Here is a 56,524-nt window from a genome sequence, read left to right on the forward strand (position 1 = left end):
CTTGCCGAGGCGGCAGTTCAGTTCGTTGACCGTCACCGCCTGGGCGTTTTCCGAGTCGCTGCCGCGGTTGACCGCCATGTAGCCGTTCTGCTTGTAGATGAAGTGGTCGATCTTGGCCAGCGAGGCGAAGCTGACGTCATGCACGTAGCGGATCTGTGCCAGGGCATTGGCCGACGAGCTGGCGACGTTGGCGAAACGGGCGTCGAAATCGCCGATGGTGGCGCAGGATTCGGAGGCGATGCCGCGCATTTCGTCGGCGTTGGCGACCATTTTCCCGGCATCCACCTGCAGCGTGTCCATGACGCTGGAGATCGATGCCGAGGCATTCTTCGAGTTTTCCGCCAGCTTGCGCACCTCGTCGGCGACGACGGCGAAGCCGCGGCCGTGCTCGCCGGCGCGGGCGGCTTCGATGGCGGCGTTGAGCGCCAGCAGGTTGGTCTGGTCGGCGATGGTGGCGATCAGGCTGACCGAGCGGGCGATTTCCTCGCGGTGGGCGTTGAATTCGGTGATCGCATGGCCGGTGTCCTCGATTTTCCCGACCAGGCGGTTCATTGCCTCGACCACCTCGGCAATCGCCGCGCTGCTTTCCTGGGCAGCGCTGGCGTTGTCGGTCGATAGCCGGGCCAGTTCGTCGGTGGCGGCGACGATGCCGAGCATGTCGCGCTGGCTGGTACGCATGTTCTTCAAGAGGTTCTCGGCATTCAACTGGCCGAGGCGGGAGAGCAGGTTGTTGCGCATCTCCTGGTGGTAGTTGCGCATCAGGATGGCCAGCGATTCGTTGCCCTGATCGACGGCCTGGCGGAAGACGCCATGCAGGCCGGCGCTGTCGATCTGGTCGGCAAAACGGTTCTCGCTGGCGGCCTGCAGGGCTTCGCGCTGTTTGGTGAAGCAGCTTTCCATCTGTTCCAGCATGGCATTGACGTTGTCGCAGACCACGCCGAGTTCATCCTTGCGCCGCAGGTCGGGGATACGCTGGCCGATGACGCCGCGCGAGATTTCGGTGGCGACGCGGGAAATGTGGTTCAGCGGGGTCAGCGCGACGCGCAGCTTGTGCAGGTAGAAGAAGCCGCTGCCCAGGCCGAAGGCCATCAGGCAGCTGAACCACAGCCAGTCCAGCGGCAGCCAGCCGTGCGTGGCCATGCCGATGATGCCGGCGATGAACAGCAGCGCGTTGAGAAAGACGACCTCAACGAAGGCGCTGCGGATGAAGGGAGAACGCTGCATGCTTGGAATTCCTGATAGCTGTGAAATCTTGGCCGAACAAGGGCCGGGCACATTGTCGCCGGCCCTTGTTACGGAAATGGGTCGCTGCTCCGGGTGGGTCAGAACTGCTTGACCTCGATGTTCAGCGTCTGGATGCGGTAGGCGATCTGGCGCGGCGTCATGCCGAGGATGCGGGCGGCCTTGGCCTGGACCCAGCCGGCCTGTTCCAGCGCGGCGATGACGCGTTCGCGTTCGGACAGCGAGGGATCGTTGATATCGACTTCGCTCGCCGGCGGCGGCATCTCGCCGCTTGGCACCGCCGTCTTCAGCGGTCGGGCCGAACTGCGTTCGCGGCTGCTCGGGAAGCGGATCAGGTCGACATCGATCAGCCCGTCTTCGGACAGCACGGCGGCGCGTTCCAGGCAGTTTTCCAGTTCGCGCACGTTGCCCGGCCAGTCGTGGCTGGCCAGCCGGCGCTGGGCCATGTCGCTGAGCGTCAGCTTGCGCTTCTGGTCGTTGCCGATCTTGGTCAGCAGGTGACGGGCGATTTCCGGGATATCCTCGATGCGTTCGCGCAGTGGCGGCAGGAACAGCGGCATGACGTTCAGGCGGTAGAACAAGTCCTCGCGGAAGTCGCCCATTTCGACGGCGGTTTCCAGATCGCGGTGGGTGGCGGCGATGATGCGCACATCGACCTTGATCGTCTTGCTGCCGCCGACGCGCTCGAACTCGCCTTCCTGCAGGATGCGCAGCAGCTTGGCCTGGAAGGCCGCCGACACTTCGCCGATTTCGTCGAGGAAGAGGGTGCCGCCGTTGGCCTGTTCGAAGCGGCCCTTGCGCGCTTCGACGGCACCGGTGAAGGCGCCGCGCTCATGGCCGAAGAGTTCGGATTCGAGCAGGTTTTCCGGTAGCGCGGCGCAGTTGAGCTTGACCAGCATGTTGCGCGCGCGCGGCGAGTTGTAATGGATGGCGTTGGCGATCAGTTCCTTGCCGGTGCCGGTTTCGCCGCGGATCAGCACGGTGGTGTTCCACTTGGCGACCATGCGTGCCTGTTCGAAGACCCGGCGCATCACCGCCGAGCGCCCGACCATGCTGTCGAAACCGTGCTGATGGCGGACGGTGCGGCGCAGCAGGTCGCGTTCCTCGAGCAGCGTCGATTTTTCCTGCTGGACTTCGAGCGACAGCTTCAGGCTCTGGCCGATCAGGTTGGCGACCATCTCGACGAACTGGGCACGTTCCTCGAGCAGGCCGTCTTCCGGGGCTTCCGGCTGGACCGCGAGGACGCCCTGGAGGTTGCCGCCGACCTTGATCGGTACGGCGATGAAGGGCAGTTCCGGTTCGTACAGGCCGACCCGGTTGAGGAAGCGCGGCTCGTCGGCGACGCGTTCCAGTTTGAAAGTGCGGGGTTTTTCCAGGATCAGGCCGATGATGCCTTCGCCGGGGCCGTATTGCGCGTTGTCGGCGGTCGGGCCGTCGGGGTTGTAGATGGTGTGGATGGCGAGCTTGCCGCTTTCGGCATCGACGACGCCGATCAGTCCGCGGCTCAGCCCGGCCTCGTCATGCAGCACGCGCAGCAGGTCGTGCAGGGTCTCGTTGAAGGCCAGCGAGCGGCTGAGTACCCGGCTGACCGCATAGAGCGCCGACAGCAGCAGGATGTTCAGTTCGTGCGTTCGACAGTAGCCGCCCGGGGGCGGGCATTCGTCGGCGGCGTGGTGGGTGTGGTGGTCGTGCATGCTGTGTTTCCTGCTCAGATCGGGTCGCCGTCGACGCGGAACTCGACGATGGCGGCACAGCCGCCGGCCGGGCTTTCGTCGAGATCGATGATGCCGCCGTGGTCGGCGACGACCTGCTGGGCTCGCGACAAGCCGGTGCCGATATGTTTGCCGCTGCCGTTCTTGGCCGTGAAGAAGGGCTCGAACGCCTTGTGCCGCCATTCCATCGGAATGCCCGGGCCGCTGTCGAGGACGGCGATGCGCAGGCAGTCGTCGACGACCTCGCTCCTGATCTGCAGCTCGCGACGCGGCCAGCCCTTGACGTTCATGGCTTCGATGGCGTTTTCGACGAGCGCCTTGAACAGCATGCGCAATTGCAGCGGCCGCCCGTTCAGCGGTGGCAGCACCGCCGAGGGTTGCCAGTCGACGGTGATGCCGGCGCTGAGCAGGCGGGGCGTGCACACTTCGAGCACGTCGCGCAGGATTTCGTTGAGATTGACGCGGATGACGATCTCCTGCGGACTTTGCGGGATCACCTGGCGCAGCGATTCGATGTGCTCGCGGCTGTTGTCGAGCGCGTGCCTGAGCATTTCGGCGCTGGCCGGGTCGCGGCGCTGGAGCACGGCGACTGCCGAGGCCATGACGTTGAGCGGTTCTTCCAGGCGGAACACCGCCGCCGACAGGCCTTCGCGGATCGCCGACGTGCGTTCCTCCTCGGCCAGCGAAGCTTTCAGCGCGGCGCCCTTGGCCCGCTCCTGCTCCTCGCGCAGGTTGGTGATGTCGGAAATGACCAGCAGCAGGCCGGGTTGGCCGGCGGCGCAGAAGTAGCTGTCGGCGCATTCGCTCTGCATGGCGATCACCGAGGCGCTGACCGACAGCCAGCGGGCGCGGCCGCCGGGACTGTCGAGACGCATCTCGCGGTTGCTGAACTCGCATTGCCCGGGATCGCTGGCCAGGGCTTCGTACCACTCCGGCGCCAGTGCGTCGAGCAGGCGGTGCGCCGGCTCCTTGACCCGCATGTCGGTCAGCAGTTTCTTGTAGGCGTGGTTGTCGAGGACCACGCGACCGGTCGGATCGAGCAGGGCAAAGGCCACCGGCGAGGCGTCGATCACCGATTCGATCAACTGTTTCTGGTTGAGTACCGTGCGCTCCAGTCGGTGCAGTTCGGTGATGTCCCGGTGCATCCCGAGGTAGTGGGTGATTTCGCCCTGGCTGTCGACAACGGGGGTGATCGACAGTTCGGCCAGATAGGTGCCGCCGCATTTGCGCTTGTTCAGCAGCTTGCCCGACCAGGGGCGGCGGGCCTTGAGCGAGGTCCACATGTCGGCGTACAGCGCCGGTGGCGTGGTGTGGTTGGAGAGCACGGATTCATTCAGGCCGATCACGTCCTCGGCGCTGTAGCCGGTGATCCGGCTGAAGCTGTCGTTGGCATAGAGGATGCGGGCCGACGGATCGGTGATCGAAATGGCCAGGTCGGCCTGATGGACTGCCTGGCGATAGACCTCGGGCGGCAGGATGTCTTTGAGGTCGTTCTGGGTCAGGGGCTGAGCCGACATGATCTAACTCCGGGAAGGGCCGGTAAGGGTCTGGATCGGCTAAAAGCAGATTCCATGCCGTCTTGTGAGGTTTGCTGCAAAAGCCCTGTTTGTCGTGATCCCGGCATGAATTCGACAATTTCCTGTTGGCTTTGCGACAAATTGTTTTGCCGGAAATGCACCAATTTGGTGTGTCGCCACCAAAAAAGGGGCTGAACGGGCATGGGAAGGAGAAAACCGGCGATGGCACGGCTTATGCAGTGAAGCCGGCGACGTCCAACCCGAGTCTTCCGTCCATGAGCGAAATCCTGTTACTGCTGCTCTCCACCGCGCTGGTCAACAATGTCGTGTTGATCAAATTCCTTGGTCTGTGCCCGGTCATGGGCGTCTCCAAAAGCGTCGATAGTGCCTTCGGCATGGGGTTGGCGACGACCTTCGTGCTGATGCTGGCCAGCGCCGCCTCGTGGATGCTCGACAACTGGCTGCTGCAGCCGCTCGGTCTGGGCTACCTGCGCATCCTGACCTTCATCCTGGTGATTGCGTCGGTCGTGCAATTCACCGAGATGTTCGTCAAGAAGACCAGTCCCGGGCTGTACCAGTCGCTCGGCATCTACCTGCCGCTGATCACCACCAACTGCGCCGTGCTCGGCGTCGCGCTGCTCAACGTCCAGCAGGAGTTCAGCCTGTTCAAGAGCCTGCTCTACGGGTTCGGGTCGGCGGTCGGCTTCACGTTGGTGCTGCTGATCTTCGCCGGCCTGCGCGAGCGCGTGGCGCTGGCTCGCGTGCCGGCGGCCTTCGCCGGGGCGCCCGTTGCCTTCATCACCATCAGCCTGCTCGCCCTGGCCTTCATGGGCTTCTCGGGCCTCAACGTCTAAGGGAGGACTGTCATGATCGCCGCCATCCTCAGCCTGACCGTGCTCGGTGCCATCCTCGGCATCGCGTTGGGCATCGCCAACAAGTTCCTCAAGGTCGAGGGCAATCCCATCATCGATGAACTGGTCGATCTGATGCCCGGTTCCAATTGCGGCCAGTGCGGTTATCCCGGTTGCGTCGGTGCCGCCGAGGCCATCGTCGCCGGAACTGCCCCGGCCACCTGCTGCCCGCCCGGCGGCAAGGCGCTGGTTTCGGCGATTGCCGCCAAGCTCGGCCTGACCGTCGATCTCTCGGCGCTCGGCGACGACGGTCCGAAAATCGCCACGGTTGCCGAGGAGTTGTGCATCGGCTGCTGCCGCTGCGCGCGGGTCTGCCCGACCGACGCCATCCTCGGTGGGCCGAAGCAGATCCACAACGTCTTCCGTGAGGCCTGCACCGGTTGCGAAGCCTGCATCGAAAAATGTCCGACCGAGGCGCTGGTCATGAAACCGGTGCCGGTCACCCTGCAACACTGGGTGATGCCCAAGCCCCGCCTGGCCTGAGAGTTCACATCATGGGATTCATGAATCTGTTCAAGCACTTCCTCGGCGACGACTGGGGCGTGCATCCCGACGACCGCAAACGTCCCGCCGCCGACCGGCCGCTGCGCGTGATGCCGGTGCCGGAAAAGCTCTACCTGCCGCTGCAGCAGCATCTCGGCGGGCCGGCGCGGCCGGTGGTGCTGGTTGGCCAGCAGGTGAAGAAGGGCGAATTGATTGCTGAAGCGCAGGGCATGATCTCGGCGCCGATCCATGCACCAACGTCGGGCACCATCGCGGCGGTGACCGACATCACGGCGCCGCATCCCTCGGGCCTGACCTTGTCGGCGATCATCCTGGCGGCCGACGGACGCGACGAATGGATCGATTGCCAGGGTTGTGCCGACCCGTTCGCCCTCGATCCCGCTGAGATCGGCAAGCGGGTGGCGGCAGCCGGCGTGGTCGGCCTGGGCGGCGCCGCCTTCCCGTCGGCGGTCAAGCTGACCGGTGCTGCCCGCTCCAAGGTCAAGACGCTGGTCATCAACGGCGGCGAATGCGAACCCTATCTCTCTTGCGACGACCGCCAGATGCGCGACCGGGCGGCTGACATCGTCGACGGTATCCGCATCATGCTGCACGCCACCGGTGCCCGCGAGGCGCTGGTCGGCATCGAGGACAACAAGCCGGAAGCCATCGCCGCCATGCAGGCTGCCGCTGCTGCGGTGGCCGAGGTGCACATTCGGCCGATTCCGGCGCGTTATCCGATGGGCTCGGAAAAACAACTGGTACAGGCGCTGACCGGCAAGGAAGTGGCTGCCGAGAGTCGCACCTTCGACATCGGCATTCTGGTTCATAACGTCGGTACGGCACTGGCCGTGCGTGCGGCGATTCGCGACGGCCGGCCGCTGATTTCGCGGGTGGTCACGGTCAATGGCAACTGCGCCAACGACCCGGGCAATATCGAGGTGCTGGTTGGCACCCTGGCCGAAGAAGTGATCGCCTTTGCCGGCGGCCTCAAGGGCGACGGCATCGGGTTGGCACGCCGGGTCATGGGCGGGCCGATGATGGGCATGCAGATTCCGCATTGGCGCGTGCCGGTGGTTAAGGGCACCAGCGGCATCCTGGCGTTCGACGCGCAGGAAGTCGCCGCCCAGGAGCCCGATCCCTGCATCCGCTGCGGCAGTTGCGTGAAAGCCTGTCCGATGGGCCTGCTGCCGCTGGAAATGAGCGCCCGCATCCGCAATTCGGCTTACGACGAGGCGGTCGGCATCGGCCTCAAGGACTGCATCGCCTGCGGCTGTTGCGCCTATGTCTGCCCGTCGAAGATCCCGCTGGTCCAGTATTTCGTTCATGCCAAGGGCGAACTGGCGGCGCAGGATCGCAACAAGCTGCGTAACGACGCGACCAAGAAGCTGGCCCAGCAACGCCAGGAACGCCTGGACCGCGAAGCGCGCGAGAAAGCCGAAGCCGCCGCCAAGCGCAAGGCCGAACGCGAAGCTGCCGCTGCCAAGCAGGCCAGCGAAACCGCCGGCGCCACCGAGGGAGAAAGCGCATGACCCCCGCCACCCTGACTGCCCAGACGGTCGCCTCGCCACATGCCCATGGCGGCAATTCGGTCAGCCGGACCATGTTCCGCGTGCAACTGGCCTTGCTGCCGGCGACCCTTTACGGTTTCTGGCTGTACGGCTGGCCGGCCTTCTTCCTGTGGGCGCTGACCATCCTCTCCTGCGTCGCCTTCGAGGCCCTGTCGCTGAAGCTGATGGGTACGCCACGCGTCAAGGCGACACTGTTCGACGGCTCGGCCGTGCTCACCGGCTGGCTGCTGGCGATGACCCTGCCGCCCTGGGCGCCGTGGTGGGTGGCGGTAGTCGGCGGTTTCATCGCCATCGTCATCGGCAAGCAGGTATTCGGCGGGCTCGGTCAGAACGTGTTCAACCCGGCCATGGTGGCGCGGGTGGCGCTGCTGGTGTCCTTCCCGTTGCCGCTGACTTTGTGGGTTGTGCCCTTGCCGATGAGCACGCTGCCAACGCCCGATTTCGTCAGCAGCCTGCGCATCTTCCTTACCAGCCTGCCGGTGCCGGACGCGATGACCAGCGCCACCCTGCTCGGTCACGCCAAGACCGAACTGGCCCGCGGCATCGAGCTGGCGACAGCGCTGCACGCCGGCCCCGACCTGTCGTGGATCGGCATGCGCGCCGGCAGTTTCGGCGAATCGGCGGCGGTGCTGATCCTGTGCGGTGGCCTCTACCTGCTGATCACCCGCGTCATCACCTGGCATGCACCGCTGGCCGTACTCGCCGGCGTCGCCATCCCGGCGGCGATCGCTCATGCCGTCGAACCGGGCCGTTTCCTGTCGGCCGAGGCGCACCTGCTGTCCGGCGCGCTGATGCTCGGCGCCTTCTTCATCGCCACCGATTACGTGACCTCGCCAAACACAACCACTGGCCAGATCGTCTTCGGCCTGGGCATCGGCCTGCTCACCTGGGTGATCCGCAGTTTCGGCGGCTACCCGGAAGGCGTGGCCTTCGCCGTGTTGCTGATGAATGCCATGACGCCGGTCATCGACCGCTTCTGCAAGCCGCGCATCCTCGGCCGCGACCGTAAAGGCAAGCCGCTCGACATTCCGGAGAACGCCTGATGAACCTCGATACCCTGCGCGACAAACTCGGCTACCAGCCGCTGTTGCTCGGCATTGTCGCCCTGCTCGCCAGCGGTGCGCTGGCGGTGGTGTCCGACGCCACGGCGCCGGCCATTGCGGCGGCCGAAGCCAAGGATCTGCGCGATTCGCTGTCCGACGTGCTGCCGGCCGGTCTGGCCGACAACGATTTTCTCAAGGATACGGTCGAGGTCGACCGCAATGGCAAGACGGTGACCATCTATCGTGCCCGCCAGGGCGAGGCACTCAAGGCGGTGCTGTTCAAGGTGGCCGAGCGCGGCTATTCCGGCGAAATCCAGGTGCTGATGGCGGTTGACATGGATGGCCGCACGCTCGGTGTGCGTGTTCTCAAGCACACGGAAACGCCAGGTTTGGGCGACAAGATCGAGATCAAGAAGGATAACTGGGTGCTGAGTTTCAACGACAAGTCGCTGCTTGATCCAACGCCGGAGCGTTGGGGCGTGAAGAAGGATAACGGCGTCTTCGACCAGTTTGCTGGCGCCACCATCACGCCGCGCGCCGTGGTCAAGGCGGTCAAGGGCGGTTTGGAGTTCTTCACTGCCCACAAGGCGGAAATCACCGGTCAGGCGGCCTAGGAGATAACGATGAGCGACATCCAGTACGGCAGGATCATCAAGGACGGGCTGTGGGAACAGAACGTCGTTTTCGCGCAGATGCTGGCGTTGTGCCCGTTGATGGCGGTGACCACCAGCGGCACCAACGGTCTGGGCATGGGGCTGGCCAGTACGGCGGTGCTGGTCAGTGCCAACGTGCTGGTGTCGCTGATCCGCAAGGTGGTCAGCGCCCAGGTGCGAATTCCGGTTTTCATCGTGCTGATCGCCACCTTGGTCACCGTCGTCGATCTGGCGATGAACGCCTGGTTGCACGAACTGTACAAGGTGCTCGGTCTGTTCATCGCGCTGATTGTTGCCAATTGCGCCATTCTCGGCCGTTCAGAGGCTTTTGCTGCACGCAATGGCGTGCTCGCCAGCGCGGTTGATGGGCTGGCCATGGGCATGGGGTTCACCGGGGCGCTGACCGTGGTCGGGCTGGTACGCGAGTTCCTCGGTGCTGGCACCCTGTTTGCCCAGGCTTCGCAACTGCTTGGGCCAGCTTTTTCCTTTCTCGAAGTGCAGGTGCCTGGCTATGGCGGTGCCCTGCTGATGATCCTGCCGCCCGGTGGATTCGCCGCGCTGGCTTTCCTGCTTGCCGGCAAGCGCATCATCGACCGCAAGCTGGCGGAACGTGAAGCCGCCAGCGCTGAACCGGCTGCCGCCTGAGGAGTACAGACATGCAGATTGGCGTCGCCTATTCCGAACCCGGCCAGCAGGTCTGGCTGAACATCGAAGTCCCGGACAGCGCTACGGTGCAGGAAGCCATCGAGCGCTCCGGCATTCTCAAACAGTTTCCGCATATCGACCTGGCCGCGCAGAAAGTCGGCGTCTTCGGCAAACTGGCCAAGCTCGACGCTGCCTTGCGTCCCGGCGACCGCGTCGAAATCTACCGGGCCATCATCTGCGACCCGGCGACGGTGCCGCGCAAGGACAGCGACGAAGACGAATAGGATTGTCGTTTTTGCGACATTGGAATACCGGTTTATGCACCGTATTTGTGCGTAAATAATTGATTGTATTGAAATATTTCTGTCCTATAATGCGCGGCCTTGTCCCTGGGAGATGCCCGTGCATACGACGAATTATTCCGCCGCCGACGCCATGACCGCGCTTGGTGCCAATCATGGTTACTGTCTGGATGGCGACTTCGTCCATCTCAACGCCGATGTCAGCCTGGCCGAAGCCGATCTGGCCGATGGCACCCACTGGGCCCTGCAATTGTGGGCCAGCCCCGGCGGTTTCGACGGGCTGGCGCTGAACGGCGTCAAGGTTGCCGAGCTGGCCTTGCAGCCGACCCCGGGTAATTTCAACGTGGCTGCCTGCGTGACGGTTTTGCCGCCGGCCGGTTGTGCCGCCCAGGTCATGGCCATGGCCCTGGTCGGGCAGCGAGTGGACGGCAGTCTCCAGGTCCGCGATTTGTCGGTCTATGCGACGCCGCAGACCTTCTTCCAGCCTTTCCTGCTCGGCGACGTGAGCTGTCAGGTGGCCGACGGCGTGGCGGAAATCGCCATCGAACGCATCGCCAGTCCGCGCGCGCCGGATAACCTCAGCGGCACGCTGGCCCTCGAAGTCTGGGCGCTGGATGCGCCCTATCAAGGCGGCGCCTGGCAGGGCCAGCCGGTGGCCAGCGTGGTGCTCGGCCAGCTGTCCGGTGGCAGTGCCTGGGCCGATTGTCAGTACAGCGTGCCGGCGGTGAACGCCAGCGGCGCGCTGACCGTGATGTTGCGCGAATGGACGCCGGCGGGTTACCTGACGCGTGATTACCGCAATCTGGCGGCGGCAGTGATCGCCGAGCCGGTAGTGGCGGCGGTGAGTGAGCCGGTCAGCGGCGACCTCAAGGCAGCGGTCAAGCCGGTTGCCAAGGCGGGCAAGAGCGCGAGCAAGAAAGCCAGCGCCAGCAAGCCTGCAGAAAAGACCGGCCCGGTCAGCGTCAATACCGCCAGCGCGGCCGAACTGGCTGCCGTCAAGGGGATTTCCAAGACGGTTGCCGAAGCCATCGTCGCCGCCCGGCCTTATGCCAAGCTCGATGACTTGCTGCGGGCCAAGGGCGTTGGCGCCAAGCTGCTGGAAAAGGTCGGCAAGTTGTTGAAGATTTGAGTTTTTTCGCAGGCTTGTCGCAAAGGCGACAAGCCTGCTATTGAAAATTCTCAAATAAAACAAGGTGCTGCCCGGTGGCACCCATTTTGCTGAGTGTTAGCCAGTCATCTGGAGAACGCGCATGAAAGCCAGCGAAATCCAGGCCCTGCTCGACGAGCCGGCCTGCAGCCATAACACCAAGGAAAAGTCCGGTTGTTCGAAGCCGAAGCCGGGCGCCACGGCCGGCGGCTGCTCCTTCGACGGCGCGCAGATCGCGCTGCTGCCAATCGCCGACGTCGCCCACATCGTCCATGGGCCGATCGCCTGCGCCGGTTCCTCCTGGGATAACCGCGGTACGCGCTCTTCTGGCGTCACCCTGTACAAGATCGGCATGACCACCGACCTGTCGGAAACCGACGTGGTCATGGGGCGTGGCGAAAAGCGCCTGTTCCATGCGATCAAGCAGGCGGTCGACAGCTACGCGCCGAAGGCCGTCTTCGTCTACAACACCTGCGTCACCGCGCTTATCGGTGACGACGTCGAAGCCGTCTGCAAGGCCGCCAGCGAACGCGTTGGCATCCCGGTGGTGCCGGTCGATGCCGCCGGTTTCTACGGCACCAAGAACCTCGGCAACCGCCTGGCCGGCGAGGCCATGTTCAAATACGTCATCGGCACCGCCGAGCCGGCACCGGCCAAGCCGCGTGCTGACGGCCTGCCGACTTACGACGTCAACCTGATCGGCGAATACAACATCGCCGGCGAGTTCTGGCACGTTGCCCCATTGTTCGACGAACTCGGCCTGCGCATCCTGTGCACGCTGTCCGGCGACGCCCGCTTCCATGAAGTGCAGACCATGCACCGGGCCAAGGTGAACATGGTCGTCTGCGCCAAGGCCCTGCTCAACGTTGCCCGCAAAATGCAGGAAACCTACGGCCAGCCCTTCTTCGAAGGCAGTTTCTACGGCGTTCAGGACGTTTCCAATGCGCTGCGCGATTTCGCCCGGCTGATCGGCGACCCCGACCTGATCGCCCGCACCGAGGCGGTCATCGCCCGCGAGGAAGCCAAGGCCCACGCCGCGCTCGAACCCTGGCGCGCCCGCCTCAAGGACAAGCGCGTCCTGCTCTACACCGGCGGCGTCAAGTCGTGGTCCATCGTTTCGGCGCTGCAGGATCTGGGCATGAAGGTCGTCGCCACCGGCACCAAGAAATCGACCGAGGAAGACAAGGCGCGCATCCGCGAACTGATGGGTGAGGACACCAAGATGATCGACGACGGCAGCCCCAAGGCCCTGTTGTCGACTTATCACGAGTACCGGGCCGACATCCTGATCGCCGGCGGGCGCAATTTGTACACCGCGCTCAAGGCGCGCATTCCCTTCCTCGACATCAACCAGGAACGCGAATTCGGCTACGCCGGCTACGCCGGCATGAGCGAACTCGCCCGGCAACTGGCGCTGTCGATGGAAAGCCCGGTGTGGTCCGCGGTCAGGAAGCCGGCGCCGTGGGCGCAGGGCGTGTCGGGGGCCGTGCTGACGGCTTGAGCATCTGCTCTCGGCGTACATCGGGTGATGTAACGGGGTTTGGGTTCTAGCGCACACACACAGCCGATACAATACGGCCTCGCTCCCGGCCCCCTCTTCACGAAAAGACCGGACCCTTTCCTCCGGCAATGAAGCGTGCATGAACCCCGACACCCTCCTGGTCTTTTCTCTGCTCGCCGCCTGCATCGTCGCCTTCGTCATGAACAAGCCACGCATGGACGCGGTGGCGATCATGGCGCTGCTCGCGCTGGTGCTTTCCGGTACGCTCACCTCCGCCGAGGCGCTGGCCGGCTTCAGTGAGCCGAGCGTCATCCTGATCGCGGCCTTCTTCGTCATTGGCGAGGCGCTGGTCCGCACCGGCATCGCCTACCGCGTCGGCGACTGGCTGCTGACGCGGGCCGGGAGCAGCGAAACGCGGCTGCTCGTGCTGCTCATGCTGGCCGTCGCCGGCCTGGGTTCGGTCATGAGTTCGACCGGTGTCGTCGCCCTGTTCATTCCGGTGGCCCTGAGCATTGCCCGGCGCATCGACGTTTCGCCAGCCAGGCTGATGATGCCGCTCGCCTTTGCCGGACTCATCAGCGGCATGCTGACGCTGGTCGGCACACCGCCGAACATGGTGGTCAACAGCGAACTCGCGCGCGCGGGTCATGCCGGCTTTGCCTTTTTCGACTTTACGCCGGCCGGCCTCGTCGTCCTGATGCTCGGCCTCGGCTACATGACGCTCGCCCGGCGCTGGCTTTCCCGCGGCGAGGCGCAACACGGCACCCCGGGCAAGGGGCGCCGCCGCCTGAGCGATCTGGCTGCCGAATACGCACTGACCGGACGGCCGCGGCGCCTGCGCATCCTGCCCGACTCGCCGCTGATCGGCAGCACGCTCGGCGACATGCAGCTACGCAAGCGTTACGGCGCCAACGTCATTGCCATCGAGCGGGAGCGCCAGTTCGGCAACGACATGCTGAGCACCTCGGCCAGCCGCGAGTTGCTGGAAGGCGACATCCTGCTTGTCGACTTCGTCCGCCCCGAACTCGATCTCGACCGCTTCCGCGGCGAAATGAAGCTGCAAACCCTGTCGTTCAAGGGCAAGCATTTCTTTGAAGGTTCGCGCGAACTCGGCCTGGCCGAAGTCACCCTGCCGCCGGGCTCCGGGATGATCGGCCGGTCGATCCTCGATCTGCGGATGCGTTCGCAGCGCGGCATCAACGTCATGGGACTGCGGCGCGACGGGCGCGCCATCACCAGCGAAGTGCTGCAGGAAAAGCTGCGCATGGGCGACACCCTGCTCATCGCCGGCACCTGGAAGGCGATCCGCCTGCTGCACCGGGAGGCGAAAGACTTCCTCGTTCTCACGCTACCCGCCGAAATCGATGAAGCGGCACCGGCGGCGCGGCGCGCCCCGCTCGCGCTGTTCAGCCTGGTCGTCACCGTCGGGCTGATGATCAGCGGCATTGTCCCGAACGTGATCGCCGCATTGATCGGCTGCCTGCTGATGGGCGCCTTCCGCTGCATCGACATGGACAGCGCCTACCGCGCCATCCACTGGCAGAGCCTGATCCTCATCGTCGGCATGCTGCCCTTCGCGCTGGCGCTGCAAAAAACCGGCGGCATCGACCTGATCGTCTCCAGTCTGCTCTCGGTCACCGGCGACGCCTCGCCGCGCCGGGTCATGGCGGCGCTCTTCGTGCTCACGGCGGTCACCGGGCTGTTCATCTCGAACACCGCCACCGCCGTGCTGATGGCGCCAATTGGCATCGGCCTTGCCCAGCAGATCGGGGTTTCGCCTTACCCCTTCGCCATGACCGTCGCGCTGGCTGCCTCGGCGGCCTTCATGACCCCGGTGTCGTCGCCGGTCAATACCCTGGTGGTTGGCCCCGGTCGCTACCGCTTCACCGATTTCGTGCGCGTTGGCGTGCCCTTCACGCTGATCGTGCTGCTCGTGTGCGTTGTCCTTCTCCCGCTACTGTTTCCGTTCAACTGACGCGGGTGGGATAACAGTGAGCCGGTGTGGTGATTGTCGGGTTTGCGACACACTCAATAAATTATAAATAACTGTTTTGTAAGTTATTTTTTCTTGGCGCGCTCATTGCTTAGGGGTGGGTAATCTCTGAGGAGCGTTGCCCACATGGCCGAAATCATCCAATCCAAGAAAGCGCTGGCGGTGAATCCGTTGAAGGTCAGCCAGCCGATCGGTGCGTCGCTGGTTTTCCTCGGGCTGAATCGCAGTCTGCCGCTGATGCACGGTTCGCAGGGGTGTACCGCCTTTGGCAAGGTCTTCTTCGTGCGCCATTTCCGCGAGCCGATTCCGCTGCAGACGACGGCGATGGATCAGGTGTCGTCGATCATGGGCGCCGACGAGAACGTGGTCGAGGCCCTGCGCACGCTGTCCGAGAAGAGCAAGCCGGACATCATCGGCCTGGTCACGACCGGGCTGTCGGAGACGCAGGGGACCGACATCCTGCGCACGGTCAAGGAGTTCCGCGCCGCGCATCCCGAGTATGACGGGGTGGCGGTGGTGCCGGTCAATACGCCGGATTTCCTCGGTTGCCTGGAGAGCGGTTACGCGCTGGCGGTCGAGGCGCTGATCCAGACGCTGGTACCGGAGAGCGCCTGCGCCGGCAAGCGGCCGAAGCAGGTCAATGTGCTGGCGTCGGCGATGCTGACGCCGGGCGATATCGAGGCGATCAAGGACTGGGTCGAGGCTTTCGGCCTGCGCCCGGTGGTGGTGCCGGACATCGGCGATTCGCTCGACGGTCACCTGGTCGAGGCCGAGTATTCGGCGCTGACCATCGGCGGCACGCCGCGTACCGAAATCGAGGCCATGGGCGAGTCGCTGGCCACGCTGGTGATCGGGCCGTCGCTGAGCAAGGCGGCGGACATCCTCAAGGAACGCACCGGCGTGCCCGATTTCCGCTTCGCCGGCCTGATGGGCCTGGACGATTGCGATGCCTTCACCCAGACGCTTTCCGAAATCTCCGGCCGGCCGGTGCCGGAAAAGATCGAACGCCATCGCGCGCAATTGCAGGACGCGATGGTCGACAGCCACTTCATGCTCGGTTTCGCCCGCATCGCGCTGGCCGCCGATCCCGACCTGCTCGGCATGCAGGTGCGTTTCCTGAGCGGCATGGGCGCCGACATCGTCGCCGCCGTCAGCCCGCATCGGCATGAAAGCCTGGCCGGCCTGAGCGTCGACCAGGTCATCGTCGGTGACCTGGAAGACATGGAAAAGGCGGCGCGAGCCGGCGGCGCGCAGCTGGTCATGGCCAATTCGCATGCCGCCGACACGGCCAGCCGCCTGGGCTTGCCGCTGCTACGCGCCGGTTTTCCGCAGTACGACACGGTGGGCGGTTATGCCCGCACCTGGGTGGGCTACCGCGGTACGCGGCAGGCCCTTTTCGATATCGCCAATCTGATGCTGGGACAACATCATGAACTCGAACCCTATCGCTCAATCTACTGGACCGACGACCGTGATGGCGTCGGACAACGCCATGTCGTCACGTCGACTGCAGCTGGTCTGGTCCATTAAGCAGGCGCCGGAAGCCGTGCTCCGCATCGCCTTCGCCTCGACCGACCGGACTCGGGTCAATCAGCATTTCGGCGCCGCCGAGGGCTTTGCCATCTATGAGGTGACCCCGGACAAGGCGACGCTGGTCGGTGTCGGCGAGTTCCCGGAAGAGGCGATGGACGGCAACGAGGACAAGCTGGCGGCCAAGGTCGATTTCCTGGCCGGCTGCGCGGCGGTCTATGTCATGGCCATCGGCGCGTCGGCGATCAAGAAACTGATGGCCGCCGGCATCCAGCCGATCCGCGTCGGCGAGGTCGACGCCATCGACGAATTGCTGCTGGAACTCTCCGGCGCCATGCGCGACGGCGGCGTGGCCTGGGTTGACCGGGCGATCGCCGCGCAGACCAAGGCGGCGGCGACTGATCGCTTCGCGGCGATGGAAGACGAAGGGTGGCAGGGATGAGCGCCGGCATGATCGAACACCGCGGCATCGTCCAGCGGATCGAGGACGGCCGTGCCATCGTCGTCATGGAGACCAGCGGCTGTTCGGCCTGCGGTCACGGCAGCAGTTGCGGCATCGGCAAGATCGCCGCCGGGCGTCCGGCGACGGTCCTGACCCTGCCGGCCAGTCCCGGCATTGCCGCGGGTGACATGGTCTGCGTGGCCTTGCCGGAAAGCCGGCTGAGCCTGTCGGCGCTGCTCGGCTACCTGTTTCCGGCCTTCGCCATGCTGTTCGGCGCCTGGCTCGGCGCCGCGCTCGACGGCAGCGACGGCGCCACGGCGCTGGGCGCCATCGTCGGCTTCGTTGCCGCGCTGATCATCGCCCGCGTCGCCGTCGGCCTGCTTCCCGGCCTGATGCCGGCGCCGCAACTGCTGCCGCTGCGCGCCACCCCACAAGTTTCCCAACAGGAGTTCCACCATGAGCACTGATCCGATTTTCGAAACCGATTTCGTCAAGGAAATGGCGCGCCAGATGCGTGCCCTCGATACCTACGGCACCTACGCCGGCTGGACCGTCGAGAAGATTCTCGACCCCTACGTCCTGACCAAGGAACGCAAGGCCCAGATCCCGCTGGTCGGCGATCCGGACGAGGAGACCATTGCCCGCGTCAAGGCCTTCTACAACGCCATCGCCGTGCTCATCGAGAAGGAATGCAAGCTGCTGGCTGTGCCGCTGATCCACCTGACCCACGAAGGCTTCGGCCGGGCGCTGATCACTGTCGGCAAGTTGGTCGCCGTCGACAAGACGCTGCGCGACGTGCATCGCTTCGGCTTTGCCAGCCTGTCCAAGATGAAGGACGAGGCCGACAAGATCCTCGGCATCGCCCTCGAACGCATCGGTCAGCATCCGGCTGTCGCCGGCCTGTAAGGAGACGGCGATGAGCGACGAAGAACTCGCTGCCCTCGACAAGGAAGTGAAGAAGCTCAAGCGCATCGCTTCCGAATGGGCTTCGCAGTTGCACGATCTGGTCGAGGACCGTCTGCCGGCCGGCTATCACGAGATTCCCGGCATCTCGCAGTCGACCTACGACGCCTGCCAGGCCTGGGCCGAAGCCAACGCCCGCCTGAGCGCGGCACAGAAAGCGCGGGCCGCGTGAGCGGTGCCGTGCCTGCCGAACTCGTTGCCAGCGTTTGTACGGCGCTGCGCAACGAGGTTGCCAAGCTGGGATTGTCGATCGGCGACGAGCCGGGGCCGGCTGCCTTGGTGTTCACCGAAGTGGTCGATCCCTACTCGCAGGAAGTCAGTCTCAGCGGCTGCTGGCAAGGCCAGCGCGCCGGCACGCTGACGGTGTTTCCCGACGGCCGGGTATTTGCCGAATACCAGGTGCTGCTGCCGCATCCGCAGGACGCGCAGCGCTATGTCGAAGCCGTCCAGGTCTGGGGGCGGCCGCCCGCACTTCGCGGCGAGGCCGTTTTCGGGGAGTTTGCCGCATCATGAACCAGCATCCGCGCCTGATCCTGCTGCACAAGCAATCGACCAGCGGCCGTGTCCGTTTTCTCTGCCTGCCGTCCGGGATCGTCGCCTTTGCGCCATTTCCCGAGCAAGCGGCGCTGCACGACGCCGATTATTCGCCGACCGTGCTCAATCAACCGACGGCGATCATCCGCCAGGCCGAACTCCAGCTCGGCCTGCCCGAAGGCGCGGTCGACGTCGAGGCCGAATTCCAGGCCTGGGTCGATACCCCGGCCGGCGATGTGCCGGTGCTGCTTGCCTACTTCACCACCATCGATCCGCCCTTCGAGGCGGCCGAGCGGATCGGCGGGCGCTTCATCGCGATCACCGAGTCGCGTGCCCTGTCCGAGCTCGAACGCGCACTGTTGCGGCGTGCTTACGAACATGTGTTGGGCTGATTGTCGCAAACCCGACAAAACGCTGCGCAGCAACAATTCAATGAATTCATGAGCTTGCAATGATCCCTCGGGATGGCACAGCGCTTGCAAAGTAGTTGCCATCAACCCCTGGGAGAATCGCCATGATCAATCTGACCCCCGCCGCCGTAAAAGCAGTACAACGTTTCATCCGCGGTTCCGAAACGCCGGTCGCCGGCCTGCGCCTGATGATCTCGGGCGGCGGCTGCTCCGGCCTGCAGTACGGCATGAAGCTCGAAGCCGAGAAGGCCGAGGATGACTGGGAGCTGGAAGTCGACGGCGTCAAGCTGCTGGTCGATCCGATGACCATGCCGATGATCGACAACGTCACCGTCGATTTCGTCGATACGCTGACCCACACCGGTTTCAAGTTCGACAACCCGAACGCCAGCGCGCAGTGTTCCTGCGGCTCGTCGTTCTCGGTCTGAGGGCGGAATCATGTGGGAATACTCTGACAAGGTCCGCGAACACTTCTTCAACCCGCGCAACTCCGGTCCGCTGGAAGACGCCAACGGCATCGGCGATGTCGGCTCGATCCAGTGCGGCGACGCGCTGCGCCTGATGCTCAAGGTCAATCCGGAAACGGAAGTGATCGAAGACGCGCATTTCCAGACCTTTGGCTGCGGTTCGGCCATCGCCTCGTCGTCGGCGCTGACCGAAATGATCAAGGGGCTGACGCTGGACGAGGCGCTCAAGGTCTCGAACCAGGACATCGCCGACTTCCTCGACGGCCTGCCGCCGGAAAAGATGCACTGCTCGGTGATGGGCCGCGAGGCGCTGCAGGCTGCCGTCGCCAACTACCGCGGCGAGGAATGGTCCGACGACCACGAGGAAGGCGCGCTGATCTGCAAGTGCTTCGCCATCGACGCGGTGATGATCGAGGATGTGGTCACCGCCAACAACCTCAACACGGTCGAGGAAGTCACCTTCTACACCAAGGCCGGTGGCGGTTGCGCCGCCTGCCATGAAGGCATCGAGGAAATCCTGGCCAAGGTCAAGGCCTCGCGTGCCGGTCCCGGCGAAACCTCGCCGCCGCCCGCCTGCCTGGCCACCCCGGAAGCCCCGAAGCCGCCGAGCAAGAAGCTGTCGATCGTCGAGAAGATCAAGAAGATCGAGGAAGTGCTCGAATCGGTCCGCCCGATGCTCCAGCGCGACCACGGCGATGTCGAGCTGGCCGACGTCCAGGGCAAGAAGATCTACGTGCACCTCAAGGGCGCCTGCTCCGGTTGCATGATGGAAGCGGCCACCCTCGGCGGCATCCAGCAGAAGATGATCGAAGCCCTGGGTGAGCTGGTCCAGGTGCTGCCTTCGTCGCACATGCCGGTCGAAGCCTGAGAACGCCCAACCCCCACAGAGAAACCGAAAAAAGGACAGCGCCATGGAACCGATCTACCTGGACAATAACGCCACCACGCGCTGCGAGCCGGCCGTGGTCGAAGCGATGCTGCCGTTCTTCACCGAGCACTTCGGCAACGCCTCGTCGATTCACGCCTTCGGCAGCGAAGTCGGCAAGGCGCTGAAGAAGGCCCGTGCCCAGGTGCAGGCGCTGCTCGGCGCCGAGCACGACTCGGAAATCATCTTCACCTCCTGCGGCACCGAATCCGATTCGACCGCCATCCTGTCGGCGCTCAAGGCCCAGCCGGAACGCAACACGGTGATCACCACCACCGTCGAGCATCCGGCCATCCTGACCCTGTGCGAATGGCTGGAGAAGGAAGGCTACATCGTCCACAAGCTCAAGGTGGACAAGAAAGGCCGCATCGACATCGACGAATACAAGTCGCTGCTGCACGACCGCGTGGCGGTGGTTTCGGTGATGTGGGCCAACAACGAGACCGGCACGCTGTTCCCGGTCGAGGAAATGGCTGCGCTGGCTTCGGCCAAGGGCATCATGTTCCACACCGACGCCGTCCAGGCGGTCGGCAAGGTGCCCATCGATCTGAAGAACACCAAGATCGACATGCTGTCGCTGTCCGGCCACAAGCTGCACGCGCCGAAGGGCATCGGCGTCCTTTACCTGCGTCGCGGCTGCCGCTTCCGCCCGCTGCTGCGCGGCGGTCACCAGGAACGCGGCCGGCGCGCCGGCACCGAGAACTCGGCATCCATCGTCGGCCTCGGCATGGCCTGCGAACTGGCCATGCAGAATATGGAAAAGGAAAACACCGAAGTCCGTCGCCTGCGCGACAAGCTGGAAAAGGGCATCCTCAGCCAGGTCACCCACTGCTTCCCGACCGGCGACCCGGGCAACCGCCTGCCCAACACCAGCAACATCGCCTTCGAATACGTCGAAGGCGAAGCCATCCTGCTGCTGCTCAACAAGATGGGCATCGCCTGCAGCTCGGGCTCGGCCTGTACCTCAGGCTCGCTCGAACCCTCGCACGTGATGCGCGCGATGGGCATTCCCTACACCGCCGCCCACGGCACGATCCGTTTCTCGCTGTCGGTGCATAACACCGAAGCCGAAATCGACCGAGTCATCGAAGCGGTTCCCCCGATCATTGCGCAATTGCGCAAATTGTCGCCGTACTGGCGCGACGGCGGCCCGGTCTCGGCCGAGCAAGCCTTCGCCCCGACCTACGCCTGACCCAGTTTTCGCATCAGTCTCTCTCTGTAGTAACTTCACCGCCCCGGAAGTGATTCCGGGGCGTTTTTTTGTGCCCCGGAAAGCAAAAACCCGGTCTGCGAAAACCGCAGACCGGGTCGGCAATTCCCTGGGCGCTCAGCGCCTCAGACGCAGGCGCCGTCGTCGGTGACGCCTTCGGCGGCGGCCTTCTTCGGTTTGACGAACTGCTCGCGCGAGACGCCCAGCCACATGACCAGCGGGCTGGCGACCAGTACCGACGAGTAGATGCCGAACAGGATGCCGATGGTCAGTGCCAGCGAGAAGTAGTACAGGGTTTCACCGCCGAAGATCAGCATCGACAGGACCATGACCTGGGTAGAACCGTGGGTGATGATCGTCCGGCTGATGGTGCTGGTGATGGCGCGGTCGAGCACCTGCGGCGTGGTCATGCCGCGGACCTTCTTGAAGGTTTCGCGGACGCGGTCGAAGACGACCACCGACTCGTTGACCGAGTAGCCGAGCACGGCCAGTACGGCGGCCAGCACCGACAGCGAGAATTCCCACTGGAAGGCGGCGAAGAAGCCGAGGATGATGATCACGTCGTGCATGTTGGCGATGATCGCCGACAGCGCGAAACGCCATTCGAAGCGGAAGGCGAGGTAGATCATGATGCCGATGATCACCACCAGCAGCGCCAGGGCGCCGTTTTCGGCGAGTTCGCGGCCGACCTGCGGGCCGACGTATTCGACGCGCTGCAGGCTGGCACCGGGGGCATCCAGGTTCAGCGCCTGCATTACCCGGTCGCCCTGCAGGGCGCTGTCGGCGGCGTCGCGCAGCGGCAGGCGGATCATGACGTCCTGCGAGGAACCGAAGTTCTGCACCGTGTAGTCGTTGAAGCCGTTCTTGCCCAGGGCGCCGCGAATCTTCTCGAGGTCCGCAGCCTGCTGGTATTTGACTTCGATCAGCGTGCCGCCGGTGAATTCGACCGACAGGTGCAGTCCCTTGGTGGCCAGGAAGAAGACGGCCAGGGCGAAGGTCACCAGCGAGATGACGTTGAACGCCAGCGCGTGGCGCATGAAGGGGATGTCCTTCTTGATACGGAAGAATTCCATGTCCGTGTTCCCTTATTTCTGACCGTCGGCAGTTGCCGTACCGGGTTTCCAGACATTGCCGATGGCGATCTTGGTGAGCTTCTTCTGGCGGCCGTAGATCAGGTTGATCATGGCGCGCGAAACGACGACGGCGGAGAAGATCGAGGTCAGGATGCCCAGGCAATGGACCACGGCAAAGCCGCGCACCGGGCCGGAGCCGAAGATGAGCAGGGCCAGGCCGGCGATCAGCGTGGTGATGTTGGAGTCGAGAATGGTCCCGAAGGCGCGTTCGTAACCTTCCGACAATGCCGCCTGGGGCGGCATGCCGGCGCGCAGTTCCTCGCGGATGCGCTCGTTGATCAGCACGTTGGCGTCGATGGCCATGCCCAGCGTCAGCGCGATGGCGGCGATACCCGGCAGGGTCAGCGTGGCCTGCAGCAAGGAGAGCAGGGCGACCAGCAGCAGCAGGTTGGTGGCCAGGGCGATCACCGAGACCAGACCGACGACCTGGTAGTAGGCGATCATGAACACGGCGATGGCCAGGAAGCCCCATAGCGTGGCGTTGAAGCCGCGCTCGATGTTTTCCTTGCCGAGCGACGGGCCGATGGTGCGTTCCTCGACGATGTCCATCGGCGCCGCCAGCGAGCCGGCGCGCAGCAGCAGGGCGACGTCGTTGGCCTCGGAGGTGGTCATGCGGCCGGAAATCTGCACGCGGCCGCCGCCGATTTCGGTACGGATGACCGGCGCGGTGACGACTTCGCCCTTACCCTTTTCGATCAGCAGGATGGCCATGCGCTTGCCGACGTTGTCGCGGGTGATGTCCTTGAAGATGCGGGAACCGGCCGAATCCAGCGTCAGGTGCACGGCCGGTTCGTTGGTCTGGCCGTCGAAGCCGGGTTGGGCGTCGGTCAGGCGGTCGCCGGTGAGGACGACCTGTTTCTTGACCAGCAGCGGCGAGCCGCCGCGTTCGGTATACAACTCGGTGCCGAAGGGGACGTTGCCGGCCAGGCCGGCTTCGAGCGCGCCGGGGCTGTCGTCGACCATGCGGATTTCCAGGGTCGCGGTACGGCCGAGGATGTCCTTGGCCTTGGCCGTGTCCTGGACGCCCGGCAACTGGACGACGATGCGGTCGGCACCCTGTTGCTGGATCACCGGTTCGGCGACGCCGAGTTCGTTGATCCGGTTGTGCAGGGTGTTGATGTTCTGCTTGATCGCGAATTCGGCGATCTTCTTTTCGGCTTCCGGCTTGAGCGTGGCGAGCAGGCGCAGGTCGTCGCCCTGGCCGGCTTCGGCCAGCGTCAGGTCGTTGCTGTTGTCGGCCAGGGTCTTGCTGGCGCGTTCGCGGGTTTCGGCGTCGCGGAACTTGATGACGATGCGGTCGCCTTCGCGGTTGATGCCGGCGTGGCGGATGTTCTTGTCGCGCAGCAGGCTGCGCAGGTCGGCGGCGGTCGAGTCGAGGCGCTTCTGCAGTGCGCCCGGCATGTCGACCTGGAGCAGGAAGTGCACGCCGCCGCGCAGGTCGAGACCGAGGTACATCGGCAGCGCGTTGAGCGAGGTCAGCCATTGCGGCGAGGCGGTCAGCAGGTTCAAGGCGATGACGTACTGCGGGTCGCTGCTGTCCGGGTTGAAGGCGCGCTCGATGGCGTCCTTGGCCTTCAACTGGGTGTCGGTGTCCTTGAAACGGGCCTTGACGCCGACATTGTCGAGCTGGATCCCGTCATGGCTGATGCCGGCAGCCTGGAGCACCTCTTCGACACGGGCCAGGGTGTTCGCATCGACCTTGAGCGTGACCTTGGCGCTGGAAACCTGGACGGCCGGCGATTCGCCGAAGAAATTGGGCAGGGTGTAGATGAAGCCGAAGACCAGCGCAATGGCGACGGTGACGTACTTCCAGAGAGGGTAACGATTCATGGCGGCTTTGAAGCGAAAAAGGCGGCCGCAGCCGCCCTTCGGGATGGATTACAGCGACTTCAGCGTACCCTTGGGCAGGGCGATGGCCACGGCGGGCTTCTGGATGACGACCTCGGTGCCTTCGGCGATTTCCAGGGTGACGTAGTTGTCGTCGACCTTGGTGATGCGACCGACCAGGCCGCCGCCGGTGACGACTTCGTCGCCCTTCTGCAGCGCAGCGATCAGCTGCTTGTGCTCCTTGGCCTTCTTCATCTGCGGGCGGATCATCAGGAACCACAGCACGACGAACATCAGGATCATCGGCAGCAGTTGCATGAAGCCGCCGGTCGGGTCGGCGGCGCCAGCGGTCTGGGCGTGGGCAAGACTAATCATTGGGAATGTCTCCGGATAACAAAAAATTCAGAACGGGGGATTCTAACACTGGCCAGACGTTCGGTCGCGGGCAAAGGCCGCTGACCATTCGTCCAGTTTTTCCGATTCGATGGCAGCGCGCATTTCGGCCATGATGGTTTGGTAAAAATGCAGGTTGTGGATGGTGTTGAGCATGCCACCGAGGATTTCGCCGTTGCGGAAGAGGTGGTGCAGATAGCTGCGCGTGAAGTTGGTGCAGGTGTAGCAGGTGCACGACGGGTCGAGCGGGCCGGTGTCGGCGCGGTAGCGGGCGTTCTTGATCTTGACGTCGCCGAAGCGGGTGAACAGGTGGCCGTTGCGCGCATTGCGGGTCGGCATCACGCAGTCGAACATGTCGATGCCGTGCTTGACCGAAAAGACCAGGTCTTCCGGCGTACCGACGCCCATCAGGTAGCGCGGTTTGTGCGTCGGCAGGCGCGGCGCCGTGTGCGCCAGGATGCGTGCCATGTCTTCCTTGGGTTCGCCGACCGACAGGCCGCCGATGGCCATGCCGTCGAAGCCGATGTCGCACAGGCCGGCCACCGATTCGTCGCGCAGGTCTTCGTACATGCCGCCCTGGACGATGCCGAACAGCGCGTTGGTGTTTTCCAGCTGGTCGTGCTCGTCGCGCGAGCGTTTGGCCCAGCGCATCGACATGCGCATCGACTTGGCCGCTTCCTCGCGGCTGGCCGGGTAGGGCGTGCATTCGTCGAAGATCATGACGATGTCGGAATTGAGCACCTTCTGGATCTGCATCGAGATTTCCGGCGACAGGAAGAGCTTGGCGCCGTCGTGCGGCGAGCTGAACTTGACGCCTTCCTCGCTGATCTTGCGCAGCGCCCCGAGCGAGAACACCTGGAAGCCGCCAGAGTCGGTCAGGATTGGCTTCTGCCAGTTCATGAAGTCGTGCAGGCCGTTATGCGCCTTGACCACTTCAAGCCCCGGGCGCAGCCACAGGTGGAAGGTGTTGCCCAGACAGATCTGCGCGCCGATGTCGTTGAGGCTCTGCGGCGTCATCGCCTTGACCGTGCCGTAGGTACCGACCGGCATGAAGACGGGCGTCTGGACGACGCCGTGGGCCAGCGTCAGGGTGCCGCGGCGGGCAGCGCCGTCGGTCTTGAGGAGTTCAAACTGCATCGGAGCGTTCCAGGAGCATGGCATCGCCATAGCTGAAGAAGCGGTAACGTTCGCCGACCGCGTGCGCGTAGGCGGCGCGGATCGCTTCGTAACCGGCGAAGGCCGAGACGAGCATCATCAGCGTCGATTTCGGCAGGTGGAAATTGGTGATCAGCCGGTCGACCACCTGAAAGCGGTAGCCGGGGGTGATGAAGATGTCGGTTTCACCGCTGCCGGCGACGACCGTGCCATCGGCCTCGCCGGCCGATTCGAGGGTGCGCAGGCTGGTCGTGCCGACGGCGATGACGCGTCCGCCGGCCGCCCGCGTCGCGGCGATGGCGGCAGCGGTTTCCGGCGTCACTTCGTAGCGTTCGCTGTGCATGCGGTGATCGGCGATTTTCTCGACGCGCACGGGCCGGTAGGTGCCGGCGCCGACGTGCAGGGTGACGAAGGCGGTGCCGATCCCCTGGGCGCGCAGTGTTTCGAGCATGGCCTCGTCGAAGTGCAGGCCGGCGGTCGGCGCGGCGACGGCGCCCGGTTCGCGGGCATAAACCGTCTGGTAGCGCGCTTCGTCGGCCGATTCGGCCGGATGCTCGATATACGGCGGCAGGGGCAGGGCGCCATACTGCTCGGCGACTGCCCAGAAATCGTCGTGATCCAGCAGTTCGAGCGCGAACAGGTCGTCTTCCTTGCCGGCGCGGCCGGTCATGCGGACCGTGAAGGCATCGGCCAGGCGCAGCAGGCAGCCGGGCTTGGGCGCCTTGCTGGCGCGGATCTGGCAGATCGCGTGTTGCGCATCGACGATGCGCTCGAGCATGATCTCGACCTGACCGCCGGTTTCCTTGATGCCGAAGAAGCGCGCCTTGATCACCTTGGTGTCGTTGAACACCAGCAGGTCGCCCTGGCGCAGCAGGCCGGGCAGCTCGGCGAAGCGACGGTCCGCGTGCTGCATGCCGGCAACGTGCAGCAGGCGGCTGCCGGTACGTTCCGGGGCCGGGTGCTGGGCGATCAGTTCGGGCGGGAGATGAAAGTCGAAGTCGTCGACGGTGTACGTCATGCTCATCCCGGAATCATTCGTCGCTGCTGTGGTGTTTGCCGGCCAGCTTGTCCATCACCGCGAACAGTACGCCGGAGACGACGAAGGTCATGTGCAGGCCCACTTTCCAGGCGAGCTGGTCGTTGGTGTAATTCTCGACGTGCATGAAGGCCTTGAGCAGTTCGATCCCGGAAATGGCGACGATCGAGCCGATCAGTTTCATCTTCAGATCGGAGAAACCGACATGGCCCATCCAGCTTGGCCGGTCTTCGGTGTCGCCGGTGTTGATCTTGGAGACGAAATTCTCATAGCCGGCAAAGATGATGATGATCAGCAGGTTGGCGATCATCACCACGTCGATCAGGGTCAGGATGCCGATGATCACGTCGCTGCCTTCGGCGGTCAGCACGGTCGGGGCGAAACTGAAGAATTCCTTGACGAACTTGATCAGCAGAATGACGATCGCGAAGATCAGCCCCAGGTAGAAGGGTGCCAGCAGCCAGCGGCTGTTGAACATCAGAAGTTCGAGTTTGTGTTCGAGGGATTTCATGGAAATGTGGTCCGCGAGTGGGAGGCGGCATATTGTGCAGTGCGACAACCGAGAAATCCAGTCGATTGGCGTGCGGCGATGGCCTGGGCAACGGGGCGGGTGCCGGGAGATGGCCGGCGGCTTGGTGATTTCGCGTCTATTGTCCGGTTTTTCCGAAGTGACAATGGGGCATTGCCTGAGGCAATATCGGCCTCCTTACCAACAACGAGAGCCCGGTTACCGGGCTTGACCATGGAAATATTCCTACTGCTTGCCCTGATTCTCCTCAATGGCGCTTTCGCCATGTCCGAAATTGCCCTGGTCACCGCCCGCCGGGCACGTCTGGCCAAACTGGCCGAAGAGGGCGACGGCGCTGCCGCCGTCGCGATCAAGCTGGGCGACGATCCCAACCGCTTCCTGTCCACGATACAGATCGGCATTACCTCGATCGGCATCCTCAACGGTATCGTCGGTGAAGCCGCGCTGGCCGGGCCATTGGCCCTGTGGTTGCAATCCTTCGGGGTCGAGCAGGGGATCAGCGAGATTGGTGCCACCGTACTCGTGGTCCTGGTCATCACCTATGTCTCCATTGTGGTCGGCGAACTGGTTCCCAAGCGGATCGGCCAGATCAATCCGGAGGGCATCGCCCGCCTGGTCGCCCGTCCGATGAACCTGCTGGCCGTGATTTCCCGGCCCTTCGTCCGTTTGCTGTCGAGTTCGACCATGCTCCTGCTGGGACTGATGGGACAGCGCGAAACCAAGGGGCCGAGCGTGACCGAAGAGGAAATCCACGCCATGCTGGTCGAGGGTTCCGAAGCCGGGGTCATCGAAAAGAACGAACACGCCATGGTGCGCAACGTGTTCCGCCTCGACGAACGGCAGATTTCCTCGCTGATGGTGCCGCGTTCGGAAATCGTCTGGCTCGATGTCGAGCACAGCATGGAACAGAACCTCGCCGTGATCACGGAATCCGAACATGCCCGTTTCCCGGTCTGTCGTGGCGGGCTGGAGAACATACTCGGCGTGCTCAACGCGCGCCAGCTACTCGGCAAAACGCTGCGCGGCAGCGAGGCCAGCCTCAGCGAAAAACTGCAGCCGGCCGTCTATGTGCCGGAATCGCTGACCGGGATGGAGTTGCTCGAACAGTTCCGCTCTTCGGGCACCCAGGTGGTGTTCGTGGTCGATGAATACGGCGAGATCCAGGGCATGGTGACGCTGCAGGATCTGGTCGAGTCGGTGACCGGCGAGTTCGTCCCGAAAAACAAGGAAGATGCCTGGGCGATCCAGCGCGACGATGGCTCCTGGTTGCTCGACGGCCTGATTCCCCTGCTGGAACTGAAGGATACGCTGAGCATGAAAACCGTGCCGGAAGAAGAGAAGGGGCGCTACCACACGCTCTCCGGCATGGTGATGCTGCTGCTCGGACGCCTGCCGGTAACCGGCGACAAGGCTTTCTGGGAGGGCTGGTCGTTCGAGGTCGTCGATCTGGACGGCAAGCGCATCGACAAGGTACTGGCGGCACGTTTGCCCGATGAACTGGGCGATCCGCTCGAGATGTCGGCGGCCGAAGCCCCCACGGCACGCTCGCAGGACTGAACGATGCGGGACACTTCCCCGGCGGTGACGGCCTTCACACCGATCCATTTCTTTCGGGCGCGCTGGCACGGTCAGGTGTCGCACCGCCGTCTGTTCTACTGGGACATGCTGGGCGTGGCAACGTTGCTCAACGCCGCGCTGGCCCTGGTGTCGCTGATCCTGCTGGCCAAGGGCTGGGACGGCTCGGTCTGGCTGCTGCTGCACGCCGTGCTGGTGCCCTACAACATCTTCCTGCTGGCCAGCCTGTGGCGGCATGTGAACGCGCCGGCACTGTTCCGCGTGATCGGTACGGGCTGGTTCGGCATGACCTTGCTGGTATAGGTCCGGCAGATATTTTCCCGCCGGGCGGTAGACGCAAAAAAGCCGAAAATCCGAGCAGGATTTCCGGCTTTTTTGCTTGTATCTGGTGCCCCGAGCCAGACTCGAACTGGCACGCCTTTCGGCGGCGGATTTTGAATCCGCTGCGTCTACCGATTCCGCCATCGGGGCGAATGGAGCGCGGATTATCCCCGAATCACTTCTTCGGTTCAAGCACTTCCGGGCAGGGGAAGGCTTTGGCCAGGGCGCCGGCGACCAGGGTGGCGGTGGTCACCGTGGTGTCGGGCGGTACGCGTTCGACGTGGATGACGACGGCACGGACCAGGCGCAGCGAGAGATCGGCGTCGTTGGGCAGGCAGAAGGCGTTGATGCGGACGCCGATCTTGCCGGCAAGGAAGTCGCCGACTGCGTAACCGTCGGCGAAACCGGCGACATAGGAAATGCAGCGGTTGCTGCGGATGGCGAAGAAGGGGTCGGTATTTTTCTCGCCGGCGTAAAGGCGTTCCGCGCTGCGACAGTCCTCCAGCATTTCCTGGGCGGTGTAGGCGTGGGCGTGGCCGGCAAACAGCGCGGCGCAGAGGATGAGCAGTCTGATCATCGGGATTCGAACCAGGAAAGGGTGTCGTGGAGGCCGACGACGCTGCCGACGACGATCAGCGCGGGCGGCTTGATGCCGGCCTCGACGATGCGTTGCGGCAGCTGGCCGAGCGTGGACAGCAGGGTTTGCTGATCGGGCAGCGTGCCGCGGCGGATGATGGCGGCCGGCGTGCTGGCCGGCAGGCCGTGGGCGATCATCTGCCGGCAGATTTCCGGGGCGCCGCCGACGCCCATGTAGAAGACGACGGTCTGGCCGGGGCGGGCCAGCGCCGGCCAGTCGAGATCGATACTGTGATCCTTCAGGTGGCCGGTGACGAAAGTCACCGACTGGGCGTGGTCGCGGTGCGTCAGCGGAAAGCCGGCGTAGGCGGCGCAGCCGGCGGCGGCGGTGACGCCGGGGACGACCTCGAAACCGATGCCGGCGGCGTGCAGGACTTCAAGCTCCTCACCGCCGCGACCGAAGATGAAGGGGTCGCCGCCCTTGAGCCTGACCACATCCAGTCCTTCGCGGGCCAGATCGACCAGGAGCTGATTGATCTCTTCCTGCTTCAGCGTGTGTTTCGCCGCCTTCTTGCCGACATAGACCAGGCGGGCCGAGGCCGGAAAGAGCGCGCGCACGCCTTCGCCGACCAGGTGGTCGTAGACGATGGCGTCGGCGCTGCCGATCAGGCGGGCGGCTTTCAAGGTCAGCAGGTCGGGATCACCGGGACCGGCGCCGACCAGCCAGACCTTGCCGGCGGCAGAGCGCGTGCCTTCAGTCATCCGCCCGGCTTTCCGCAATACGCCGGGTAATGTGCGCGAGCGCTTCCTCGACCTGGTCGATCAGGATCAGGCACAGATCGCCGGCTTGCAGGCGGGCGAGTGCCGTGTCGATGGCGAGGAATTCGCCGGTAATCTCGTCGATGTGACTGACGCGGGGGGCGTTGGTCAGGCCGCTGCGCAGCAGCGCGATGACCTCGCCGTCGGCACGGCCGCGCTGGCAGGCATCCTGGTAGAGGATGACGTCGTCGAAGGCCTGGCCGAGGATTTCGGTCTGTTGCCGGATATCCTCGTCGCGCCGGTCGCCGGCACCGCTGATGACGACCGCACGGCGCTTGGCCGGCATGGCTTCGACGGCCTTGACCAGTGCCAGCATGGCATCCGGGTTGTGACCATAGTCGGCGATCAGCGTCGCTCCGCGGTAGTCGAAAACGTTGAAGCGTCCGGGGGCAGTCGATGCGTCGCTGACGAAACCGCCGACGGCTTGTTCGATCGTCGCCCAGTCATAGCCCAGCGCCCAGGCGGTGGCGATGGCAGCCATCACGTTCTCGACCTGGAAACCGATGCTGCCGTTGCGGGTCAGCGGGACGCGCGCCAGGGGGATGCGGTGTTTGCGCCGGCCTTCGCCGCAGACGATGTCGCCCTGGTCCACGTAGAGCACGCGTTTGCCCTGGGCGCGGTGTGCGGCCAGGACCGGGGTTGCCGGATCGAGGGCGAAGAAGGTGACCTGGCCCGGGCAGTGCTGGGCCATGGCGGCGACCACCGGGTCGGCCGCATTGAGCACGGCGGTGCCGCTGGGGGCGACATTCTGGACGATGACGCGCTTGATCACCGCGAGGTCATGCACGGTAGTGATGTAGTTGAGGCCGAGGTGATCGCCCAGGCCGATGTTGGTGACCACGGCGACGTCGCACATGTCGAAGCCCAGCCCTTCGCGCAGCAGGCCGCCGCGCGCCGTTTCGAGCACGGCGGCATCGACGTCGGGATGGGCGAGCACGTTGCGGGCGCTGCGCGGACCGGAGCAGTCGCCGGTATCGATGCGCCGGTTCTGCACGTAGATGCCGTCGGTGCTGGTCATGCCGACGCGCAGGCCGTTTTCCTCGAAGATGCGGCCGATCAGGCGGCTGGTCGTGGTCTTGCCGTTGGTGCCGGTGACCGCGACGACGGGAATACGTCCGTTATCGCCATCGGGATACATCATGCCGACGATGGCCTCGCCGACCGCCCGGCCCTTGCCGAACGACGGGTCGAGGTGCATGCGCAGGCCGGGGGCGGCATTGACTTCGACGATACCGCCACCCTGTTCCTCCAGCGGCTTGAGCATGGTGTCGCAGACGACGTCGATGCCGGCGATGTCGAGGCCGACCGTCTGGGCGGCGGCGACGGCAGCGGCGGCGAGTTCCGGATGGACGTCGTCGGTGACGTCGGTGGCGGTGCCGCCAGTCGACAGGTTGGCGTTGTTGCGCAGCACGACGCGCACGCCGCGCTCGGGAATCGAGTCGGCGGAATAGCCCTGCTCGGCCAGGCGGGCCAGCGCGATCTCGTCGAAGCGGATCTTGGTCAGCGAGGTGGCGTGGCCGTCGGAACGACGCGGATCGCTGTTGACGATGTCCACCAGTTCGCGGACGGTGTGCGTGCCGTCGCCGACGACCAGCGGCGGATCGCGGCGGGCGGCGGCGATCAGTTTGTCGCCGATGACCAGCAGGCGCCAGTCGTGGCCGGGCAGGTACTTCTCGACCATGATGTCGTCGAAGAAACCGACGGCGACCCGGTAAGCGTGGCGTACCTGTTCCTCGGTGGTCAGGTTCACCGAGATGCCTTTGCCCTGGTTGCCGTCCTGCGGCTTGACCACGACCGGTAGGCCGATTTCCAGTGCGGCCTTCCAGGCATCGTCCTCGTCGTCGACCGGGCGGCCGGTCGGGACGGCGACGCCGGCAGCGTGCAGCAACTGCTTGGTCAGTTCCTTGTCCTGCGCGATGGCTTCGGCGATGGCGCTGGTGTGGCTGGTTTCGGCCGCCTGGATGCGCTTCTGCTTGCTGCCCCAGCCGAACTGGACCAGGCTGCCCTGGGTCAGGCGGCGGTAGGGAATGCCGCGGGCGACGGCAGCGGCGACGATGGCCCCGGTCGAGGGGCCGAGGCGGATGTCCTCGTCGAGGTCGCGCAATTCCTTGAGGGTGCCGTCGAGATCGAAGGGCGTGTCGTCGAGTGCCGCCCGGCACAACTGCTCGGCGCGTTCGAAAGCGAGCCGGCCGACGTCTTCCTCGGTGTATTCGACGACGACCTGGTAGACGCCCGGGTCAACGGTCTTGGCGGTGCGGCTGAAGGTGACCGGGCAACCCGCTTGCGCCTGCAGGCCGAGGGCGGCGAATTCGAGGGCGTGGGCCATCGAGACGGTATCGAGATGGTCGGTCGGGATCAGTTCGGCCAGTTCCGGGAAGCGGGCACGCAGGCGCGCCTCGAAACCGGGCAGGTCGGCGATGGCACATTCGGCGCCATGACAGCTGACGATGGCCTGGATGGCGGTGTGGCGGCTCCACAGGTTGGGGCCGCGCAGGGCACGGATACGGGAAACGTCCATGGTGGTCTTGTGTTCCGAGCGTTAGTTACGGCCGGCGCCGGCGGGCTTGCGGGCGCGGCGGGGCAGCAGGGCGAAAGGGTCGGCCAGTTCGAGGCCGTAGGTCTTGATGCCGGTGACGATGACGTCCTGGGTCAGGCCGAGCGCCCAGCCGGCGGCAACGGCGGCGAGCACGTTGGCGATGGTTTCCGGGCGCTTGGCCTTGCCGATCGCCGGTACGTCGCCGAGCCGGCACAGGCGGATTTCGTCCTGACCGGTACCGAGGTAGATCCGGCTCTCGCTGACGTAAACGCCGCGCTTGCCGGCCTGCAGGTGGGCATCGAGCGCCGGGCAGTCGGGATCGGTGGCGAACAGGATGACCTCGCCGTCGCACAGTTCGGCGAAGTCGGCGGCTTGCGGGTCGCAGGCGTTGAGCACGGCGTAGCCGGACTTGAGGACGACGTCGACCTGGGTGCGGTAAGTCGAGCGCCAGGTCGTGTAGTACTCGCCGCCGGTCGGCTGGATGTCCCATTGCGACAGGTCTTCGACCGCCGGCAGGACGTTGGTGACGACACCGACCGAACAGCGGTCGTAGGCCAGGCCTTCACCGAGGATGACCTTGCCGCCGTTCTCGATCACCGCTGCCTCGACGGCGCGGTTGAGCAGCAGCCGGCGGGCGCCGGTCCAGTTGGCGGCGTCGCGCTTCTGCACCTGGCGGCGGCCAAGGTAGAGGCCGTCGCTACAGGCCAGGCCGACGTGCTTGCCGGACAGGTGGAGCATGTGGGCAACCAGGCGGGCGACCGGCGTCTTGCCGCGCGAGCCGGAAATGCCGACGACCGGGATGCGGCCGCTTTCGCTTGCGGCGAACAGGTTGTCGACAATCGCCTGGCCGACCGGGCGCGGCTTGCCGATGCCGGGTTTGATGTGCATCAGCAGGCTGGGGCCGGCGTTGACCTCGACGATGGCGCCGCCCTGTTCGGCGAGCGGCTTCGAGACGTCCTGGCAGACCAGGTCGATGCCGGCGATGTCGAGGCCGACCACGCGGGCGGCCAGCGCGGCGACGGCGGCGGTCTCGGGATGGACGTCGTCGGTGCAGTCGAAGGCGTGGTTGGCGTTGCGCTGGATCAGCACTTCGCGGCCGGCGGCCGGGACGCTGTCGCCGGTCAGGCCCTGGCGTTCGAGTTCGATCTTGGCGGCGGTGTCGATGCGGATGATCGACAGCGGGTGGAGTTCGGTTTCGCCGCGGCGCGGGTCGGTGTTGATCTGGCTGTCGATCAGCTGCTGGACGGTGGACTTGCCGTCGCCGCTGACCGTGATCAGGTCGCTGCGGTTGGCGGCGACGAGCTTGCCGCCAACGATCAGCAGGCGGTGCTCGATGCCCTGGATCGAGCGTTCGACGAGGACGCCGGAGCCTTCCTCGGCGGCAATCGGGTAAGCCTTGCGCACCGCTTCCGGGGTCACCAGGTCGATGAATACGCCGCGCCCGTGGTTGCCGTCGGTCGGTTTGACGACGACCGGGTAGCCGATGTCTTCGGCGGCGTCGACGGCATCGTCGGCGCTATCGACTTCGCGGCCTTCGGGGACCGGCACGCCGACCGAGGAAATCAGATCCTTGGTCAGGTCCTTGTCGCGCGAGATGGTCTCGGCGATGGCGCTGGTGGCGTCGGTCTCGGCCGTCCAGATGCGACGCATCGCGGCGCCGTAGCCGAGCTGGACCAGGTTGCCGTCGTCGAGCAGGCGGATGTGCGGGATCTTGCGCGCCTCGGCGGCGTTGACGATGGCTGCGGTCGACGGGCCGAGGTACTTGCGGTCGACCTTGCGCCGCAGCACCTTGATCGCCGCGTCGAGGTCGAAGGCTTCGTCGTTGATTGCCGCAAGCAGCAGTTCGCGGCCGGTGTCGAGCGCCAGGCGGGTGCATTCGCCGTGGAAGTCGCTGACGATCAGCTTGTAGACGCCGCGCGTGGTCGTCTCGCGGGTGCGGCCGAAACCGTCGGGCAGGCCGGCCAGGCTCATCAGTTCGAGCGTGATGTGCTCAAGGATGTGCCCGGCCCAGGTGCCCTCCTGCAGGCGGCGCAGGAAACCGCCGCGCTCGTCGTAATTGCAGCGGTGTTCGACCAGCCCGGGCAGCCAGGCGGCGAGGCGTTCGTAGAGGCCGGGAATCTTGTTCGACGGGAGGTCTTCGAGTTCGCCGATGTCGATCCAGGTTTCCAGGCTGGGCGGATAGGTCCAGATGCTGGGTCCGCGCAGGGAAAACTGTTTCAGGAAGATGATGTCTTGTTTCTTCATGGAGTGGGCTGTTGCCGGCTGGGAAGGATGTGTTGTGTCCGAATGCGATTATTAACGTTTTTGCCGTTCAGCGGCTGACCGTTGGTAAAAAGTGTTACCCGCTGCTACCGGGCGTTACATCGTAGCCACTAGAGGAAGCGGTCGAGCAGCTTGCGACTGTGCCGGTCGAGCCGGCTGAGGTCGCGCACCAGGTACTGGATGCCGTTGCCGTCGGCGATCAGCAGCCGGGTCGCCGACAGGCGCCGGATGTCCTCTTCGCCCTTGAGCACCAGTGCGGTTTCGCCGCGGTCGGTGCGGACCTGCCAGGTGCTCGGGCAGGCGAAGCTGGACACCGACAGCAGCTGGGCGATCTCGGGCACGAATTCGCGGCTGGCAAGTTCTTCCTCGACCAGCTCGCGGGTCGCCGCCGGCAGGTCGGCGAGGCGGTCGGCCCAGCCGATCTCGTGGCCTTCGGCGCTGAGGATGGAGATGCCGTCGTCGGGGGCGGCGATCGGAAAGGCGCGGACCGGGGTGACGGCCTCGTGGCGGTCGCCGTTTTCGGCGTGGAAGACCAGACGACCGAAAGCGTCGCGGGTCAGCGTGAAGTTTGCCTGGCTCATCGCGGTTTCCTCAGACGGTGGCGGTTTTCGGCAGGTCCGGGGCAGCCGGTTCTGGCGCCTCGGTGTCGACGTTGCGAAGTTGCGCCATGTACAGCTTGTGGTAGTGGCCTTCGGCCGCCATCAGCGCGTCGTGGTTGCCGACCTCGACGATGCGGCCGCGATCCATGACCACCAGCCGGTCCGCCTTGCGCAGCGTGCTCAGGCGGTGAGCGATGGCGATCGTGGTGCGGCCCTTGACCAGATTGTCGAGCGCCTTCTGGATTTCCTTCTCGGTTTCTGTATCGACCGCGGAGGTTGCTTCGTCGAGGATCAGGATCTTCGGGTCGATGAGCAGCGCGCGGGCGATCGAGATGCGCTGGCGCTCGCCGCCGGACAGGCCCTGGCCGCGCTCGCCGACCAGCGAGTCGTAGCCGTGCGGCAGGCGCAGGATGAATTCGTGGGCGTGGGCGGCGCGGGCGGCGGCAACGATTTCCTCGCGCGTCGCGTCGGGCTTGCCGTAGGCGATGTTGTCGGCGATGGTGCCGAAGAACAGGAAGGGTTCCTGCAGGACCAGGCCGATGTGGCTGCGGAATTCGGCGACCGGCACCGAGCGCACGTCGACGCCGTCGATCAGCATCTGGCCCTCGGTGACGTCGTAGAAGCGGCAGATCAGGTTGACCAGCGTCGACTTGCCGGAGCCGGAATGACCGACCAGGCCGATCATCTCGCCCGGTTCGATGACCAGGTCGACATCCTTGGTGACGGCGCGGGTGCCGTAGCGGAAGCAGGCCTGCTTGAGTTCGATGCGGCCGGTGACTTTTTCCAGATGCACCGGGTTGGTCGGCTCGGGCACGCTGGAAACATGGTCGAGGATGTCGAAGATGCGCTTGGTGCTCGAGGCGGCGCGCTGGGTCGCCGAGACGATGCGGCTCATCGAGTCGAGGCGGGTGTAGAAGCGGCCGATGTAGGCGAGGAAGGCGGTCAGCGTACCCACCGTCGAATCGCCGTGGGCGATCTGCCAGATACCGAAGACCCAGACGACGAGCAGGCCGACCTCGGTGAGCAGCGTCACCGTGGGGGTGAACAGCGACCAGGTGCGGTTGAGCTTGTCGTTCATCTGCAGGTTGTGCTCGTTGGCGGCACGGAAGCGCTCGCCCTCGCGCTTTTCCTGGGCAAAGGCCTTGACCACGCGGATGCCGGGGATGGTATCGGCGAGCACGTTGGTGACTTCGGCCCAGACGCGGTCGATCTTCTCGAAGCCGGTGCGCAGCTTCTCCCGGACGAAGTGGATCAGCCAGGCGATGACCGGCAGCGGCAGCAGCGTGACCAGCGCCAGCCAGGGGTTGATCGAGAACAGGATGACGGCGGTCATCGTGATCATCAGCACGTCGGTGGCGAAGTTGAGCAGGTCGAGCGAGAGGAAGATGTTGATGCGGTCGGTCTCGTTGCCGATGCGCGCCATCAGGTCGCCGGTGCGCTTGCCGCCGAAGTATTCGAGCGACAGGCCGAGCAGGTGGTCGTAGGTCTGGGTGCGCAGGTCGCGGCCCATGCGCTCGGAGACCAGCGACAGGATGTAGGTGCGGATCCAGCCCAGCCCCCAGGCGACGATGGCCGCGCCGAGCAGCCCGCCGAGGTACATGGCGACCAGGTTCCAGTCGATCGGCTGGCCGTTCTGGAACGGGATCAGCACGTTGTCCATCAGCGGCATCGTCAGGTAGGGCGGCACCAGCTGCGCCGCGGTCGAGGCCAGGGTCAGCACGAAACCGAGGAGGAGCTGCCAGCGGTAGGGCCGGGCGAAACGCCACAGGCGGAACAAGGTCCAGGTCGACGGGGCGACCGTCGCTTCACGATTGCAGATCGGGCATTCCTCGGCACCCGGCGGCAGCGGCGTCTTGCACTTCGGGCAGCTTTCGGCCTCCGGGCGTTGCGGCGGCTGGCCGCAGACCAGGCTGTCGCGGTGCAGGTCGAATTCGTCGATCAGGCGCAGCGCCGCCAGGTTGCCGGCCAGCGTGTAGCGCCAGCAGGCGAGGCGACCGCTGGCGTCGAGCAGTTCGAGCGTGCCGACGCCGGCGTGGTCGTGGTGGTCGAGGCGCAGGCCGGCGGCGAGCGGCCATTCGCGGAAGTGGCCGTCGGCATCGACGGCGATCAGGCGCCGGTCGGTGACGGCGATCAGGCCGCGGGCAAAGCGCAGGCGGCCGTCGAGGTCGGTTTCCAGCCAGGCGGCCAGGGTTTCGGTGGCGGCGATTCGGTTTCCGATCGTTGCCGCCCAGGGCTCGGGGAGTGTCGCGGGGGCGGCGGGAACGGAGATTTCGGCGTGCTGCATCAGGGTCTCGTAGGGGCGAGGAGTGGGCTTTAACGTGTCGGCGGGCGGACGGTTGACCGTCGCCTGCCGTAAAATCGCGACTTTAATTCCTTGTCCGGTCGACGTGGCGAAAATCGTGATGTTCAACAAGCCTTACGGCGTACTCAGTCAGTTTACGCCTGAAGGACGCTGGCGTGGGCTCGGCGAGTTCATTTCGCTGAAGGATGTCTACGTCGCCGGCCGCCTCGATGCCGACAGCGAGGGGCTGTTGCTGCTCACCGACGACGGGCGCCTGCAGGCGCGTATCGCCGATCCCAAACACAAGCTGGTCAAGACCTACTGGGCGCAGGTCGAGGGCGAGCCGGCGGAAGTCGATCTTGACCGTCTGCGCGCCGGCATCCGCTTGTCCGACTTTACTGCGCAACCGGCGCAGGTGCGTCGTATCGACGAACCGCCCGGGCTGTGGTTGCGCGATCCGCCGATCCGTTACCGGGCGGCGATTCCCACATCATGGCTTGAAATCCGCATCGCCGAAGGCAAGAACCGCCAGGTGCGGCGGATGGGCGCGGCCATCGGTTATCCTGTGCTGCGCCTGGTGCGGGCGGCCATCGGCAGGCTGTCGGTCGACGGTCTGGCGCCGGGCGAATGGCGTTTAATGGAAGGAAACATCAATGATCTGCGTGCGTGAATCGCGCCTGGCCGGGCGCTGCCTGGGTCTCGTGCTGGCCATCGGCCTGAGTCTGACGGCGGTGGCCCAGGAAGCCATGCCGGTGATCGAACTGAGCGCCGGCTTCCATCGCATTGAAGCCGAAGTGGCGGCGCAGGACCGGCATCGCCAGGTCGGCCTGATGCATCGCCCGACCATGTCGGCGCAGCGCGGCATGCTGTTCGTCTTTCCGCAGGCCAATACGCACTGCATGTGGATGCGCAATACCTATATCCCGTTGTCGGTCGCCTTCCTGGACGAGGAAGGGCGGATCATCAACATCGAGGACATGACGCCGCACAGCGAGGACAACCACTGTGCCCGGCGACCGGCGCGTTATGCGCTGGAAATGAATCGCGGCTGGTTCGCGCAACGCGGTATCGCGCCGGGCAGCAAGCTGCGCGGTCTGGAACGCGCGCCGGCGCCGCATTGATGCGCCCGGATTGGTTTTCCCGATTGCCCGCCCATGCGCCGGCGGGGAACTTGCGCCGCTGGCTGACCGAGCCGGATTCGCTGACCGCACGTTGTCAGCGTCATTGCCGGCAATTCAGGGTGCGCGTGGTGTTTCAGGGGCGATGCCGGCCACTGGCCGACGAAGCGGTGCGGGCGCTATTGCCGGTGCGCGAGGTGTTGCTCGAGTGCGACGGCGTGCCGGTGATTTTCGCTCACAGTGTCCTGTCGACGACACGCAGCGGGCGCCTGGGGCGCTGGTTTGCGCAGCTGGGGAGCCGTTCGCTGGGTTCGTTGCTGTTTACCCATCCGGGTTTCCGGCGCGGGCCGATCGAATTCCTGCGGATCGACCGTCATCATCCGCTGCATCGGCGGGTTGCTGCCTTGGTCGGTGATGCGCCGGCCTTCTGGGCGCGGCGCTCACGGCATGTGCTGGGCAGCGGCAGCGTGCTGGTGACCGAAGTCTTCCTGCCGACGATTATTTCTCTTCGCCATCCTGTGGCGGTTTCTGCGGGCGGAAACTGATCCGGCGCTGCAGGAAACCCGGCAGGTTCATCGGGTGGGCCTGACGGCTCAAGGCAAATCCCAGGAAGAACTTGCACCAGATGGTCGATCCGGCGATGGCCATCCAGGTATCGTAATCGAGTTCGCCGGCCAGTACGCCGGCAATGGTGGCGACGGTGATGCTGCCGGCAACCAGGTTGAGGACGGCCTCGTAAGGCGCCCATTTCTCCGGATTGGGCGGCGGTTCGCCGTGCTTGAGCGCAACTTCCGAGAAATCCTTGTTGATGGCGATGCGCCAGGCTCGGCGCAACCAGAAGAAGGAAATGGGAAAGAGTGCCAGGAAAAGAATCCAGGTCATTGCGATGTGGACATTGAAAGCCATTTGAACCTCGGTACTTCACGAGCCGGCAACAAGCCGGTTCGACAATAAAAAACCCCGCAGACATCGCCTACGGGGTTTTCGAATCTCCCGCCCGATGTCCGGACGGGAGAGCTTACCTCAATACTGCTTAGTGTGCGCCATCAACAGCCTTGGCGCCGCGCGGGATACGCACGTTTTCAACCATGGCCTGGATGTGCTCCGGCGGTTCCTTGGTCATCTTGTCGACGATGAAGGCAACCAGGAAGTTGACCAGCGCGCCGATGGCACCAATGGCTTCCGGCGTGATGCCGAAGAAGCTGTTCGGGCCGCCGATCATATCGACGAACTCGGTGCCCTTGATGAAGAAGATACCCTTGTGTGCGAACACGTAGATCAGGGTGAAGGCCAGACCAGCCAGCATACCGGCGATGGCGCCTTCCTTGTTCATCTTCTTGGAGAAGATACCCATCATGATGGCGGGGAACAGGGAGGAGGCGGCAATACCGAAGGCCAGGGCAACCGTACCGGCAGCGAAGCCCGGGGGGTTGAGGCCGAGGTAACCGGCGATGACGATGGCGACAGCCATGGAGATCTTGCCGGCGCGCAGTTCGCCTTGCTCGGAGATGTTCGGCATGAACACACCCTTGACCAGGTCATGCGACACGGCAGCGGAGATCGCCATCAGCAGACCGGCAGCGGTCGACAGAGCGGCAGCCAGACCACCGGCAGCAACCAGAGCGATAACCCAGTTCGGCAGCAGCGCGATTTCCGGGTTGGCCAGCACGATGATGTCGGCGTTGACCGTCAGCTCGTTACCCTTCCAGCCAGCAGCTTCGGCCTTGGCCTTGGCAGCTTCGTTCTTGGTCTTGTCGTTGTAGTACTGGATGCGACCGTCGCCGTTCTTGTCTTCGAACTTCAGCAGGCCGGTCTTTTCCCAGCGCTTCATCCATTCCGGACGCTGTTCGTAGACCAGGGAAGCTTCGGGAGCATAGACGTCGGCGTTGGCCTTGATGACTTCCGGATTGACCTTCAGCGAGCCGTCAGCAGCCGTTTCCAGGCCAACCGCAGTGTTCACCGTGGCGTGCAGGTTCATCTTGGCCATCGCGGCAACGGCCGGGGCGGTCGTGTACAGCAGGGCGATGAAGATCAGCGCCCAGCCGGCGGACGAACGGGCGTCAGAAACCTTGGCCACCGTGAAGAATCGCATGATGACGTGCGGCAGACCGGCGGTACCGATCATCAGCGACATCGTGTACACGAACATGTTCAGGGTGGAGCCCGGAACCGAGGTCGTGTATTGGTTGAAGCCGAGGTCGGTGACAACCTGGTCGAGCTTGGTCAGCAGCGAGATGTCGGTGCCGGAGATCGACGCGCCCAGACCCAGTTGCGGGATCGGGTTGCCGGTCAGCTGCAGCGAGATGAACACAGCCGGAACCGTGTAGGCCAGGATCAGCACGATGTACTGGGCGACCTGGGTGTAGGTGATGCCCTTCATGCCGCCGAACACGGCGTAGGCGAACACGATACCCATACCGATGTAGATACCCATTTCGCTGGAAACGCCCAGGAAGCGGGAGAAGGCCACACCGACGCCGGTCATCTGACCGATGATGTAGGTGATCGAGGCCACCAGCAGGCAGACCACGGCCACCGTGGAAGCGGTTTGCGAGTAGAAACGGTCGCCGATGAACTGGGGCACCGTGAACTTGCCGAACTTCCGGAGGTACGGAGCCAGCAGCATGGCCAGCAGAACGTAGCCGCCGGTCCAGCCCATCAGGAACAGGCCGCCGCCGTAACCCATGTTGGCGATCAGACCGGCCATCGAGATGAACGAGGCTGCGGACATCCAGTCGGCGGCAGTTGCCATACCGTTGGTGATCGGGTGAACGCTACCGCCGGCAGCGTAGAACTCGGACGTGCTACCGGCACGTGCCCAGATCGCGATCCCGATGTACAGCGCAAAAGACGCGCCGACCACCAGGTAAGTGATAGTTTGCAGATCCATGTGATCTCCTTATTCTTCGTGCACGTCGAACTTGCGGTCGAGGTCGCCCATTGCCTTGGCGTAGTAGAAAATCAAGGCAATGAAGATGTAGATCGAACCCTGGTGGGCAAACCAGAAGCCCAGCGGGTAACCCCCGAGTGAAATGCCGTTCAGTGCCGGGGCAAACAGAATGCCGGCTAAGAACGAGCACACGAACCAGATCGCCAGGATCTTGCCCAGCAGACCGAGCGTGGCTGACCAATAGGCCTTGCCTTGATCGTCCATTGTTATCTCCTCCAGAAAATTTAAAGGGACGGGCTGTGCTTCCACAGCACCGCCACGGTCCGTAGTTTGGTTACAGAAACTTACAGTTTGCTGACAGGCGTTTGATAAAGCGTAATTCGTTGCATGAAATATTTCGGGCAAGAAAAAAGGGAGCGCCAGGCTCCCTTGTCGATGGCCGCGAACGGCCGTCCATTCAGTTTCAGGCGGCGAAATTGGCTTCGGCGAACGACCAGTTGACCAGGTTGTTCAGGAAGGTTTCGACGAACTTCGGACGCAGGTTGCGGTAGTCGATGTAGTAGGCGTGCTCCCAGACGTCGACGCAGAGCAGGGCCTTGTCGCCGGTGGTCAGCGGGGTGCCGGCGGCGCCCATGTTGACGATGTCGAGGGAACCGTCGGCCTTCTTGACCAGCCAGGTCCAGCCGGAACCGAAGTTGCCGACGGCGGAAGCCTGGAAGGCTGCCTTGAAGGCGTCCAGCGAACCCCACTTGGCGTCAATGGCGGCCGCCAGGGCACCGCTCGGGGCGCCGCCGCCGTTCGGCTTCATGCAGTTCCAGAAGAAGGTGTGGTTCCAGACCTGGGCGGCGTTGTTGTAGATGCCGCCGGCCGGCGCCTTCTTGACGATGGCTTCGAGGTCGAGGGCTTCGTATTCGGTGCCCTTGATCAGGTTGTTCAGGTTAACCACGTAGGCATTGTGGTGCTTGCTGTAGTGGTAGTCGAAGGTCTCGGCCGACATGTGCGGGGCCAGGGCGTCCTTGGCGTACGGCAGGGCGGGCAGTTGATGTTCCATTGTTTTCTCCGTTGTGTTTGAGGGGTAAAGCAGAATTCTAGTCAGCTTGCGATGGTGCCACAATCTGCGTCACGGCGGCAGCGAGGCGGCCGTTTGCCAGCCGGATGTCCAGGTTGTCGCCGGTACTGACCGACGTGCCGTCGCGCAGGGCGCGGCCGTCCGGGCCGGTGACCAGCGCGTAGCCTCGCGACAGCACGGCAAGCGGATCGAGTTGCTTCAGACTGCCATTCAGGGCATTAAGTTTCATCTGCCGGCGCGTGGATTGCCACTGGCCGGCCTGTTGCAGGCGCCGCGCGAGCTCGCGGATGGCCTGGCGCTGTCGCTCGATGCGCTCGGCCGGATGGACCAGTCGGCTGCGCAGCCAGTCGAGTGCCTGCTGGCGGTCGGCCAGACGGCGCTGGCCGAGTTGCTGCAGGCGTTGCTGCTGCCGGGCGAGCAGGGCGAGCAACTGCTGGCGTTCCGGCGCGGCCTGTTCGGCGGCGGCGGTGGGTGTGGCGGCCCGATGGTCGGCGGCAAAATCGGCAATGGTGAAGTCGGTTTCGTGACCGACGCCGCTGATCACCGGCAGGCGACTGGCGACGATGGCGCGGGCGACGCATTCCTCGTTGAAGGCCCACAGGTCCTCGATGCTGCCACCGCCGCGACAGAGGATGATGGCGGCGCAGTCGCTGGCCGCGGCTGCGGCCAGCGCGGCGGCAATGCGCGGGCCGGCGCCGTCGCCCTGGACCGGGGTGGGGAACAGGCTGATGGCGACATGCGGCGCCCGCCGGTGCAGGGTGCTGAGCACGTCGCGCAGGGCCGCGGCCTGCGGGCTGGTGACGATGGCCAGGCGCTGCGGGAAGCTTGGCAGCGGGCGCTTGCGGCCGGGATCGAACAGGCCTTCGGCCTCCAGTTGCGCCTTGAGCCGCAGGAAGCGCTCGAACAGGTCGCCCTGGCCGGCGCGGCGGATGGCTTCGATGTTCAGCTGGAATTCGCCGCGCGGTTCGTAGAACGAGACCAGCGCCCGGGCCTCGACCTTCTGGCCGTTCTCCAGCCGCCAGCCGAGCGTTTGTGCGCGGCTGCGCCACATCACGCAACGCACCTGGGCGCCGGCATCCTTGAGCGAGAAATAGACGTGTCCGGAGGCGGCGTAAGTCAGGTTGGAAATTTCGCCGCCGACCCAACTCAGGGGAAAGGCGGACTCCAGGCAGTCGCGCACCAGACGGTTGAGCGTACTGACGCTGAGGACGGAGTTATTGACAGGGAGAGCGGTGTCGGGCATGGGCGGATTCTACCCGGGCTTTGTCGATGTCGATAGACGCTTGACATTTCGGAATGGGCTCAAGTGTTTGATATTTAATGACTTTAATTTGATGCCTCGTTTTTTGGCAGGGTAAGGGAAATCCTTGTTTTTTGCGGGTTTGCGGCCAGTGGGCACAGTTCTTCCACAGACTTATCCACAGCTTCTGGGGATAAGCGCCGGCAGGCCCGGGAATTCGTCAGGCTTGCCCCGGGGGCGACGGGGAGGCAGAATTGCGGACTGAATTCTCCTCAAGGACAATGTCACGTGTTTGAAATCGTCAAAGCGGCCGGCTGGCCCATCTGGCCCTTGTTGCTGGCTTCGGTCATCTCGGTGGCACTGATCATCGAGCGTTCTATCGCCTTGCGCCGTGCCAAGATTGTTCCGCCGGGATTGCTGCAGCGGGCCGTCGGGGAGTTCCGGCGCGGTGCCGACAACGGCAAGCTGCTCGACGAGTTGCACCGGCATTCGCCGCTCGGTCAGGTACTGGCCGCCGGCTTGCGCAACGTGAACAATTCCCGCGAAGTCATGAAGGAGTCGATCGAGGAAGCCGGTTCGGCGGTTGCCCACGAACTCAACCGTTACCTGACGACGCTTGGCACCATCGCTTCGATCAGCCCGCTGATGGGCCTGTTCGGCACGGTGGTCGGGATGATCGAGATCTTCGGTTCGCAGGCGCCGGGAACCGGCAGCCCGCAGCAACTGGCGCACGGTATCTCGATCGCCCTGTACAACACCGGCTTCGGTATCTTCATCGCCATCCCGAGCATGATCTTCTGGCGCCATTTCCGCGCCCTGGTCGACGGTTTCGTCGTCGAGATGGAGCAGCAGGCCGTGCGACTGGTCGAAGTGATGCACGGCGACCGGAAGTAAGCCATGAATTTTCAGCGCGGACGCGGCCGGGAAGAGCCGGAAATCAACCTGATTCCGATGATCGACGTGCTGCTGGTGATCATCATCTTCCTGATGCTGACGACCACTTACTCGAAATTCTCCGGTCTGGAAATCAATCTGCCGACGGCCGAGTCCAGCCAGGAGAACAAGCAGCCCAACGAAATCGACGTGGCGGTGACGGCCGGTGGCCAGATCCTGGTCAACAAGGTGCCGCTGGCAACCACCGACGTTGCCGCGATTTCGGTCGCGCTGCAGCAGGCGGCCGGCAACCGGGCCGAGCCGGTGATCGTCATCAATGCCGACGCCAAGGCAACCCACCAGAGCGTTGTCGACGTGATGCAGGCTGCGCAGTCGGCCGGTTATCCGCATATTTCCTTCGCCACCCAGTCGGCGCAGTGATGTTTGCCCGCTGGTTGCAGCGACAGTGGTTCCAACGCCGGCTGACGCCGGCGTTGTGGCTTTTGCTGCCATTGCTGCTGCCGGTGAATCTGCTCTTCGTCGCGGCCGCTGCCTGGCGTCGTCGCCAGGCCAGGCCGGTACGCCTGCCGGTACCGGTGGTGGTGGTTGGCAATCTGATCGTCGGCGGTGCCGGCAAAACCCCGCTGACCCTGTGGCTGGCCGGCGAACTGCGGGCGCGTGGCTGGTGTCCGGGTATCGTCAGTCGCGGCTACGGCGCCGCCGACGGCGCAGCGCGGCCGGTCACACCGCATTCCCCGGCTCAGGAAACCGGCGACGAACCCGTGCTGCTCGCCCGGCGCAGCGGTGTGCCGGTATGGGTCGGCCGGGATCGGTCGGCGGCCGGCAAGGCGCTGCTGGCGGCGCATCCGGAAGTCGATGTGGTGTTGTGTGACGATGGTTTGCAGCATTACCGCCTGGCCCGCGATGTCGAGCTGGCGGTTTTCGACCGGCGTGGCGCCGGCAACGGCTGGCGCCTGCCGCTGGGACCGTTGCGCGAGCCCTTGCGGCGCCTGGCATCGGTCGATGCGGTGATCGGCAACGATTTTGCGGCGCAGTGCCTGGCTGGCCGCACGCCGGCCTTCGCCATGCGTCTGCAGCCCGGCGAATTCTGGCGTCTGGACGAGCCGGCGCAACGCTGCCCGGCAGCAGCGCTGCGCGGCAGGAAGTTGCACGCGCTGGCCGGCATCGGCGACCCGCAGCGTTTTTTTACGACACTGCAGGGGCTGGGGCTGGACTTTGTCGCCCACCCCTTTGCCGATCATCATGCCTATGTGGCCGGCGACCTGGCCTTCGGCGACGATGTCGTGCTGCTGATGACCGAGAAGGATGCAGTAAAATGCGCTGGACTGACGACGGGGGAGGCCTGGGTGCTGCCCGTCGAGGCCGACGTGTCGTCGGCATTGACCGATTTGATAGTGGAGAAGCTGCGTGGACGCCCGATTGCTTGAAATTCTCGTTTGCCCGGTCTGCAAGGGCCCCCTCGAACACCGCAAGGCAGCGCAGGAGCTGGTCTGCAAGCCGTGCAAGCTGGCTTACCCGATCCGCGACGACATCCCGGTGATGCTCGAAGACGAGGCGCGCCAGCTGGGCGCCGACGAAGCGTGATCACGCCGGCCTTCAAGGTCGTCATCCCGGCGCGTTTCGCGTCGAGCCGGCTGCCCGGCAAGCCGCTGCTCGATCTTGGTGGCAAGCCGATGGTCGTGCGCGTGGCCGAACGGGCGCACCTGTCGGGTGCCGAGGAAATCTGGGTGGCGACAGATCATGCCGAGGTACGGGCCGCCTGCGAAGCCCACGAATTTGCCGCACTGATGACGCGCAGCGATCATGCGACCGGCACCGACCGGCTGGCCGAGGTCGTCGCCCAGCGCGGCTGGAGCAACGACACCATCGTCGTCAACGTTCAGGGTGACGAGCCGCTGATCGAGCCGGAAATCATCGTCCAGACCGCCCGCCAGCTAGCGGTCAGCGGTGCCGATATCGCAACCGTCGCCCACCCGATTGCCGATCCGGCCGATTTCTTCAATCCCAATGTGGTCAAGGTGGTGTGCCGGGCCGATGGCGATGCCGCCTATTTCTCGCGGGCGCCGATTCCCTATGCGCGCGACCACTTTGCCCGCGAGGGCGGCGGTGCCAGCCTGCCGGCGGATTTTCCGGCGTATCGTCACGTCGGGCTGTACGCCTACCGCGCCAGCTTCCTGAAGGCTTATGCGGGCCTGTCCGTGGCGCCGACCGAAAGCTTCGAGGCGCTCGAGCAATTGCGTGCGCTTTGGCACGGCTACCGGATCAGCGTGGCCCTGGTCGATGCCGCGCCGGCCCCCGGTGTGGACACGCCCGAAGACGCCGAGAGGATGCGCAAACTGTTTGACCGGGCGGGAATAAGCAGGTAACTTCGACCGTCTAGAGAACGGCGCCACAACAGCCGACAACAAGAATTTTCATACGTAACCAGAGGGATTTCCCATGAAACTGATTCTTTTGGGCGCACCCGGCGCCGGCAAGGGTACGCAAGCCACCTTCATCTCGAAGGAATTCGGCATCCCGCAGATTTCCACCGGCGACATGCTGCGCGCCCAGGTCAAGGCCGGCACTCCGCTCGGTCTGGAAGCCAAGAAGCACATGGACGCGGGCGGCCTGGTGCCGGATGCCGTGATCATCGGCATGGTCAAGGATCGCCTGACCCAGGACGACTGCAAGAACGGTTACCTGTTCGACGGTTTTCCGCGCACCATTCCGCAGGCGCAGGCGATGAAGGATGCCGGCGTGCCGATCGAGTTCGTGCTCGAAATCGACGTGCCGGACAGCGACATCATCGAGCGCATGGCCGGTCGCCGCGCCCACCTGCCGTCGGGCCGGACCTACCACGTCAAGTTCAATCCGCCCAAGGTTGAAGGCAAGGACGATGTCACCGGCGAGGACCTGGTCCAGCGCGACGACGACAAGGAAGAAACGGTCAAGAAGCGTCTCGATGTCTATCATTCGCAGACCAAGCCGCTGGTCGATTTTTACAGCAAGTGGGCGGCCGAAGGCGACGCCGCGGCACCGAAGGTGCGCAAGATTGCCGGTGTCGGTTCCGTCGACGACATCACCAAGGCGGTCTTCAACGCCCTGAAGTAAGCCGATGACGGCGAAGAATGCCTTCTACGCGCAGTCGGGAGGCGTCACCGCCGTGATCAACGCAACGGCGTGCGGCCTGATCCAGGAAGCACGCCGTTTGCATTTGCTGCATCCGCAACGGATCGGCAAGGTCTATGCGGGCCACGACGGCATTCTCGGTGCGTTGACCGAAGACCTGATCGATACCAGCCGCGAATCCGACGAGGACATCGCCCGTCTGCGCTACAGTCCGGGCGGTGCCTTTGGCTCCAGTCGCTATCACATCGGCCCGCTGGCCACCCATCGCGCGCATTTCGAGCGCCTGATCGAGGTTTTCCGTGCGCACGAGATCGGCTATTTCTTCTTCAACGGCGGCGACGGCTCGATGGGCGCCGCCTGGCACCTGTCGCAGACGCTGGCCGAACTCGGTCATCCGCTGACGGTGATCGGCATTCCCAAGACCGTGGATAACGACCTGGCGCTGACCGACACCTGTCCGGGTTTCGGCTCGGTGGCCAAATACGTCGCCACCTCGATGCGCGAGGCCGGTTTCGACGTGGCGTCGATGGCACGTACCTCGACCCGCGTCTTCATCCTCGAGGCGATGGGTCGCCACGCCGGCTGGATCGCCGCCGCTGCCGGTCTGGCCAGCGAGAAGGAAGGCGATCCCCCGCATATCCTGCTGTTTCCCGAGGTCAGGTTCGATGCCGAGCGTTTCCTGGCGCGGGTCGATGAATGTGTCCGGCGCCATGGCTACTGCGCCATCGCCGTTGCCGAAGGGCTTTGCGACGACGGCGGTTGTGAAATTGGCGGACATGGATTCGACGATTTGCCCAGCCATACCCGGGCCGGCGGTGTCGGACGCTTCATCGGCGAACTGATTCACGCCCGTTTCGGCTACAAATATCACCTGGCGCTGGCCGATTACCTGCAGCGGGCGGCGCGACACCTGGCCTCCGGGACCGACGTCGCGCAGGCGCATGCGCTCGGTGTTGCGGCGGTCGAGCGGGCGGTGCGCGGCAGTAACAACGTCATGCTGACCTTGCAGCGTCTTTCGGATCGTCCCTATCGCTGGGAAATCGGCGAAGTGCCGCTGAGTGCCGTGGCCAACAAGGAGCACCGGATGCCGGCCGAATTCATCTCGGCCGATGGTTTTCATATCACCGAGGCCTGCCGGACCTATCTGCAGCCCTTGATCGAAGGCGAAGATCCGCCACCTTTCCGGCGGGGACTGCCCGATTACGTGCGCCTGGCCAATCATCGTGTGCCGCGGGTGTTGCCGGATTTTGCGCCGTGATTTGATATGTAAATGCTATGGTTTTAGCAATCCTTTGCAATGTTTTGCAATTGTGACGGAGACGAAGGTTAGAATCGCTGAAAAAATCAGAAAGTAGGCGGAGTAAATGAGTATTTCAGGTGAGGCGGCCGTCAGCGGTCTGCGGGAGGATCTGATGCACCACGATCCCCTGCTCGACTGCCTGGTCGAATTGACACGTATCCACGGCAGACCCAGCACGCGCGCGGCGCTGGTCGCCGGTTTGCCGCTGGAAAACGGCTTGTTGACGCCGTCCTTGTTCTGGCGTGCGGCCGGGCGTGCCGGCCTGTCGGCCAAACTGGTCAAGCGTTCGCTGGACAGTATCGATGATGTGCTGCTACCGGCAGTGTTGATGCTCAAGGGCGACGAAGCCTGTGTCCTGCTCGGCTGGGACGACAGCCGCGAGAACGCCCGCCTGTTGTTCCCGGATACCGGCCAGGGTTCGGTGGTGATGTCCCGTGCCGAACTGGCCACGCGTTACCTTGGTATCGCCATTTTTGCCCGCCCGCATTTCCGTTTCGACAAGCGCACGCCGCAGGTTGGCGAAGTCAAGCTGCGTCACTGGTTCTGGGGGGCGCTGGCCGATCAGTGGCCGGTGTACCGCGATGTGCTGGCGGCGGCGCTGCTGATCAACGTGATGGCCCTGTCGCTGCCGTTGTTTACCATGAACGTCTATGACCGCGTGGTGCCGAACCGGGCGCTGGAAACGCTGTGGATGCTGGCGCTTGGTGTCGGCATCGTGATCGCGGTGGACATGGTGTTGCGGACTTTACGCGGTTATTTCATCGATCTGGCCAGTGCGCGCATCGACATGCAGCTGTCGGCGCGGATCATGGAGCGGGTGCTCGGTGTACGCATGGAGGCGCGGCCGGCGGCAGTCGGTTCCTTTGCCTCCAACCTGCGCTCTTTCGAGTCGGTACGCGACTTCATCACCTCGGCGACGGTGACGACGCTGATCGACCTGCCATTTGCCATGCTCTTCCTGCTGGTCATCGGCATGATTGCCTGGCCGCTGGTTTTCCCGGTGCTTGGGGCGATGCTGGTCGTGCTGGTGTACGCCTACGTCCTGCAGCACAAGATGCACGAATTGTCGGAAACGACCTACCGTGCCGGCGCCTTGCGCAATGCCACGCTGATCGAAAGCCTGACCGCGCTCGAAACGATCAAGACCCAGGGCGCCGAGAGCATCATGCAGGCGAAGTGGGAAAAATCGGTGGCCTTCGTCGCCCGCATCAACAATCAGATGCGCTTCCTGTCGGCGGCGGCAACCAATGGTGCGATGGAAATGCAGCAGGTGGTCAATGTGCTGGTGATCATCGTCGGTGTCTACCTGATCGGCGACGGCAAGCTCAGCATGGGCGGACTGATCGCCTGCACCATGCTGTCGTCGCGCGCGGTGGCGCCGCTGGGCCAGATGGTCGGTCTGTTGATGCAGTATCACAACGCCAAGGTGGCGCTGACTTCGCTGGAGCAGGTCATGGCCAATCCGGTCGAACGGCCGGCCGACGGCAACTTCGTCCATCGACCCGAGTTGCGCGGCGACATCGAGTTCCGCGACGTCGAGTTCAGTTATCCCAATACCCAGGTTTCCGCGCTGCGCGGCATCAATTGCAGCATCAAGGCCGGTGAGAAGGTGGTGATCATCGGTCGCATCGGTTCCGGCAAGACGACGTTGCAGAAACTGATCATGGGGCTGTACCAGACGACCGGTGGCGCCGTCAGTGTCGACGGTGTCGATGTGCGTCAGCTTGATCCGGCCGACCTGCGCCGCAATATCGGTTATGTGGCGCAGGATGTGACCCTGTTCTACGGTACCTTGCGCGACAACATCTCGATCGGCGCCCCTTACGCCGACGACGCGTCGATCCTCGCGGCGGCCGAAGCCGGCGGGTTGACCGATTTCGTCAATCGTCATCCGGACGGCTTTGACATGATGATCGGCGAACGGGGCGATTCCCTGTCCGGCGGTCAGCGCCAGGGTGTGGCGATTGCCCGGGCCTTCCTGATGGATCCGCCGATCCTGCTGCTCGACGAGCCGACCAGCGCCATGGACTTTTCGTCCGAACAGCAGTTCAAGCAGCGTTTGCAGAGCATCGCCGCGCACAAGACGGTGATCATCGTCACGCATCGCAACAGCCTGCTCGATCTGGCGACGCGGGTGATCGTCGTCGACGAGGGCAAGGTGGTCGCCGACGGACCGCGCGATCAGGTGATCCAGGCCCTGCAGAGCGGGCGTATCGGGAGGGCATCGTGAGCCGCCTGAAAACAGCTTTTACCACTGTGCACGGCTGGCTGGAGAAGCTGGCGGCAAGCAACAAGCCACGGGTCGAGCGGGTGCTCGGCCGCCTGCCGAATCGCGAAGATGTCGAAGTCGTCGATTTTGCCTCCGACGCCGATCTGGCCATGCTGCGCCAGGAACCGCTGCGGGCGCGCTTCCTGTTGCGTTCGATCGGCCTGGTTTTTGTACTCTTTGTCGTCTGGGCGGCGTTTGCCCAACTCGATGAGGTGACGCGCGGAGAAGGCCGGGTGATTCCGTCCAAGCAACTGCAGGTACTGCAGTCGATCGACGGTGGCCTGGTTTCCGAAATTCTGGTGCGCGAGGGCGATGTCGTCGAGATCGATCAGCTGCTGATCAAGATCGACGAAACCCGTTTCGTTTCCTCGGTCAAGGAAAACCGGGCGCAGTATCTCGGCCTGCTGGCACGGACGGCGCGACTGCGGGCGATTGCCGAAGGCGGTGAATTCGTTCCACCGGCAGAGGTTGTTGCCGAGGCCCCGGAAATTGCCATCCAGGAAGAGCAGTTGTTTGCCGCAAAACGTAACGAGCTTGAGGCGGCGTTGTCGATTGCCCGTCAGCAGCTCGCCCAGCGCCAGCAGGAGTTGAACGAGGCCAGCGCCAGACGGGCGCAGGCGGCACAAGGTTACGACCTGACCTCGCAGGAATTGACACAGACGCGTCCGCTGATCAATTCCGGCGCCGTCTCGGAAGTCGAACTGCTGCGTCTTGAGCGCGACGTTTCACGCTATCGCGGCGAGCGCGACATGGCCACCGCCCAGATCACCCGCGTGCAGGCAGCCATCAACGAGGCCAAGCGCAAGATCGAGGAAGTCGAGTTGAGTTTCCGCAACGAAGCCGGGCGGGAGTTGTCCGAATCGACGACCAAGCTCAGCGGTCTGGCCGAGGGCAGCGTTGCCCTGTCCGACCGGGTCAAGCAGTCGTCGATCCGCTCGCCGGTCAAGGGGGTTGTCAAGCGGCTGCTGGTCAACACCGTCGGTGGTGTGATCCAGCCGGGCAAGGACATGATCGAGATCGTCCCGCTGGAAGACGCCTTGCTGCTGGAAGCCAGGGTCCTGCCGCGCGATATCGCCTTCCTGCGTCCGGGGCAGCCGGCCATGGTCAAATTCTCGGCCTACGATTTTTCCATTTACGGTGGCCTGGAAGGGACGCTGGAGCACATCAGCGCCGATACGGTGACCGACGAAAAGGGCAATGCCTTCTATCTGGTCCGGGTACGTACCAACAAGCCGGGTTTTGGCGACAGCAATCTGCCGATCATTCCCGGCATGGTCGCCGAGGTCGACATCATGACCGGCAAGAAGAGCGTGCTGACCTATCTGCTCAAGCCCGTCCTGCGGGCCAAGAGCGTAGCGATGACGGAGCGTTGATGGAATACGAGATCGTTGATACCGAGCACGCCTTCCTGCCCAACTGGCGGGCTGCCATGCCCGCCGCCCGGGTTGTGCTGCGAACCGCGGCGCAGAACGGTGCCGGCGGTGATGTCTCGATCCGCTGGTGCCGCCTGCGTGCCGGCGAATCGATTGCTGTGGTCCTCCCCGCGCTGCTGGCCCGGAAAGGAAAGACGGTCATCCTGGCGGATGAGCCTGGCGATGCCCTGATCCTTGAGGCGCTGTCGGCCGGTGCGGCCGGTTGCTGCAATACGCATGCGGCTCCCGAGGTGCTGCAACAGGTGGCCACTGTGGTCGGCAACGGAGGCTTGTGGGTTGGCCAGAACCTGTTGCAGCAATTGATCGGGCGTACGGCACGTATCCTGACCAACCGGAATCCTGCCTCGGTCATCGATGTCTTGCCCGGTACGCTTTCGGAACGGGAAATGCAGGTAGCCAAGCTGGTTGCCGGTGGTGCGAGCAACAAGGAAATCGCCAACCAGCTGTCAATTGCCGAGCGAACCGTCAAGGCGCACCTGACGGCAATTTTTGACAAGACAGGTACCCGGGATCGTCTTCAATTGTCATTGAAAATCAATGGCTTGAAGTTGTGATTCGAGGCTTTTTTATTTTGCTTCGAAAAACTGTACTTTAGTCCAATAGCTTATCTGCTTGACGGCACCTACTATGACGTATCGCCTACCCATTTTGGAGTATCGTCATGGCCCAAGCTGCTGTTATTGCAAAAGTCTCTTCCGTTACCGGTGAAGCCTACGCCCGCGACAGCGCGGGTAATCTGCGTCGGCTGAAAGCCGGTGATGTCATCCGTGAAGGCGAAGTCGTCGTCTCCGGTAATGGCGCCCAGGTCGTTCTGGCCCTGGCCGACGGCCGCAGCATGGTGATCGCCGAGCGCCAGGCCGTCACGCTTGATGCCGAGGTGGCAGCCCAGGACAAGCCGGACGCTTCTGACAGTGCAGTCGCCCGTTCGGAACCGGGTCTTGATCAACTGGCCAGCGTCATCGCCGACGGCGGCGATCTTGATGCCCTGCTTGATGCGGAAGCGCCGGCAGCCGGTGAAGCCGCTTCTGGCAATGAAGGCCATTCCTTCGTCGAGTTCCTGCGCGTTGTCGAAAACGTTGATGGGCAACAGTATGGCTTCGCTACCGAGCGCAATGCGCCGGAAGATACATTCCAGGGTGCGTTGTTGCCGGAAGAAGAGGTGCCGGCAGAGCCGATTACCGTCATTTCCGTTGACGATCCGCTTGATCCGGCAACGAACAGCGTTACCGTGACCGAAGGTCAGGTGGCGGTATTTACGGTCACCTTGTCGCGAGCCACCACCGAGCCGACGGCTTTTTCGCTGTCCCTCGCGAGCGGTACGGCCATTTTGGGCGAAGACTTTGTCGCCTCGATGACCTTCTCCAGTGGTGTGACCTATGATCCGGTGGCCGGCACGATTATTGTCCCGGCGGGTTTGGTCGATTTCACCGTTTCCGTGCCGACGTTGGATGATCTTATTCAGGAGCCTACGGAACAGTTTACTTTGACCGTTGGCGGCGTCACGGGCACCGGCACGATTCTTGACAACGACGTACCGACGATCCTGGTTGGTGATCCGGGTACCGGCACGGGCGACATCACGGTGCCGGAAGGCAACGACGCGGTGTTCGGGGTGAAGGTGACGGGTGCGGCCGCTGGCAGCACGCTGACGCTGACGCTGGCCGATGGCACGGCGATCAGCCCGGATGACTATGCATCGGGGACGTTCCAGTACAGCCTGAACGGCGGTACGACGTACCAGAACTACACCGGCGCGATCACGCTGCCGGCGGGTGCGAGCGACGTGCTGGTGCGGACGACGACGGTCGATGACCTGATTGACGAAGCGAACGAAACCTTCACGCTGGGCGCGACGCTGTCGAGCAACGGCACGAACTACAGCGACAACGCGACGGCGACGATCATCGACAACGATGTGCCGACGATTCTGGTGGGCCAGCCGGGTACGGGCACGGGCGACATCACGGTGCCGGAAGGCAACGACGCGGTGTTCGGGGTGAAGGTGACGGGTGCGGCCGCTGGCAGCACGCTGACGCTGACGCTGGCCGATGGCACGGCGATCAGCCCGGATGACTACGCATCGGGGACGTTCCAGTACAGCCTGAACGGCGGTACGACGTACCAGAACTACACCGGCGCGATCACGCTGCCGGCAGGTGCGAGCGACGTGCTGGTACGGACGACGACGGTCAATGACACGGTTTTCGAACCGAACGAAACCTTCACGCTGAATGCCGTGCTTGCTAGCGCTGGCGCCACCTATGTTGACTCGGGAACGGCAACCATCCTGGACAACGATGTGACGATCACAACGAGCACCGCATCGGTTTCCGAAGAAGGTCTGGCAACCGGCAACAAGGATACCGGCGGAACGCCAGATACCACCGACTCGGCGATCAGCACCGGTTCGATGGATATCAATGGTGCCGGTTCTCTGAGTATTTCCTTCGATGCGCCGACCAACCTGACCTCTGGTGGACAGCCGGTGACCTGGAGCACCTCGACGGTCGGAGGTGCGACGGTTCTCACCGGCACGGCAGGCGGACAGGCGGTTCTGACCCTGACGATGCAGAGCAACGGTAGCTACCAAGTGGAGCTCAAGGGAGCCTTGGACCATCCGGTAGCCAACGTTGAGGATGTGCTGAATATTGATATCGGGGTGACCGTTAGCAATGGTTCGGACAGCAAGACTTCTACGCTGACGGTTCGGGTCGAGGACGATTCCCCGGTTGCCGGGACCCTGGTTCAGGATGTTGCTGTCACCCAAAACACCAATGTCATGATTGTTCTGGATAACTCGGGCAGTATGGATGGCACCCGTCTGAACCTGGCCAAAGCAGCCTTGGTCAATCTGATCAATACCTACGACGGTTACGGTGAGGTTGCCGTGCAACTGGTGATGTTCTCGACCACGGCCAGCAGTTTCAGCCCGGTCTGGGTCAGTGCCAAGGATGCCA

Annotated in this window: 56 protein-coding genes and 1 tRNA gene (2 of these 57 only partly in view); 36 read left to right on the forward strand and 21 right to left on the reverse strand. The window is 64.3% G+C overall.

Translation table 11 applies throughout. The features are described 5' to 3' along the window. The 3 genes from Q0799_RS12295 to nifL form a co-directional block, all read right to left on the reverse strand. A protein-coding gene (locus tag Q0799_RS12295; RefSeq protein WP_298398739.1) for a methyl-accepting chemotaxis protein crosses the window boundary here: on the reverse strand, positions 1–1,224 show its 5' portion. Its footprint begins 246 nt before the window's first position; only the first 1,224 of its 1,470 coding nucleotides appear in the window; the start codon lies at positions 1,222–1,224; its stop codon lies off the left edge, out of view. Positions 1,225–1,322: 98 nt separating this feature from the next. Continuing rightward, positions 1,323–2,936 (reverse strand): nif-specific transcriptional activator NifA, encoded by a 1,614-nt coding sequence (nifA, locus tag Q0799_RS12300; RefSeq protein WP_298398742.1) that lies wholly within the window; start codon positions 2,934–2,936, stop codon positions 1,323–1,325. A 14-nt stretch (positions 2,937–2,950) separates the two neighbouring features. Continuing rightward, positions 2,951–4,471 carry a nitrogen fixation negative regulator NifL gene (gene nifL, locus Q0799_RS12305; protein ID WP_298398743.1) on the reverse strand — a complete coding sequence of 507 codons (1,521 nt, stop codon included), beginning with the start codon at positions 4,469–4,471 and terminating at the stop codon, positions 2,951–2,953. Positions 4,472–4,746: 275 nt separating this feature from the next. Between nifL and rsxA the strand changes: the two genes are divergently transcribed. From rsxA to nifS, 20 genes are all read left to right on the forward strand, one after another. Further along, on the forward strand, positions 4,747–5,325 hold the full coding sequence (rsxA, locus tag Q0799_RS12310; protein ID WP_298398745.1) for an electron transport complex subunit RsxA: 579 nt from the start codon (positions 4,747–4,749) through the stop codon (positions 5,323–5,325). A gap of 12 nt (positions 5,326–5,337) precedes the next feature. Then, the gene (locus Q0799_RS12315; protein ID WP_298398747.1) at positions 5,338–5,865 is read left to right on the forward strand and encodes an RnfABCDGE type electron transport complex subunit B; all 528 of its coding nucleotides are present in this window, start codon (positions 5,338–5,340) and stop codon (positions 5,863–5,865) included. Between the two features lie 11 nt (positions 5,866–5,876). After that, the gene (gene rsxC, locus Q0799_RS12320) at positions 5,877–7,397 is read left to right on the forward strand and encodes an electron transport complex subunit RsxC (RefSeq protein WP_298398749.1); all 1,521 of its coding nucleotides are present in this window, start codon (positions 5,877–5,879) and stop codon (positions 7,395–7,397) included. Further along, positions 7,394–8,479 carry an RnfABCDGE type electron transport complex subunit D gene (locus tag Q0799_RS12325; RefSeq protein ID WP_298398751.1) on the forward strand — a complete coding sequence of 362 codons (1,086 nt, stop codon included), beginning with the start codon at positions 7,394–7,396 and terminating at the stop codon, positions 8,477–8,479. Before rsxC ends, Q0799_RS12325 begins: the two co-directional genes overlap by 4 nt. Then, complete coding sequence (gene rsxG / locus Q0799_RS12330; protein ID WP_298398753.1) at positions 8,479–9,093, forward strand: electron transport complex subunit RsxG; 615 nt, start codon at positions 8,479–8,481, stop codon at positions 9,091–9,093. Before Q0799_RS12325 ends, rsxG begins: the two co-directional genes overlap by 1 nt. 9 nt (positions 9,094–9,102) lie before the next feature. Further along, positions 9,103–9,777: an electron transport complex subunit E gene (locus Q0799_RS12335; protein WP_298398755.1), complete on the forward strand. Its 675-nt coding sequence runs from the start codon at positions 9,103–9,105 to the stop codon at positions 9,775–9,777. Between the two features lie 11 nt (positions 9,778–9,788). Further along, positions 9,789–10,061: an RnfH family protein gene (locus Q0799_RS12340; protein WP_028996116.1), complete on the forward strand. Its 273-nt coding sequence runs from the start codon at positions 9,789–9,791 to the stop codon at positions 10,059–10,061. Positions 10,062–10,179: 118 nt separating this feature from the next. Continuing rightward, entirely contained in the window at positions 10,180–11,208 is a 1,029-nt protein-coding gene (locus tag Q0799_RS12345; RefSeq protein WP_298398758.1) for a helix-hairpin-helix domain-containing protein, read from the forward strand. A gap of 121 nt (positions 11,209–11,329) precedes the next feature. Continuing rightward, the gene (gene nifE, locus Q0799_RS12350; protein ID WP_298398761.1) at positions 11,330–12,727 is read left to right on the forward strand and encodes a nitrogenase iron-molybdenum cofactor biosynthesis protein NifE; all 1,398 of its coding nucleotides are present in this window, start codon (positions 11,330–11,332) and stop codon (positions 12,725–12,727) included. Between the two features lie 139 nt (positions 12,728–12,866). Then, the gene (locus Q0799_RS12355; protein WP_298398763.1) at positions 12,867–14,702 is read left to right on the forward strand and encodes an SLC13 family permease; all 1,836 of its coding nucleotides are present in this window, start codon (positions 12,867–12,869) and stop codon (positions 14,700–14,702) included. A 144-nt stretch (positions 14,703–14,846) separates the two neighbouring features. Next, complete coding sequence (gene nifN, locus Q0799_RS12360; protein WP_298398765.1) at positions 14,847–16,250, forward strand: nitrogenase iron-molybdenum cofactor biosynthesis protein NifN; 1,404 nt, start codon at positions 14,847–14,849, stop codon at positions 16,248–16,250. Continuing rightward, entirely contained in the window at positions 16,213–16,692 is a 480-nt protein-coding gene (locus Q0799_RS12365; protein ID WP_298398767.1) for a NifB/NifX family molybdenum-iron cluster-binding protein, read from the forward strand. Before nifN ends, Q0799_RS12365 begins: the two co-directional genes overlap by 38 nt. Before the next feature lie 8 nt (positions 16,693–16,700). Then, positions 16,701–17,159 (forward strand): SoxR reducing system RseC family protein, encoded by a 459-nt coding sequence (locus Q0799_RS12370; RefSeq protein WP_298398769.1) that lies wholly within the window; start codon positions 16,701–16,703, stop codon positions 17,157–17,159. Then, positions 17,149–17,598 carry a NifX-associated nitrogen fixation protein gene (locus Q0799_RS12375; protein ID WP_298398771.1) on the forward strand — a complete coding sequence of 150 codons (450 nt, stop codon included), beginning with the start codon at positions 17,149–17,151 and terminating at the stop codon, positions 17,596–17,598. Before Q0799_RS12370 ends, Q0799_RS12375 begins: the two co-directional genes overlap by 11 nt. A 10-nt stretch (positions 17,599–17,608) precedes the next feature. Next, entirely contained in the window at positions 17,609–17,827 is a 219-nt protein-coding gene (locus tag Q0799_RS12380) for a CCE_0567 family metalloprotein (protein ID WP_298398773.1), read from the forward strand. An 8-nt stretch (positions 17,828–17,835) separates the two neighbouring features. Beyond that, positions 17,836–18,168, forward strand: coding sequence for a hypothetical protein (locus Q0799_RS12385; protein WP_298398775.1), 333 nt, complete (start codon positions 17,836–17,838; stop codon positions 18,166–18,168). Beyond that, a complete protein-coding gene (locus Q0799_RS12390; protein WP_298398777.1) occupies positions 18,165–18,581 on the forward strand; it encodes a hypothetical protein in 417 nt (138 codons plus the stop codon). The genes Q0799_RS12385 and Q0799_RS12390 overlap by 4 nt, the downstream gene beginning before the upstream one ends. A gap of 122 nt (positions 18,582–18,703) precedes the next feature. After that, a complete protein-coding gene (locus Q0799_RS12395) occupies positions 18,704–19,027 on the forward strand; it encodes an iron-sulfur cluster assembly accessory protein (RefSeq protein WP_298398779.1) in 324 nt (107 codons plus the stop codon). A gap of 10 nt (positions 19,028–19,037) precedes the next feature. Further along, positions 19,038–19,934 carry a Fe-S cluster assembly protein NifU gene (nifU, locus tag Q0799_RS12400; RefSeq protein WP_298398781.1) on the forward strand — a complete coding sequence of 299 codons (897 nt, stop codon included), beginning with the start codon at positions 19,038–19,040 and terminating at the stop codon, positions 19,932–19,934. 43 nt (positions 19,935–19,977) lie between these two features. Next, positions 19,978–21,183: a cysteine desulfurase NifS gene (nifS, locus tag Q0799_RS12405; RefSeq protein WP_298398783.1), complete on the forward strand. Its 1,206-nt coding sequence runs from the start codon at positions 19,978–19,980 to the stop codon at positions 21,181–21,183. Between the two features lie 143 nt (positions 21,184–21,326). On the opposite strand, the gene secF is transcribed toward nifS, so the two are convergent. Genes secF through Q0799_RS12435 form a run of 6 tightly spaced genes read right to left on the reverse strand, consistent with a single transcriptional unit; the run spans position 21,327 to position 27,256 of the window. Next, a complete protein-coding gene (gene secF / locus Q0799_RS12410; protein WP_298398785.1) occupies positions 21,327–22,274 on the reverse strand; it encodes a protein translocase subunit SecF in 948 nt (315 codons plus the stop codon). A gap of 12 nt (positions 22,275–22,286) precedes the next feature. Then, positions 22,287–24,164 (reverse strand): protein translocase subunit SecD, encoded by a 1,878-nt coding sequence (secD, locus tag Q0799_RS12415; RefSeq protein WP_298398787.1) that lies wholly within the window; start codon positions 24,162–24,164, stop codon positions 22,287–22,289. A gap of 48 nt (positions 24,165–24,212) precedes the next feature. Further along, entirely contained in the window at positions 24,213–24,536 is a 324-nt protein-coding gene (gene yajC, locus Q0799_RS12420) for a preprotein translocase subunit YajC (protein ID WP_298398789.1), read from the reverse strand. A gap of 42 nt (positions 24,537–24,578) precedes the next feature. Then, positions 24,579–25,691 (reverse strand): tRNA guanosine(34) transglycosylase Tgt, encoded by a 1,113-nt coding sequence (tgt, locus tag Q0799_RS12425; protein ID WP_298398791.1) that lies wholly within the window; start codon positions 25,689–25,691, stop codon positions 24,579–24,581. Continuing rightward, positions 25,681–26,727, reverse strand: a complete 1,047-nt coding sequence (queA, locus tag Q0799_RS12430) for a tRNA preQ1(34) S-adenosylmethionine ribosyltransferase-isomerase QueA (protein WP_298398964.1) — start codon at positions 26,725–26,727, stop codon at positions 25,681–25,683. The genes tgt and queA overlap by 11 nt, the downstream gene beginning before the upstream one ends. Before the next feature lie 13 nt (positions 26,728–26,740). Further along, a complete protein-coding gene (locus Q0799_RS12435; RefSeq protein ID WP_298398793.1) occupies positions 26,741–27,256 on the reverse strand; it encodes a TIGR00645 family protein in 516 nt (171 codons plus the stop codon). 231 nt (positions 27,257–27,487) lie between these two features. Here Q0799_RS12435 and Q0799_RS12440 point away from each other — a divergent pair, with 231 nt between their 5' ends. Continuing rightward, positions 27,488–28,831, forward strand: a complete 1,344-nt coding sequence (locus Q0799_RS12440; protein WP_298398795.1) for a hemolysin family protein — start codon at positions 27,488–27,490, stop codon at positions 28,829–28,831. Positions 28,832–28,834: 3 nt separating this feature from the next. Then, complete coding sequence (locus Q0799_RS12445) at positions 28,835–29,152, forward strand: hypothetical protein (RefSeq protein ID WP_298398797.1); 318 nt, start codon at positions 28,835–28,837, stop codon at positions 29,150–29,152. An 83-nt stretch (positions 29,153–29,235) separates the two neighbouring features. Here Q0799_RS12445 and Q0799_RS12450 read toward each other — a convergent pair. From Q0799_RS12450 to Q0799_RS12480, 7 genes are all read right to left on the reverse strand, one after another. Next, a tRNA-Leu gene (locus Q0799_RS12450) sits at positions 29,236–29,320 on the reverse strand. Positions 29,321–29,345: 25 nt separating this feature from the next. Then, entirely contained in the window at positions 29,346–29,747 is a 402-nt protein-coding gene (locus tag Q0799_RS12455; protein WP_298398799.1) for a Rap1a/Tai family immunity protein, read from the reverse strand. Further along, on the reverse strand, positions 29,744–30,508 hold the full coding sequence (gene cobA / locus Q0799_RS12460) for a uroporphyrinogen-III C-methyltransferase (protein WP_298398801.1): 765 nt from the start codon (positions 30,506–30,508) through the stop codon (positions 29,744–29,746). The genes Q0799_RS12455 and cobA overlap by 4 nt, the downstream gene beginning before the upstream one ends. Then, positions 30,501–33,083, reverse strand: a complete 2,583-nt coding sequence (cphA, locus tag Q0799_RS12465) for a cyanophycin synthetase (protein WP_298398803.1) — start codon at positions 33,081–33,083, stop codon at positions 30,501–30,503. The genes cobA and cphA (Q0799_RS12465) overlap by 8 nt, the downstream gene beginning before the upstream one ends. A 21-nt stretch (positions 33,084–33,104) precedes the next feature. Continuing rightward, entirely contained in the window at positions 33,105–35,345 is a 2,241-nt protein-coding gene (gene cphA / locus Q0799_RS12470) for a cyanophycin synthetase (protein WP_298398805.1), read from the reverse strand. Between the two features lie 128 nt (positions 35,346–35,473). Beyond that, positions 35,474–35,944: a DUF1854 domain-containing protein gene (locus Q0799_RS12475; protein WP_298398807.1), complete on the reverse strand. Its 471-nt coding sequence runs from the start codon at positions 35,942–35,944 to the stop codon at positions 35,474–35,476. A gap of 10 nt (positions 35,945–35,954) precedes the next feature. Then, on the reverse strand, positions 35,955–38,246 hold the full coding sequence (locus Q0799_RS12480) for an ABC transporter ATP-binding protein (RefSeq protein WP_298398809.1): 2,292 nt from the start codon (positions 38,244–38,246) through the stop codon (positions 35,955–35,957). Between the two features lie 118 nt (positions 38,247–38,364). On the opposite strand from Q0799_RS12480, the gene Q0799_RS12485 reads away from it, so the two are divergent. From Q0799_RS12485 to Q0799_RS12495, 3 genes are read left to right on the forward strand one after another with little or no spacing between them, the layout of a single operon-like run. Further along, positions 38,365–38,913, forward strand: a complete 549-nt coding sequence (locus Q0799_RS12485) for a pseudouridine synthase (protein WP_298398812.1) — start codon at positions 38,365–38,367, stop codon at positions 38,911–38,913. Further along, the gene (locus tag Q0799_RS12490; RefSeq protein WP_298398814.1) at positions 38,897–39,364 is read left to right on the forward strand and encodes a DUF192 domain-containing protein; all 468 of its coding nucleotides are present in this window, start codon (positions 38,897–38,899) and stop codon (positions 39,362–39,364) included. Before Q0799_RS12485 ends, Q0799_RS12490 begins: the two co-directional genes overlap by 17 nt. Further along, positions 39,364–39,906 (forward strand): chorismate lyase, encoded by a 543-nt coding sequence (locus Q0799_RS12495; RefSeq protein ID WP_298398815.1) that lies wholly within the window; start codon positions 39,364–39,366, stop codon positions 39,904–39,906. Before Q0799_RS12490 ends, Q0799_RS12495 begins: the two co-directional genes overlap by 1 nt. Here the strand turns inward: Q0799_RS12495 and Q0799_RS12500 are convergent. From Q0799_RS12500 to xseA, 5 genes are all read right to left on the reverse strand, one after another. Beyond that, a complete protein-coding gene (locus Q0799_RS12500) occupies positions 39,860–40,267 on the reverse strand; it encodes a hypothetical protein (protein WP_298398817.1) in 408 nt (135 codons plus the stop codon). The genes Q0799_RS12495 and Q0799_RS12500 overlap by 47 nt on opposite strands. A 127-nt stretch (positions 40,268–40,394) precedes the next feature. After that, positions 40,395–42,251 carry a sodium:solute symporter family protein gene (locus tag Q0799_RS12505; RefSeq protein ID WP_298398819.1) on the reverse strand — a complete coding sequence of 619 codons (1,857 nt, stop codon included), beginning with the start codon at positions 42,249–42,251 and terminating at the stop codon, positions 40,395–40,397. A gap of 9 nt (positions 42,252–42,260) precedes the next feature. Continuing rightward, positions 42,261–42,515, reverse strand: a complete 255-nt coding sequence (locus tag Q0799_RS12510) for a DUF4212 domain-containing protein (protein ID WP_298398821.1) — start codon at positions 42,513–42,515, stop codon at positions 42,261–42,263. 199 nt (positions 42,516–42,714) lie between these two features. Further along, a complete protein-coding gene (locus tag Q0799_RS12515; protein WP_298398823.1) occupies positions 42,715–43,302 on the reverse strand; it encodes a Fe-Mn family superoxide dismutase in 588 nt (195 codons plus the stop codon). Between the two features lie 37 nt (positions 43,303–43,339). Beyond that, positions 43,340–44,563, reverse strand: coding sequence for an exodeoxyribonuclease VII large subunit (gene xseA / locus Q0799_RS12520; RefSeq protein WP_298398825.1), 1,224 nt, complete (start codon positions 44,561–44,563; stop codon positions 43,340–43,342). Between the two features lie 285 nt (positions 44,564–44,848). Here xseA and Q0799_RS12525 point away from each other — a divergent pair, with 285 nt between their 5' ends. From Q0799_RS12525 to Q0799_RS12575, 11 genes are all read left to right on the forward strand, one after another. Next, complete coding sequence (locus Q0799_RS12525) at positions 44,849–45,454, forward strand: MotA/TolQ/ExbB proton channel family protein (protein ID WP_298398827.1); 606 nt, start codon at positions 44,849–44,851, stop codon at positions 45,452–45,454. 3 nt (positions 45,455–45,457) lie between these two features. Then, entirely contained in the window at positions 45,458–45,874 is a 417-nt protein-coding gene (locus tag Q0799_RS12530; RefSeq protein ID WP_028996079.1) for a biopolymer transporter ExbD, read from the forward strand. Next, positions 45,874–46,881, forward strand: coding sequence for a tetraacyldisaccharide 4'-kinase (gene lpxK, locus Q0799_RS12535; RefSeq protein WP_298398830.1), 1,008 nt, complete (start codon positions 45,874–45,876; stop codon positions 46,879–46,881). The genes Q0799_RS12530 and lpxK overlap by 1 nt, the downstream gene beginning before the upstream one ends. Beyond that, complete coding sequence (locus tag Q0799_RS12540; protein ID WP_028996077.1) at positions 46,862–47,038, forward strand: Trm112 family protein; 177 nt, start codon at positions 46,862–46,864, stop codon at positions 47,036–47,038. Before lpxK ends, Q0799_RS12540 begins: the two co-directional genes overlap by 20 nt. Beyond that, positions 47,035–47,820, forward strand: coding sequence for a 3-deoxy-manno-octulosonate cytidylyltransferase (gene kdsB / locus Q0799_RS12545; protein WP_298398833.1), 786 nt, complete (start codon positions 47,035–47,037; stop codon positions 47,818–47,820). The genes Q0799_RS12540 and kdsB overlap by 4 nt, the downstream gene beginning before the upstream one ends. A 73-nt stretch (positions 47,821–47,893) precedes the next feature. Next, entirely contained in the window at positions 47,894–48,547 is a 654-nt protein-coding gene (gene adk, locus Q0799_RS12550; RefSeq protein WP_298398835.1) for an adenylate kinase, read from the forward strand. 4 nt (positions 48,548–48,551) lie between these two features. Then, positions 48,552–49,823: a 6-phosphofructokinase gene (locus Q0799_RS12555; RefSeq protein WP_298398837.1), complete on the forward strand. Its 1,272-nt coding sequence runs from the start codon at positions 48,552–48,554 to the stop codon at positions 49,821–49,823. Positions 49,824–49,929: 106 nt separating this feature from the next. After that, on the forward strand, positions 49,930–52,095 hold the full coding sequence (locus tag Q0799_RS12560) for a type I secretion system permease/ATPase (RefSeq protein ID WP_298398838.1): 2,166 nt from the start codon (positions 49,930–49,932) through the stop codon (positions 52,093–52,095). Continuing rightward, a complete protein-coding gene (locus Q0799_RS12565) occupies positions 52,092–53,507 on the forward strand; it encodes an HlyD family type I secretion periplasmic adaptor subunit (protein ID WP_298398840.1) in 1,416 nt (471 codons plus the stop codon). Before Q0799_RS12560 ends, Q0799_RS12565 begins: the two co-directional genes overlap by 4 nt. Continuing rightward, a complete protein-coding gene (locus Q0799_RS12570) occupies positions 53,507–54,121 on the forward strand; it encodes a response regulator transcription factor (RefSeq protein WP_298398842.1) in 615 nt (204 codons plus the stop codon). The genes Q0799_RS12565 and Q0799_RS12570 overlap by 1 nt, the downstream gene beginning before the upstream one ends. Before the next feature lie 107 nt (positions 54,122–54,228). After that, on the forward strand, positions 54,229–56,524 hold the 5' portion of the coding sequence (locus Q0799_RS12575; RefSeq protein WP_298398844.1) for a retention module-containing protein. The gene runs 1,466 nt beyond the window's last position; 2,296 of the gene's 3,762 nt are visible here — the first part of the coding sequence; the start codon lies at positions 54,229–54,231; the stop codon falls past the right edge of the window.

It is taken from the genome of uncultured Azonexus sp. (genome assembly GCF_937982035.1).
Classification (GTDB): Bacteria; Pseudomonadota; Gammaproteobacteria; order Burkholderiales; family Rhodocyclaceae; genus Azonexus.

Coding starts and splice junctions, on each gene's coding strand:
- nifA (WP_298398742.1), bottom strand. CDS start 2,936: ATGCACGACCACCACACCCACCACGCCGCCGACGAATGCCCGCCCCCG.
- nifL (WP_298398743.1), bottom strand. CDS start 4,471: ATGTCGGCTCAGCCCCTGACCCAGAACGACCTCAAAGACATCCTGCCG.
- rsxA (WP_298398745.1), top strand. CDS start 4,747: ATGAGCGAAATCCTGTTACTGCTGCTCTCCACCGCGCTGGTCAACAAT.
- Q0799_RS12315 (WP_298398747.1), top strand. CDS start 5,338: ATGATCGCCGCCATCCTCAGCCTGACCGTGCTCGGTGCCATCCTCGGC.
- rsxC (WP_298398749.1), top strand. CDS start 5,877: ATGGGATTCATGAATCTGTTCAAGCACTTCCTCGGCGACGACTGGGGC.
- Q0799_RS12325 (WP_298398751.1), top strand. CDS start 7,394: ATGACCCCCGCCACCCTGACTGCCCAGACGGTCGCCTCGCCACATGCC.
- rsxG (WP_298398753.1), top strand. CDS start 8,479: ATGAACCTCGATACCCTGCGCGACAAACTCGGCTACCAGCCGCTGTTG.
- Q0799_RS12335 (WP_298398755.1), top strand. CDS start 9,103: ATGAGCGACATCCAGTACGGCAGGATCATCAAGGACGGGCTGTGGGAA.
- Q0799_RS12340 (WP_028996116.1), top strand. CDS start 9,789: ATGCAGATTGGCGTCGCCTATTCCGAACCCGGCCAGCAGGTCTGGCTG.
- nifE (WP_298398761.1), top strand. CDS start 11,330: ATGAAAGCCAGCGAAATCCAGGCCCTGCTCGACGAGCCGGCCTGCAGC.
- Q0799_RS12355 (WP_298398763.1), top strand. CDS start 12,867: ATGAACCCCGACACCCTCCTGGTCTTTTCTCTGCTCGCCGCCTGCATC.
- nifN (WP_298398765.1), top strand. CDS start 14,847: ATGGCCGAAATCATCCAATCCAAGAAAGCGCTGGCGGTGAATCCGTTG.
- Q0799_RS12365 (WP_298398767.1), top strand. CDS start 16,213: ATGTCGTCACGTCGACTGCAGCTGGTCTGGTCCATTAAGCAGGCGCCG.
- Q0799_RS12370 (WP_298398769.1), top strand. CDS start 16,701: ATGATCGAACACCGCGGCATCGTCCAGCGGATCGAGGACGGCCGTGCC.
- Q0799_RS12375 (WP_298398771.1), top strand. CDS start 17,149: ATGAGCACTGATCCGATTTTCGAAACCGATTTCGTCAAGGAAATGGCG.
- Q0799_RS12380 (WP_298398773.1), top strand. CDS start 17,609: ATGAGCGACGAAGAACTCGCTGCCCTCGACAAGGAAGTGAAGAAGCTC.
- Q0799_RS12390 (WP_298398777.1), top strand. CDS start 18,165: ATGAACCAGCATCCGCGCCTGATCCTGCTGCACAAGCAATCGACCAGC.
- Q0799_RS12395 (WP_298398779.1), top strand. CDS start 18,704: ATGATCAATCTGACCCCCGCCGCCGTAAAAGCAGTACAACGTTTCATC.
- nifU (WP_298398781.1), top strand. CDS start 19,038: ATGTGGGAATACTCTGACAAGGTCCGCGAACACTTCTTCAACCCGCGC.
- nifS (WP_298398783.1), top strand. CDS start 19,978: ATGGAACCGATCTACCTGGACAATAACGCCACCACGCGCTGCGAGCCG.
- secF (WP_298398785.1), bottom strand. CDS start 22,274: ATGGAATTCTTCCGTATCAAGAAGGACATCCCCTTCATGCGCCACGCG.
- secD (WP_298398787.1), bottom strand. CDS start 24,164: ATGAATCGTTACCCTCTCTGGAAGTACGTCACCGTCGCCATTGCGCTG.
- yajC (WP_298398789.1), bottom strand. CDS start 24,536: ATGATTAGTCTTGCCCACGCCCAGACCGCTGGCGCCGCCGACCCGACC.
- tgt (WP_298398791.1), bottom strand. CDS start 25,691: ATGCAGTTTGAACTCCTCAAGACCGACGGCGCTGCCCGCCGCGGCACC.
- queA (WP_298398964.1), bottom strand. CDS start 26,727: ATGACGTACACCGTCGACGACTTCGACTTTCATCTCCCGCCCGAACTG.
- Q0799_RS12435 (WP_298398793.1), bottom strand. CDS start 27,256: ATGAAATCCCTCGAACACAAACTCGAACTTCTGATGTTCAACAGCCGC.
- Q0799_RS12440 (WP_298398795.1), top strand. CDS start 27,488: ATGGAAATATTCCTACTGCTTGCCCTGATTCTCCTCAATGGCGCTTTC.
- Q0799_RS12445 (WP_298398797.1), top strand. CDS start 28,835: ATGCGGGACACTTCCCCGGCGGTGACGGCCTTCACACCGATCCATTTC.
- Q0799_RS12455 (WP_298398799.1), bottom strand. CDS start 29,747: ATGATCAGACTGCTCATCCTCTGCGCCGCGCTGTTTGCCGGCCACGCC.
- cobA (WP_298398801.1), bottom strand. CDS start 30,508: ATGACTGAAGGCACGCGCTCTGCCGCCGGCAAGGTCTGGCTGGTCGGC.
- cphA (WP_298398803.1), bottom strand. CDS start 33,083: ATGGACGTTTCCCGTATCCGTGCCCTGCGCGGCCCCAACCTGTGGAGC.
- cphA (WP_298398805.1), bottom strand. CDS start 35,345: ATGAAGAAACAAGACATCATCTTCCTGAAACAGTTTTCCCTGCGCGGA.
- Q0799_RS12475 (WP_298398807.1), bottom strand. CDS start 35,944: ATGAGCCAGGCAAACTTCACGCTGACCCGCGACGCTTTCGGTCGTCTG.
- Q0799_RS12480 (WP_298398809.1), bottom strand. CDS start 38,246: ATGCAGCACGCCGAAATCTCCGTTCCCGCCGCCCCCGCGACACTCCCC.
- Q0799_RS12485 (WP_298398812.1), top strand. CDS start 38,365: ATGTTCAACAAGCCTTACGGCGTACTCAGTCAGTTTACGCCTGAAGGA.
- Q0799_RS12490 (WP_298398814.1), top strand. CDS start 38,897: ATGATCTGCGTGCGTGAATCGCGCCTGGCCGGGCGCTGCCTGGGTCTC.
- Q0799_RS12495 (WP_298398815.1), top strand. CDS start 39,364: ATGCGCCCGGATTGGTTTTCCCGATTGCCCGCCCATGCGCCGGCGGGG.
- Q0799_RS12500 (WP_298398817.1), bottom strand. CDS start 40,267: ATGGCTTTCAATGTCCACATCGCAATGACCTGGATTCTTTTCCTGGCA.
- Q0799_RS12505 (WP_298398819.1), bottom strand. CDS start 42,251: ATGGATCTGCAAACTATCACTTACCTGGTGGTCGGCGCGTCTTTTGCG.
- Q0799_RS12510 (WP_298398821.1), bottom strand. CDS start 42,515: ATGGACGATCAAGGCAAGGCCTATTGGTCAGCCACGCTCGGTCTGCTG.
- Q0799_RS12515 (WP_298398823.1), bottom strand. CDS start 43,302: ATGGAACATCAACTGCCCGCCCTGCCGTACGCCAAGGACGCCCTGGCC.
- xseA (WP_298398825.1), bottom strand. CDS start 44,563: ATGCCCGACACCGCTCTCCCTGTCAATAACTCCGTCCTCAGCGTCAGT.
- Q0799_RS12530 (WP_028996079.1), top strand. CDS start 45,458: ATGAATTTTCAGCGCGGACGCGGCCGGGAAGAGCCGGAAATCAACCTG.
- lpxK (WP_298398830.1), top strand. CDS start 45,874: ATGTTTGCCCGCTGGTTGCAGCGACAGTGGTTCCAACGCCGGCTGACG.
- adk (WP_298398835.1), top strand. CDS start 47,894: ATGAAACTGATTCTTTTGGGCGCACCCGGCGCCGGCAAGGGTACGCAA.
- Q0799_RS12555 (WP_298398837.1), top strand. CDS start 48,552: ATGACGGCGAAGAATGCCTTCTACGCGCAGTCGGGAGGCGTCACCGCC.
- Q0799_RS12560 (WP_298398838.1), top strand. CDS start 49,930: ATGAGTATTTCAGGTGAGGCGGCCGTCAGCGGTCTGCGGGAGGATCTG.
- Q0799_RS12570 (WP_298398842.1), top strand. CDS start 53,507: ATGGAATACGAGATCGTTGATACCGAGCACGCCTTCCTGCCCAACTGG.